45 protein-coding genes (2 of these 45 running past the window's edge) are annotated in these 57,671 nt (G+C 54.1%); 14 read left to right on the top strand and 31 right to left on the bottom strand.

Going from position 1 to position 57,671, the window contains the following annotated elements; translation table 11 throughout:
- Together yidC and QEH54_RS14640 are read left to right on the top strand one after the other, a co-directional pair.
- Positions 1-899: the 3' portion of a membrane protein insertase YidC gene (yidC, locus tag QEH54_RS14645; protein WP_309019445.1), read on the top strand. Its footprint begins 889 nt before the window's first position; the window shows 899 of its 1,788 coding nt (coding positions 890-1,788); the start codon falls outside the window, past its left edge; it ends in the stop codon at positions 897-899.
- Positions 900-966: 67 nt separating this feature from the next.
- The gene (locus tag QEH54_RS14640) at positions 967-1,710 is read left to right on the top strand and encodes a YebC/PmpR family DNA-binding transcriptional regulator (protein WP_309019444.1); all 744 of its coding nucleotides are present in this window, start codon (positions 967-969) and stop codon (positions 1,708-1,710) included.
- A gap of 150 nt (positions 1,711-1,860) precedes the next feature.
- Here QEH54_RS14640 and dctP read toward each other — a convergent pair whose 3' ends face one another.
- The 6 genes from dctP to QEH54_RS14610 all read right to left on the bottom strand — a co-directional run bounded on the left by dctP (position 1,861) and on the right by QEH54_RS14610 (position 7,668).
- Positions 1,861-2,889: a TRAP transporter substrate-binding protein DctP gene (gene dctP, locus QEH54_RS14635; RefSeq protein WP_309019443.1), complete on the bottom strand. Its 1,029-nt coding sequence runs from the start codon at positions 2,887-2,889 to the stop codon at positions 1,861-1,863.
- 201 nt (positions 2,890-3,090) lie between these two features.
- Complete coding sequence (locus tag QEH54_RS14630) at positions 3,091-4,002, bottom strand: TRAP transporter TatT component family protein (RefSeq protein WP_309019442.1); 912 nt, start codon at positions 4,000-4,002, stop codon at positions 3,091-3,093.
- Between the two features lie 252 nt (positions 4,003-4,254).
- Complete coding sequence (locus QEH54_RS14625) at positions 4,255-5,547, bottom strand: ammonium transporter (protein WP_309019441.1); 1,293 nt, start codon at positions 5,545-5,547, stop codon at positions 4,255-4,257.
- Positions 5,548-5,661: 114 nt separating this feature from the next.
- The gene (locus QEH54_RS14620) at positions 5,662-6,522 is read right to left on the bottom strand and encodes an anti-sigma factor (protein ID WP_309019440.1); all 861 of its coding nucleotides are present in this window, start codon (positions 6,520-6,522) and stop codon (positions 5,662-5,664) included.
- Positions 6,515-7,099, bottom strand: a complete 585-nt coding sequence (locus QEH54_RS14615; RefSeq protein ID WP_309019439.1) for a sigma-70 family RNA polymerase sigma factor — start codon at positions 7,097-7,099, stop codon at positions 6,515-6,517. Before QEH54_RS14615 ends, QEH54_RS14620 begins: the two co-directional genes overlap by 8 nt.
- Before the next feature lie 17 nt (positions 7,100-7,116).
- A complete protein-coding gene (locus QEH54_RS14610; protein WP_309019438.1) occupies positions 7,117-7,668 on the bottom strand; it encodes a hypothetical protein in 552 nt (183 codons plus the stop codon).
- A gap of 305 nt (positions 7,669-7,973) precedes the next feature.
- Between QEH54_RS14610 and QEH54_RS14605 the strand changes: the two genes are divergently transcribed.
- Positions 7,974-9,113, top strand: a complete 1,140-nt coding sequence (locus tag QEH54_RS14605; protein ID WP_309019437.1) for a homoserine O-acetyltransferase — start codon at positions 7,974-7,976, stop codon at positions 9,111-9,113.
- Between the two features lie 113 nt (positions 9,114-9,226).
- Here QEH54_RS14605 and QEH54_RS14600 read toward each other — a convergent pair whose 3' ends face one another.
- Together QEH54_RS14600 and QEH54_RS14595 are read right to left on the bottom strand one after the other, a co-directional pair.
- Positions 9,227-9,742, bottom strand: coding sequence for a hypothetical protein (locus QEH54_RS14600; RefSeq protein ID WP_309019436.1), 516 nt, complete (start codon positions 9,740-9,742; stop codon positions 9,227-9,229).
- A 110-nt stretch (positions 9,743-9,852) separates the two neighbouring features.
- Complete coding sequence (locus tag QEH54_RS14595; RefSeq protein WP_309019435.1) at positions 9,853-10,497, bottom strand: methionine biosynthesis protein MetW; 645 nt, start codon at positions 10,495-10,497, stop codon at positions 9,853-9,855.
- Positions 10,498-11,184: 687 nt separating this feature from the next.
- Here QEH54_RS14595 and QEH54_RS14590 point away from each other — a divergent pair.
- A complete protein-coding gene (locus tag QEH54_RS14590; protein WP_309019434.1) occupies positions 11,185-12,393 on the top strand; it encodes a glycosyltransferase family 1 protein in 1,209 nt (402 codons plus the stop codon).
- 14 nt (positions 12,394-12,407) lie between these two features.
- Here QEH54_RS14590 and QEH54_RS14585 read toward each other — a convergent pair whose 3' ends face one another.
- Complete coding sequence (locus QEH54_RS14585) at positions 12,408-13,781, bottom strand: glycosyltransferase family 2 protein (RefSeq protein ID WP_309019433.1); 1,374 nt, start codon at positions 13,779-13,781, stop codon at positions 12,408-12,410.
- A gap of 1 nt (position 13,782) precedes the next feature.
- Here QEH54_RS14585 and QEH54_RS14580 point away from each other — a divergent pair, with 1 nt between their 5' ends.
- The 3 genes from QEH54_RS14580 to QEH54_RS14570 are packed head-to-tail and all read left to right on the top strand — an operon-like array spanning position 13,783 to position 16,755.
- Complete coding sequence (locus tag QEH54_RS14580; RefSeq protein WP_309019432.1) at positions 13,783-14,568, top strand: ABC transporter permease; 786 nt, start codon at positions 13,783-13,785, stop codon at positions 14,566-14,568.
- Positions 14,558-15,931, top strand: a complete 1,374-nt coding sequence (locus tag QEH54_RS14575) for an ABC transporter ATP-binding protein (RefSeq protein WP_309019431.1) — start codon at positions 14,558-14,560, stop codon at positions 15,929-15,931. Before QEH54_RS14580 ends, QEH54_RS14575 begins: the two co-directional genes overlap by 11 nt.
- Positions 15,932-15,972: 41 nt before the next feature.
- Positions 15,973-16,755 (top strand): class I SAM-dependent methyltransferase, encoded by a 783-nt coding sequence (locus tag QEH54_RS14570; RefSeq protein ID WP_309019430.1) that lies wholly within the window; start codon positions 15,973-15,975, stop codon positions 16,753-16,755.
- On the opposite strand, the gene QEH54_RS14565 is transcribed toward QEH54_RS14570, so the two are convergent.
- The 14 genes from QEH54_RS14565 to QEH54_RS14500 all read right to left on the bottom strand — a co-directional run bounded on the left by QEH54_RS14565 (position 16,745) and on the right by QEH54_RS14500 (position 32,758).
- Positions 16,745-18,253, bottom strand: a complete 1,509-nt coding sequence (locus QEH54_RS14565; protein WP_309019429.1) for a glycosyltransferase — start codon at positions 18,251-18,253, stop codon at positions 16,745-16,747. The two genes, QEH54_RS14570 and QEH54_RS14565, sit on opposite strands and share 11 nt — an antisense overlap.
- Positions 18,234-21,146, bottom strand: a complete 2,913-nt coding sequence (locus QEH54_RS14560) for a glycosyltransferase (RefSeq protein ID WP_309019428.1) — start codon at positions 21,144-21,146, stop codon at positions 18,234-18,236. The genes QEH54_RS14565 and QEH54_RS14560 overlap by 20 nt, the downstream gene beginning before the upstream one ends.
- Entirely contained in the window at positions 21,143-22,156 is a 1,014-nt protein-coding gene (locus QEH54_RS14555; RefSeq protein WP_309019427.1) for a class I SAM-dependent methyltransferase, read from the bottom strand. The genes QEH54_RS14560 and QEH54_RS14555 overlap by 4 nt, the downstream gene beginning before the upstream one ends.
- Positions 22,157-22,217: 61 nt before the next feature.
- Entirely contained in the window at positions 22,218-24,167 is a 1,950-nt protein-coding gene (locus QEH54_RS14550) for a hypothetical protein (RefSeq protein WP_309019426.1), read from the bottom strand.
- Positions 24,168-24,171: 4 nt separating this feature from the next.
- A complete protein-coding gene (locus tag QEH54_RS14545; RefSeq protein ID WP_309019425.1) occupies positions 24,172-25,104 on the bottom strand; it encodes a hypothetical protein in 933 nt (310 codons plus the stop codon).
- Entirely contained in the window at positions 25,076-26,047 is a 972-nt protein-coding gene (locus tag QEH54_RS14540; RefSeq protein WP_309019424.1) for a glycosyltransferase family 2 protein, read from the bottom strand. Before QEH54_RS14540 ends, QEH54_RS14545 begins: the two co-directional genes overlap by 29 nt.
- 61 nt (positions 26,048-26,108) lie before the next feature.
- A complete protein-coding gene (gene atpC, locus QEH54_RS14535) occupies positions 26,109-26,513 on the bottom strand; it encodes an ATP synthase F1 subunit epsilon (RefSeq protein WP_309019423.1) in 405 nt (134 codons plus the stop codon).
- Positions 26,514-26,561: 48 nt separating this feature from the next.
- Positions 26,562-27,980 carry a F0F1 ATP synthase subunit beta gene (atpD, locus tag QEH54_RS14530; RefSeq protein ID WP_309019422.1) on the bottom strand — a complete coding sequence of 473 codons (1,419 nt, stop codon included), beginning with the start codon at positions 27,978-27,980 and terminating at the stop codon, positions 26,562-26,564.
- Positions 27,981-28,049: 69 nt separating this feature from the next.
- Positions 28,050-28,928, bottom strand: coding sequence for an ATP synthase F1 subunit gamma (gene atpG / locus QEH54_RS14525; RefSeq protein ID WP_309019421.1), 879 nt, complete (start codon positions 28,926-28,928; stop codon positions 28,050-28,052).
- Positions 28,929-28,967: 39 nt separating this feature from the next.
- Positions 28,968-30,500 (bottom strand): F0F1 ATP synthase subunit alpha, encoded by a 1,533-nt coding sequence (atpA, locus tag QEH54_RS14520; RefSeq protein WP_309019420.1) that lies wholly within the window; start codon positions 30,498-30,500, stop codon positions 28,968-28,970.
- A 55-nt stretch (positions 30,501-30,555) separates the two neighbouring features.
- Positions 30,556-30,954: a F0F1 ATP synthase subunit delta gene (locus QEH54_RS14515; protein WP_309019419.1), complete on the bottom strand. Its 399-nt coding sequence runs from the start codon at positions 30,952-30,954 to the stop codon at positions 30,556-30,558.
- Positions 30,955-30,980: 26 nt separating this feature from the next.
- Complete coding sequence (atpF, locus tag QEH54_RS14510) at positions 30,981-31,532, bottom strand: F0F1 ATP synthase subunit B (protein WP_309019418.1); 552 nt, start codon at positions 31,530-31,532, stop codon at positions 30,981-30,983.
- 92 nt (positions 31,533-31,624) lie between these two features.
- Positions 31,625-31,831 (bottom strand): ATPase, encoded by a 207-nt coding sequence (locus QEH54_RS14505; RefSeq protein WP_309019417.1) that lies wholly within the window; start codon positions 31,829-31,831, stop codon positions 31,625-31,627.
- Positions 31,832-31,912: 81 nt separating this feature from the next.
- Positions 31,913-32,758 (bottom strand): F0F1 ATP synthase subunit A, encoded by an 846-nt coding sequence (locus QEH54_RS14500; protein WP_309019416.1) that lies wholly within the window; start codon positions 32,756-32,758, stop codon positions 31,913-31,915.
- A gap of 248 nt (positions 32,759-33,006) precedes the next feature.
- On the opposite strand from QEH54_RS14500, the gene QEH54_RS14495 reads away from it, so the two are divergent.
- Entirely contained in the window at positions 33,007-33,204 is a 198-nt protein-coding gene (locus QEH54_RS14495) for a hypothetical protein (RefSeq protein ID WP_309019415.1), read from the top strand.
- A gap of 135 nt (positions 33,205-33,339) precedes the next feature.
- Here QEH54_RS14495 and trmB read toward each other — a convergent pair whose 3' ends face one another.
- From trmB to recA, 6 genes are all read right to left on the bottom strand, one after another.
- Complete coding sequence (gene trmB / locus QEH54_RS14490; protein WP_309019414.1) at positions 33,340-33,930, bottom strand: tRNA (guanosine(46)-N7)-methyltransferase TrmB; 591 nt, start codon at positions 33,928-33,930, stop codon at positions 33,340-33,342.
- 99 nt (positions 33,931-34,029) lie between these two features.
- On the bottom strand, positions 34,030-35,331 hold the full coding sequence (locus QEH54_RS14485) for an ATP-binding protein (RefSeq protein WP_309019413.1): 1,302 nt from the start codon (positions 35,329-35,331) through the stop codon (positions 34,030-34,032).
- Between the two features lie 6 nt (positions 35,332-35,337).
- Positions 35,338-36,036, bottom strand: a complete 699-nt coding sequence (locus QEH54_RS14480) for a response regulator transcription factor (RefSeq protein WP_309019412.1) — start codon at positions 36,034-36,036, stop codon at positions 35,338-35,340.
- 166 nt (positions 36,037-36,202) lie between these two features.
- The gene (mnmG, locus tag QEH54_RS14475) at positions 36,203-38,044 is read right to left on the bottom strand and encodes a tRNA uridine-5-carboxymethylaminomethyl(34) synthesis enzyme MnmG (RefSeq protein WP_345785661.1); all 1,842 of its coding nucleotides are present in this window, start codon (positions 38,042-38,044) and stop codon (positions 36,203-36,205) included.
- 73 nt (positions 38,045-38,117) lie between these two features.
- Complete coding sequence (gene mnmE / locus QEH54_RS14470) at positions 38,118-39,476, bottom strand: tRNA uridine-5-carboxymethylaminomethyl(34) synthesis GTPase MnmE (RefSeq protein ID WP_309019410.1); 1,359 nt, start codon at positions 39,474-39,476, stop codon at positions 38,118-38,120.
- 172 nt (positions 39,477-39,648) lie between these two features.
- Entirely contained in the window at positions 39,649-40,710 is a 1,062-nt protein-coding gene (gene recA, locus QEH54_RS14465) for a recombinase RecA (protein ID WP_309019409.1), read from the bottom strand.
- Between the two features lie 287 nt (positions 40,711-40,997).
- On the opposite strand from recA, the gene QEH54_RS14460 reads away from it, so the two are divergent.
- From QEH54_RS14460 to QEH54_RS14445, 4 genes are all read left to right on the top strand, one after another.
- Positions 40,998-41,339, top strand: coding sequence for a glutaredoxin (locus QEH54_RS14460; RefSeq protein WP_309019408.1), 342 nt, complete (start codon positions 40,998-41,000; stop codon positions 41,337-41,339).
- A 105-nt stretch (positions 41,340-41,444) separates the two neighbouring features.
- A complete protein-coding gene (gene gltB / locus QEH54_RS14455) occupies positions 41,445-45,968 on the top strand; it encodes a glutamate synthase large subunit (protein WP_309019407.1) in 4,524 nt (1,507 codons plus the stop codon).
- A gap of 229 nt (positions 45,969-46,197) precedes the next feature.
- On the top strand, positions 46,198-50,673 hold the full coding sequence (locus QEH54_RS14450; RefSeq protein ID WP_309019406.1) for a lamin tail domain-containing protein: 4,476 nt from the start codon (positions 46,198-46,200) through the stop codon (positions 50,671-50,673).
- A 252-nt stretch (positions 50,674-50,925) separates the two neighbouring features.
- A complete protein-coding gene (locus QEH54_RS14445; RefSeq protein ID WP_309019405.1) occupies positions 50,926-53,484 on the top strand; it encodes a glycoside hydrolase family 9 protein in 2,559 nt (852 codons plus the stop codon).
- Between the two features lie 20 nt (positions 53,485-53,504).
- Here the strand turns inward: QEH54_RS14445 and QEH54_RS14440 are convergent, their stop codons facing one another.
- Complete coding sequence (locus tag QEH54_RS14440) at positions 53,505-54,983, bottom strand: excinuclease ABC subunit UvrC (protein WP_309019404.1); 1,479 nt, start codon at positions 54,981-54,983, stop codon at positions 53,505-53,507.
- 74 nt (positions 54,984-55,057) lie between these two features.
- On the opposite strand from QEH54_RS14440, the gene QEH54_RS14435 reads away from it, so the two are divergent.
- Positions 55,058-56,374, top strand: a complete 1,317-nt coding sequence (locus tag QEH54_RS14435) for a competence/damage-inducible protein A (RefSeq protein ID WP_309019403.1) — start codon at positions 55,058-55,060, stop codon at positions 56,372-56,374.
- 82 nt (positions 56,375-56,456) lie between these two features.
- On the top strand, positions 56,457-57,470 hold the full coding sequence (gene moaA, locus QEH54_RS14430) for a GTP 3',8-cyclase MoaA (protein ID WP_309019402.1): 1,014 nt from the start codon (positions 56,457-56,459) through the stop codon (positions 57,468-57,470).
- Here moaA and QEH54_RS14425 read toward each other — a convergent pair.
- Positions 57,467-57,671, bottom strand: partial view of a LysR family transcriptional regulator gene (locus tag QEH54_RS14425; protein WP_309019401.1) — the final stretch only. It continues 695 nt past the right edge of the window; the window shows 205 of its 900 coding nt (coding positions 696-900); its start codon lies off the right edge, out of view; it ends in the stop codon at positions 57,467-57,469. The genes moaA and QEH54_RS14425 overlap by 4 nt on opposite strands.

Below are 57,671 nucleotides of genomic sequence, written 5' to 3'. Positions count from 1 at the left end.
CTCTCGATCCCAAGACCGGCGAGCCGGCGACCGGAATCACCGCCGACGTGAAGATGGGCGCCATCTCCCTGCCCGCAGGTGGCACCGTCACGAAAAGCTTCGATTTCTACGCCGGTCCCAAGGAGCACACACGCCTCGCCAAGCTGAAACAGGGACAGGAACAGGCCATGCAGTTCGGCTTCTTCGGAGCCATTTCCAAGATCCTGCTGCAGCTGATGACCTGGATCCATGGATTCGTGGGCAACTGGGGCGTCGCCATCGTCCTGCTCACCGTCGTGGTTCGCGGCACGCTGCTGCCCATCACCCTGATGAGCATGAAGTCCATGCGCAAGATGTCCAAGCTGCAGGAGCCGATGAAGGCCCTGAAGGAGAAGTTTCCGGACGACACCCAAAAGCAGCAGCAGATGATGATGGAGCTGTACAAGCTCAACAAGATCAACCCGGTGGCGGGCTGCCTGCCCATGCTGGCTCAGATCCCCATCTTCTTCGCCCTGTTCTATATGCTGCGCAGCGCCGCCGAGCTTCGCTTCGCCGACTTCCTCTGGATCGCCGACCTCTCCAAGCCCGACACCATCGGCTACGTCGCCGGCTTCCCCTTCAACGTGCTGCCCTTCTTCTGGCTGGTCACGCTCGCCTACCAGATGTGGACCATGCCGACGCCGACCGTCGACAACGCCCAGACCAAGATGATGAAGTTCATGCCGTTCATCTTCTTCCCCTTCACCTACACCTTCTCCTCAGGTCTGGTGCTCTACTGGTCGATCAGCAACCTCTTCACCATCGGACAGCAATGGCTCACCAAGCGCGGCCAGGACGACTTTGAGGTGCAGCTGCCTCCCGCGATGAAGAAGGCCATCGAGGGCGACAACTCGAAGAAGAAGAAGCGCAAGAAAAACTAGCTCTCCCTTCCCAGCAGTCTAAAAACCCAACCCCTATCGTTTAGGACCAAGAACCGAAAGTCACACCATGGCAGGACACAGCAAATGGGCCAATACCAAGCACCGCAAGGCAGCCGTCGACGCTAAGCGAGGCAAGATCTTCAGCCGTCTCTCCAAGGACATCACCATGGCCGCCAAAGACGGCGGCGGCGACCCCGACACCAACGCCAAGCTTCGCACCGTGCTGCTCAAAGCGCGCGACGCCAACATGCCAGCGGACAATATCGATCGGGCCATCAAAAAAGGCACCGGCGAGCTTCCCGGCGTGGTCTACGAGGAGTTCGTCTACGAAGGCTACGCTCCGCACGGCATCGCGGTGGTGGTGGAGGTGACCACGGACAACAAGAACCGAGCCGCTTCGGAAATCCGCTCCACCTTCACCAAGCGCGGAGGCAACCTGGCGGGAGCCGGAGCCGTGGCCTTCATGTTCAACCGATGCGGCCAGTTCCTCATCGCCAAGGATCAGATCGACGAGGAAAAGCTCATGGACGTGGCCCTCGAAGCAGGAGCCGAAGACATAAAAACCGAAGAGGAAGGCTACGAGGTGCTGGCTCCCATCACCGAATACGACGCGGTCAGCCAAGCCCTCTCCGACGCCGGCATCGAAGTGGCCAGCTCGGAACTGGCCTACCTGCCGGAAACCCTCACCCCAATCGGCGACGCCGCCCAAGCCAAACAGGTCATGGCCCTGATCGACGCCCTCGACGACCTGGACGACGTGCAAAACGTCTTCCACAACGCCGACATCGCCGACGGTCTTCTCGAGGACTAGCAGGACGGGCACGCAAGACAAACCGCAACCCCCGCGAACCAGACTTTCGCCAAAAAGGCCGTCCCAAATCAGGACGGCCTTTTTCTATAAATACTTCTCTCGCAAACGGCTCCGCGATTCATCGAAACGCGTCTCCACCGCGATGAATCCCTACTCGCCCCCGCGATGCTCCTCTAGCAAGCGAACGACTTCGTCGAAAATCTCCGCGGGCACCGTGTTGTCTCGAATGAGCGAATAGGCTTCCTCGGAAGCCGTTTCCCAGGCCTCCTCCACCTTCTCGGAGGATTCCACGACCTTGAGCCCCCACTTCTCCTGCATCACCTTGACCGCTTGCTCGTTCTCCTCGCGTCCGGCCAGGGTCATCTCGCGGCAAACGTCTTCCGCCACCCGCTTCATGGCTTCCTGATCCTCAGGATCGATGCGGCTCCACGCCTGCTCCGATACCACGATGGCTCCGATGATGGGAGTGTACTTGATATTCAGCATGTTCGGGGCGGGCTTGTAGGTCTGCGTGGCCAAAGCGAAAAAGGGCGGCAGCGGCACGATATCGATGAGGCCGGTCTGCAAGCTCGATGTCACTTCGGTGGCGTCGATGGGTACGGGGCGAAAGCCCATGTTTTTGAGCAAATCGGTCTGCTTGGTGTCACCCGCCCAGGTGTACAGCTTGCCCTTTTTCATGTCCTCAGGCGTCACCAGCTTGTTCTTGCTGAAAATGCGCACCCAACCGGAGTCCATCCAGCCGAGCACCACGAAGCCTTTGTCACGAATACGCTTTTCCAACATCGGACCGAGCTTGTCCATCACGTACTCCAGCTCCTCGTAGCTGTGAAACATCAAGGGCACCTGCTGCAATCCAGCCACCGCCGGATCGATCTCCGCCAAGCCCACTCCGGATATCAAGGCAGCCTGCGTCTGGTTGACCCGCATGCGGTCGATCATAGCCGTCTCGCCACCCTGCACGCCACCAGCGAAAATGATCAAGTCCACCTCGCCCCGCGTTTCCTTCTTCCACTCCTGGCCCATGCGGCGCAAGGACTTGTCGAAGGACGAGTCCTTGGGAGCCAAGGTCGTCAGGCGAAGCCGCTGCTTTCGCGCCTCCGCGTCTGGGGCCGCAGAAAATACCGCAGCCATCACTGCGAACAAAGCGAGAATTCGAATCGGTTTTGAAACAAGCATCATGATTTTCGAGAGGGTTTTGCAGGCTCGTCGAACGAGTCAGACCTCCATAAGACGTACCAAGCGCCTAGGAGCTTCAATGTTTTATACAAGTTCGCCGCCCAATCGTTTCATTCGGAAGCCAGAAATCTCCCCGCTCGATTCGGATTTCGCTCGCGGAGCCAAAGTCCTACGGACAGAGCCGTCCCGCTTCCAAGATCGGATCTACAGGAAATACCATTCCAAGCGATTGAGCAGCCACTCCGCCCGTCGCTGGTAGATCAAGTTGCTCAGGCGCGTCGAAGGGTGCTGGTCCACATCGATCTCCAAGGCTTGGTTGAGCAGCGACACAAAAAGTTCCTTGTTCTGCGTTTCCACTGCAACCGCTTCCGCATAAGCGACATACACCGAAGCAAGCTGGCCGTCCGAAAGCTCCAGCGCCCGGTGGTAGTAGCGAGTCGCGTTCTCGATAGGATCGCCCTCCGCATTCATGCGGCTTACCTCGTAGGTCACGAAAAAGGTCTGAATCGCTCCATCGTCGAAGTCCGGATCCAGCTCGAGAGCCCGCTCCATCATCGCTTCCACATAGGCCAGATCGCCCACCAAATCCATGTTGTCGAGCGAGAGGGAAATCGCTCCCGCCCAAGCCAAGCCTGTCCAGTACAACAGCTCCACCTCGTCCGGCCGCAGTCTGCCAAGCGCCGCCTCCTCATCCTCTCGGAGCTGATCGGAAAATCCCGCATGGCGAACATCCAAACCACGCATGCCATAGCCCATCGCCCGCTCGTAGAGCTTGATCGCCCGCTCCCGCAGCTCTACCGCTCGATCGTAATCCTCGTCCTCGATCTCATCCGCATCGAGCTGCACCCAACCATAGGCGTACTGGGTGAACCCGCTGGTCAGCGACGTCAGCAATCCCACATGCTCCGGCGTCTCCGCCAGCACGCTCTCCATCAGCTTCAAGCTGAACGGCAACGCGTCGCCCACCAGCTCCGGATCGTTGTCCGAGGCGAACACATCGCCGCCTCCCGACAAAGCATCTCCCAACTGGTTGACAGCTAGTTTCTTAACCGAGCAACCATTCACGATCAAGGAACTGAGCAAGCACGCGACGCCGATGGACCAAGTGGATTTCATAGAAGCGACCACCCTAGTCCGCACCGCACCCTTTTCAAGCCTGCTCGCGGACTCCTCACCGCCTGCAACTGTTTTTTGCCACGTTGCAAAAATCAGTTGCTACAAACTGTTCCCTCGTTTCTCCGTGGAGCCTTTCGCTCAGGTCGTTGCGTTGGGCGAGATAGAACAGGGCATCGCGCCACGAAAAAGGCCCGCTCCGCGAAAAACGGAACGGGCCTGAGAAAATCGTATTCAGGCCGGAGCCGGGACGAGCTACATTTCGTAGCCTTGCTCGTCGTGCTCGCTGAGGTCGAGCCCCTTCAGTTCGCTGTCGTTGTCGACCCGCAGTCCGATCGCCTTGTCGATGAGGAAAAAGAGGATGAGCGAGACCACGCCGCTCCATACGATGGTAATCACCACGCTGACGAATTGTCCCCAGACCTGGGCGAGCATGGTGATGCCCTCGCCATATCCGGTGCCGCCAAACGATTCCGAAGCGACCACTCCGGTCAGGATGGCGCCCACGATTCCGCCGATGCCATGCACGCCGAACACGTCCAAGCTGTCGTCGATCTTGAGAGCGAATTTCAGCTTAACCGCCACCAGATAGCAGCACACCGAAGAAGCGGCCCCGATCAGGATGGCGCCCATCGGTCCCGCGTTTCCGGACGCTGGCGTGATCGCGACCAAACCCGCCACGGCGCCAGTAGCGATGCCGAGCACCGAGGCCTTTCCGTGCTTGAGCCATTCGATGAGCATCCAAACCACAGCCGAAGTGGCGCAGGCGATCTGGGTGACGAGCATCGCCATGCCAGCGGTTCCGTCAGCGGCCACGGCGCTGCCCGCGTTGAAGCCGAACCAGCCTACCCAGAGCATGGAGGCGCCGACTACGGTGAGCGGTAGGCTGTGCGGTTTGATTGGCTCCGCGAACGCCCCCTTGCGGCGGCCAACCATCAAACAGCCGACCAAACCAGCCATAGCGGCGTTGATGTGCACCACCGTGCCACCAGCGAAATCCATGACGCTCCAGTTGTGAAAGAATCCGTGCTCCGACCACGCCATGTGCCAAATCGGGATGTAGGAAAGCACGAACCAACCGATGCTGAACAGCATCACCGCGGAAAACTTGATGCGCTCCGCGAACGCTCCCACGATCAGAGCGGGTGTGATGATGGCAAAGGTCATTTGAAAGGTCACGAAAACGCTTTCGGGAATGGTGCCGGACAGGGAATCCACCGTCAGGTGCTTGAGGAACGCGAACTCCAAACCGCCTATGAACGGACCGGTACCCGTCACCGCCAAGCTGTATCCAAAGATCACCCACAACAGCGACATCACCGCGCATATCGCGAAGCATTGCATCAGGATGGAGAGCACGTTCTTGGCACGCACCAAACCGCCGTAAAACAGGGACAGTCCAGGCAGCGTCATGAAGAGGACCAGAGCGGTAGCGACGATCATCCATGCAGTGTCGCCGGCATTGAGGGAAGCCTGCTCCTGGGCATGAACCAGGCTAGGCAAAGCGAGCGCGACCACAGTCGCGGCAAAAGCGCTGAAGCGTTTCATAAGACGGGAAGGGGGAAGAGGTTAACGAAGAAGTGAGCCTTCCCACAAAAACCTCCCAGCCCGCCTCGCGGCAACGCTAAAATGTAAGCGGATCGTAAAGAAGAACGCCCGTTCCTAGAAGTCGCTCAGCACGATCATCTGGCTGGGCTTCGCCGGGTCGTCGCTTTCCTCCTCAGTGACGAAAAAGCTCAGATTTCCCACGTCCACATCCTTGGGCAAACTCGACAGATCGAAGAAAAACAGCCCCCGCGACTCGTCGCCAATCGGCAGGGCTCCCGCCCGTATCGGCTTGGACTCGGGGCTGGTCTTGGCCCAGACGTGATAGGACTTGCCCGCCGTCTCGTTGGGCATGTTCTCCACCGCGATGAAACCGAGCTTGTAGGTACGATCGAAGACGGTGAATCCGCCCGAAATCGGCGCGATCTCCGTGGCGGAGTCAGCCAGCAGCTGGTCGCTCGGCACTCCCTCGCGGGCGAACCAATACGCCTCGGCGATTCCCACCAACTCGAGCATGCGGTCTTCGATTCCGATGTCTTCCGACGGCGTCTCCACCGCCATCAGCTTCGGGTTCGCCAGATTGTTGAGCACGATGTCGGAACGCAAGTCGGCGCCCCCGTTTCCAAATCGCAAGACGCTGAAGACCAAGGCCACGCAAGCCGCAGCCGCCCAACCTCCCCAGTTGAGGAAGGGGACCACACGGCGAACTGGGGCCTCAGGACGAAGCTCCTTCTCCGAAGGCGCCTTTCTCGTCCGGTCCGAGTCGATCTCCGACATGATCCTGGAGTAGCTCTGAAACGGCGGCTCCACGGGCTCGCACTCCCTCACCCACTCCTCCTGCAAGCGCTGGTTCTCGTGGATCAACCGCTGCAGCTCGCGATCCTCGGACGCCTCCTTCTCGAAGGCTTCCGTTTCGTCTTCGGGCAAAGACCCCAAAGCGTAGAGCAAGGCGTATTCCTCTCGTTGTTCCCTATTCATTGTTCGCAGCCATCATGGTTTTAAGTTTCTGCATGCCCCGGCGCATGGCGGTTTTCACCGTGCCTAGCGGCATGTCGAGTTCGTCTGAAATTTCCTGTTGCGTGAGCCCCTTGTCCATGGACAGCTCCAAGCTCAAGCGCTGCGACTCAGGCAGCTTCTCGAGCAAGCTTCGCAAGATGCCGATCTCGTCCTTCACCGCCACGTGATCGGACGGGTCCCGATCGTCCTGCCGATGCTCCTCCGCTGGCTTGTAGGCCATGGGGTCGTCGGTGACGGTGACCGGCTTGGACGCCCTCAATCGATCGATGCAAAGGCGTTTCGTCACCAGCACCGACCAGCTGAATGGGCGCGAGAGCTTCGGGTCGTAGCGATGAGCGGTCTTCCAGATCTTCACGAAGACATCCTGCAGTACCTCCTCCGCTAGACCATGGTCCCGCAGAAATTTGAAAATGTAGGAGAACAAGGGACGCGAATAACGGGCGTACAGCTGGTCGAAGGCATCGCGCTCCCTATTCGCGATCCGTCTGATCAACTCTGCTTCGAAACTTGCGTCGTCCATCGATACACCGGGTTTCATTCAGCGAAACGGGCTTCCTACTGCTGTCCGACAGCCTGGTCGGCCTCCGCGTCCACCACCTCGGCTTCATCATCGAGTGCGGCCGCCAAACGTTGCCCTAGCTCGAACACCATTTCCTCCAACGCCTTGCGCAACACGTCCTTGTACACCCGCTCGTCAGCCATCAAACTCGACCCTCCCCGATGATAGAACATGCCCAGCTTGTTCCGATCGTACTCCCGGCGCAGACTGGCGCTGAACTGCACCTCGATCTGGCTCAGCCCGTAGTCGCCCCACTTCATGATCGTCATGTGCAAGCTCGGCTGATCCGGCGGCAAACGGTTTCCGCTGAAACGCATGATCTTGTACTGCATGGGAAAATCCGCCTCCTCGAAAACCTCCTCCAGCGTATTGCGAATCCGACGAAAGCGATCGTTGCGGCCGATATTGCCCATGCGAACGCTGTCGATCACCTGGATGTAGAGAGTGTCCGCAGGATTCAGCTCGATGGTCGGCGCCTCCCGCTTCGGTTTGCCGAAGGAGGCGCTCGCCAGGCAAAGCAAGCAGGTGATTAGCAATATGATCTTCATTTCAGCGAAAACGAGCAGAGCAGCTCGGTTTTCCGAGAGCGCTTCTCATTGAACAGGTTCGCGCGTCGCCGTTCGTTCGGATTCAACTATCGAAAAACGAGCGTGCCAGCCCGCGCTTTGAGCGAGTCATAGACCTGACGGTCGATGGGGGAATGCGGTTTCGCCACCAAAGCGCCAGAGAGCGTCCCGGCGGCGGACGACACTCAAATGCCATCTGGAAAGCCCTCCCTGTCAACCCAAACCAGCCTTTGCTCGCCCCCGCTTCAGCCTCGACACCGGTCAGGCGACTCGCAAAGTCTCCCTCCGTGAACGCGACCGAACACGATCTCCAGCTCCAGGACTCCGGCGAAGTCGGACTCGTCGAGCCGGTGGACTTCCACCACCCGCATCCCTACGAATTCATCAGCGGCCGCTCCATCCCCGAGTTCACCCTGCGCTACGAGACCTACGGACGGCTCAACGCGGACAAGAACAACGCCATTCTCATCGCTCACGCCCTCACCGGCGACCACCACTGCGCCGGCGTGCACAGCTTCAAGGACCGCAAGCCGGGCTGGTGGAACAACATGATCGGCCCCGGCAAGCCCATCGACACCGAGCGCTTCTTCGTCATCTGCATCAACTGCATCGGCGGCTGCCAAGGCTCCACCGGGCCCAAATCCATCAACCCGGAAACCGGCAAGCCCTACAACCTCACCTTCCCCTTCGTCACCATCACCGATATGGTGCGCACGCAGAAGCTGCTGCTGGACAGCCTGGGCGTTACCCAGCTCCATGCCATCGTCGGCGGCTCCATGGGCGGCATGCAGACCTTGCAGTGGGCCATCGAATATCCCGACTACGTGCAGCGCATCCTGCCCATGGCCACCACCTGGCGGCAAAACTCCCAGGCCATCGCCTTCGACGAAGTCGGGCGCCAGGCCATCATGCAGGATCCGGAGTGGAAGGAAGGAAACTACGAACCGGACGGCGGACCGGCCGTCGGTCTGGCCATCGCTCGCATGATGGCCCACATCACCTACCTCTCGGATAAGAGCCTCGATCGCAAGTTCGGCCGACGCCGCCAAGAAGGCTACGACAGCAAGTACAGCTTCGACATCGAATTCGAAGTGGAGAGCTACCTGCGCTACCAAGGGGCCAGCTTCACCAACCGTTTCGACGCCAACACCTATCTCTACTTCACCAGAGCCCTCGGCTACTTCGACCTCGCCGGCGACTACGGCTCGCTCGACGCCGCCGTCGCCAACATGAAATGCCGAGCCCTGCTGGTCGGCTTCACCTCTGACTGGCTCTTCCCGCCCGCCCAGAACCGCGACGTCGCCCTAGCCATGCTCCGCCAAGGCAAGGAGGCCTCCTACGTGCAGATCGACACCGACCTCGGCCACGACTCCTTCCTCGTCGACTCGCCCGAGCTGTTCGAGCTCACCCGCGACTTTCTCGAATAGCAGCAGCCCCTCGCAGGGCGGGGCGCCGACCCGCCATTTCCTCTGCCACCCAGCCGCGTCTCCGCGGATCGCCTACCCTCGTAGCCGCGATCCTGCGATCGCCCTCACCCTTCTCAAAAGCAACTGATCGAAAGCTCCACTGACCGAGCCCGCTTGGGACGCCTCAGGTACCGCACCGACTTTCCCATCTCGCCGCCCACCCCGCGAGCGATTCCCTCGAGAAAGGAACAGCAGCGGCGCGCCCCTTCGCACTGCAAGCGAATCGACTCCTCACGCCGACTTAAAAGCGTCACCTTGAATTCCGACATTCCAGGCACCGGCGCTTCCGACAAAACACTCTCGCCGACCACGATGGCCTCGAAATACCCCAAAACCTCTTCGGACCAACGCGAGAGAAACCGTCCACTACGAGCGTTTTCCTCAAACCATAGCTCGCCCGCCTGGCGCATCAGCTCCTCCGTATCCGTTCCCACCGCCTGGGCAAGCGACCAAAGAGCGAGATCGAAATCCGCCTCGCTGCTCTCGCTCGCGAAACGATCCCTGGCCTCCCCCAACAGGTCAGAGGCTCCGGCCCTCTCGAAGCGGCGCGAAAGCAGATCCAGAAAAGCGAATTCGGTTCCATCGATCATAACTAGGCAAAGCTGACAACTCACTGAGCCGCGAACTCTACCCCGATGACGGAAATCCGCTACACCGAATCCGGCCGAAATGGAATTTTAAAACGGTATTCACAAATCGCCTACGCCGAAGCCTGACCCGACGCTTCGCTTTTCGCCGCCTTCAATCGACCTTCGGAAAGCGCATACAAGGCGTAGCCACAAAACAAGTTAGGCAGAACGCGAACCGGCGTGCGCCAGTTTCCCGCTAGGCAGAGCCTTCGCTCCACCCGGACACCCCGCTCGTCGCAAAACCGATCGAACTGCCCGACCGAAAGCGGGTTGCTAGGGCGATTGTCCCACCAACGCGTCGGGTACACCTCGTTGCGAATTCGATGCCCCTTGAGCAGCATGCTCACCCGATTTCTCCAGTAGGCGAAGTTCACGAATCCCACCAGCATCTGGTCCGAAACCCGCAACGCTTCGCGAATCACCGTGGCAGGCTGCTTGAGCTCCTGCAAGGTGCGCGAACACACCACATAATCGAAATGCTTGTCGGGAAACGCTCTCATGAAATCCATCATGTCGCCCATGTACACGCTCAAGCCACGCTTCACGCAGGCCCGGACCTTGTCGGAGTCCAGGTCGACTCCCACCGCTTCCACCCCGAGCTTGGATTTCAGATAGTCCAACAGCACGCCGCGGCCACAGCCCAGATCCAGCACGCGCGAACCGGGTTTCACCCAATCCCGCATCACCTGCATGTCGACTGTTCGCTTGTCCTTCATAGCACCTCTCAAATGAGATCGCCTACCAAAGGCCGCAAGTCCTTCGTGTACAAGTTAGAAACGATAGCGAATCCGAGCCGCCTCGTCATAGCCGCCAGCGCCCGAGCCGTCGTCCGACAAACTGCCAGTCAACCCATCGGGCTCAAAGCATCGGGAAGCCGACTTCGCTCACCCCCCTCAATTCAGCGGCGCCCCCTGAGACGAGCGAAAACAGCGGTTCCGAAAAACAAAGCTCCCGCCAGCCCATAAGTGCCATGCAAACTGGCGATCGCCAGCTGATCGATCCACGAAAAAATGGATCCGAAAACTGAACCCGCTTTCACCGTCTCGGAAACCGGTTCCCAAGACCCTCCCACCGCGGTGGCCACGGCAAAAAGCGCAAAAACTAGTGTGAGAAACTTCATGACGAGCTGAATTGGATAAAACGATTCCGGAACGGACGAACAGATGGACTTCATCCGCCTATTGGTCTCAATTCTTAAAAAAACTGTAAGCAGACCCAATGCCCCGCTCATGCCATGCCCGTACGTATTATCAACTCTAATCGTGAAATTAGCTAAATTGTCGCAAATTCGCCCCTAGACGAAGACCCTAGTCCCAGTTTCAGAACGCATCTGTTGATTTTTGAGCGATTTGCAGATTGAAAGCCCTTCGCAGCTCTCACATGGCAAGCGGGTATCCCAAACCATGAAACCCGGATCATCATCAAAACGCAGCCGTCCCGTCCGCCTCGCCTACGATATCCTCAAGCTGTCCGCCGGTGGACTCAACGGCGGCATCAAGCCCCACCATTTCGCGTTCCTGCGCCATTTCTCGGAACACCATCAGAGAGATCTGGAGCTGCACGTCTTCTGCCAGTCCGAGCTGGTGCCGGAACTGAGCTTCCTCTCCGCGAATCCATGTAACCAGATCCACGTGCTCGGCTCCCGCCACGACTTCGACTTCCGCAAGAGCGACGGCTCTCTCCCTCCACTCCACTTCTGGCCCCATCTCGACGGCGGCTTCCTGGAAAAATGGGGCATCGACGCGCTCTATGGGGGCTTCGGCGACTCGCGCTTGGCCTCGCCAACAACCCCGCAGATCAGCCTTCTCGTCGACGTCCTCCACCGCGACCGTCCTGACGATCTACCTCCACACGTGGCCAAGCAGCGTGACATCGACTACCGAAACGCCATCGCTCAGTCCGACCTCATTCAAACGAACTCCCAGTTCTGCATCGACAGCCTGCATCGCCATTTCGAAATCCCGAAAGAAAGGCTGTTCTCCATATACCTCCCCCTCAACCACCGCTTCGACAACGTTGAGATAGGCTCACTCCCTTCAAGCCTCAGCAACCTGCCACACCGATTCTTCCTCTACCCTGCCAACTACTGGCCCCACAAAAACCACCTTCGCCTGCTCGAAGCCTACGCCGCATACCGAAAAGCCTGCCCGGAGACGCCCCACGCCCTCGCCCTCACAGGCAACCCCGGGGAAACAGAAAGCCAGATCCGCGTCCTAGCCCAAAAACTCGGAATCGAGAGCCATGTCCATTTCCTCGGACACAGCGACCTGCCCGCCTTCATCGCCCTCTATGAACTCTCCGCCGCCGTCATATTCCCAAGCCTCTACGAAGGCTTCGGCATCCCCATCCTCGAAGCCTGCCACTTCCAAAAGCCGCTGGCCTGCAGCGCCATCGCCAGCCTTCCCGAAATCGCCCCACCCCAAGCCCTGCTTTTCGACCCCCAAAACACCCAGGAAATCGCCCAAGCCCTGCTCGCCCTCCACCAAGATCCCGACCAATACCGCCCCACCCCAGACCACCTAAAAACCTTCCACTTCCCCACCGAAGCCGAGAAACTCAAAATCCGCATCCTCCAAGTTGCATCCGCCGTCCCGACAGCAAAAACGACTTAGAGAAAGACGGTTCTCTATTCAGCGTCCGTCAAACGCCACCAGACACGCTTCGCAAACCCCAACCAAGTCTCTCTTTTCAAGCGACTTAGCGAAAACTCGTCATCCAGCCAAGGAGCGTACCAATCGAGATTTCTCATCTCTCCCCACATCGACTTCAGGACCACTTTCCAAGGGGCATGCTTGGCGATCACCCAAAATCGATTCCGCGTCGAATGAAACACCTGGAAAGCCGACTGCACCCCCGCCGTCCCAGATCTCTTGTGGTAGACCACACTCTTCGGCTCATAGATAATTCGATATCCTCTAGCACGCGCTTTCCGGCAAAAATCGACATCTTCGTAGTAGGCGAAAAACGCTGGATCAAACGGCAACTCACCACTAAACGAAGACTTTCTCACGAGTATTGAACAGGCACTCGCTGCTTCAAGCTCCCTTGGTTCATCAAAACGCCCATTGTCCAGCTCGTAGAGACCAGTCTCCTCAACGAGCCAGTTCTCAGATATCGAGCATCCAGCACTATTCACCAAATAGCCGCTTTCCGAATTCTCAGCTGTAATTTCTACGACTTCGTTCGATCGACCCTTCGCCTTCACGAAAGTACGCTTACCTGATTTGGTTGCGAAACAAACGAACTTTCCATCGTGTTGTTCTGGCGCCCAAAACTCAACCCGATAAGCGCCATCATCCGACTCGAACAATGCGATCTCCGATTTTTCTTTGGTCCAAATCCAGTAATTCGCCGAGACCAGCTCGGGAAAGTGAACATTTTTCTGAAGGTGCAGCAGCAAAGAATAGCCTCCCAAGTTTAGCCTTATTCCCAACCTCCTTCGATCTTCTCCACTCCCCACCATCGACGGGATATAGGTGGGCGATGCTACGTCGAAAAATGCGCACCTTTTATCAAAAAGAATCTTCGAAGCCACGATAGCATTCTCCCTGGATTCCTCAGCCCTCCGCACGAGCATCTCTAGCCACCTCTCGCCTAGAGTTGTATCGTTATTCAAAAAAGCCACGAATTCTCCCTCACTCTTCACCCAGCCCAAGTTACAACCTTGAGAGAACCCTATGTTCGTATCTGTCACTATCCTACGGATACTGAAACTATGCTGTTGCGAGCCGATTTCGACTCGTCCTCCATTTTCGACAAGGACTACTTCGAAGTCTTTGAAGCTCTGCGTTTCAAGTCCGTCAATCAGATCCGGCCAAAAATGAGACCCATTATGATCCACAACAACCACGGAAACGAGTGGACTTGTCTTCAAAATTCTCTGGATCATATGCGATCCAAACACATAGTTCGCCTTCCCTGTCAACAAAAGCAAATTTTCGGAGAAACGATTAAACCAAACATAGACAAGAGAACCAGGCTTCACTGTTTTCTTTTTCAAAATGAACTTCTTAAAGCATCGTAACTTAATATACCAATTTACCAAGAGACAGATACAGCTTCAGTACAGAGGAAGTTACATGGGAGCGGTCTGGACCTTGCTAAGCCCGTTGCTAATGCTTATGATCTATTCATATGTCTTTGGCTTCATATATGGCGGATCCTTCGAAGTAGTGACGAATGAGACCCCATATCAACACGCTGCTGCGATACTAATTGGAATAACTCTTTTTGGTTACTTTTCGGATATTCTGGCGATCTCTCCAACAGCTGTTTCTTCAAATCCCAATTTTGTGAAAAAAGTCGTGTTTCCTCTTCAGGTCCTTCCTATCTCTCACGTCACTCAAGCCCTATACAACGCAATTATCAAATTTGTATTTTCGGCCATTCTTATAGCATTTTTCTGCGACAGATCGGCCATTCCTTTTCTTTATTTGCCCATTATAATAATTCCGATGTTTCTCGCAGGAGTGGGAATAAGCATGATACTATCCTCCCTAGCGATATACATAAAAGACATATCCAACTTTATCGGCTTCCTTAATATGGCACTATTGTTTTCCAGTGCCGTCTTCTATGGAACTAACTTAATCCCCGACGAAGCTTGGGAAATATTGAAATACAATCCACTGATTCATTTCATAGAATGGACTCGATTCACTCTCCTCTGGCAAACAGGAGAAACACCCGCAAACATTTACTACATCTATGGAACAAGCATCTCCGTCTTTTTCCTGGGTACTTTCGTATTTAATCGCTTAAAGGAATCATTCGCCGATGTCATCTGAGACTTTAGCAATCAAAGCGTCGAACCTATCCAAGCATTACCGAATCTGGAAAAGCCAATCCGCACGTCTGCGAGCGTCATTTTGGTCATTAGTAAAGCGCTACAATCCTAACTACACCAACAAACACTTTCGAACATTCAAGGCACTCGACAACGTTTCATTAAATGTCCAAAAAGGCGAATCCGTGGGCATTATCGGAAGAAACGGAGCTGGTAAAAGTACCCTCCTCCAGATTGTCGCCGGGACCCTTAAACAAACAGAGGGTGAATTGAAAGTAACTGGAAAAGTTGCCGCCTTACTTGAACTAGGTTCGGGTTTTAATCCGGAGTTCACGGGAAGAGAGAACATAAAAATAAATGCCACAATACTTGGTCTCACACCTGAAGAAATTGATGAACGAACGCCAAAAATCATAGAGTATTCCGAAATCTCTGAATTTATTGACCAACCCGTGAAGACGTATTCTAGCGGCATGCAAATGAGACTGGCGTTTTCTATTGCTGTTCACGTTGATGCAGAGATTTTTATCATAGATGAAGCTCTGAGTGTAGGCGACGCCTGGTTTCAGCTAAAGTGTTCCAAAACAATGGACAAATTGGTGAAGTCCGGCAAAACGCTGCTGCTCGTATCGCATAGTCCGATCGCAATAAAAAACTACTGCAAACGAGCCGTCCTTCTAGATCAAGGTAAAGTAATTGTAGAAGGTAACCCAAATGATGTTTGCAATTTATACTCAAAATTGACTAGTGGTGTCAGCATTGAAGAAGCTAAATCTGAAGACACAGAATCTGTATCTGAAAACAGCGAGCCTTTTGCCGAGAAGCAAGCAAACAAAAAGTCTAGAGAGGAACGCCTAGAAACAATACTATCAAATCTCTTCAAAAAGCGCTCAACCAATGGTTCAGAGATTCAAGATCTAAAAGAGTTTGAGTATGGAAAGAAACTGGGAAGACTTGAAAACATCTCCATCCTCGGTGCGAACAACGAGGAAAAGAATATATTTCTGCCTAGAGATTCGCTCCAACTAAAATTCTCTGCTAGAGGCGATGAAGACATTCTCGACTCCGTTTTCGGGTTAACTGTAAAATCCAAGACAGGACAAGAAGTATATATTTACAACACAATGTTTTCGAATACCCCTACCCCCGCGATATTACGCGGGAGTAGTCCCCACTTTTGCATAAAGATCGAATTAAATCTAATGCCCGGCGATTACTTTCTCTCGCTCGGGTGGGTTTTCTTCTCAGGCGATGATATCAAAGTCATCCATAGAAAATACGATTTTCACAAGATAACAATACTGCCGGAAGATCATTGTGCTGGAATCGCAAATCTATATGCGCAATTCGAAACAATCTCATAAAGACGCCTAAGGACTCCATAGTCTAAATTTTTTCTCTAAAAATGAATAAAATCTACCCTTTAGCAGACACTGTGATCACCGATATTGAAAAGTCTGCTCTTACCCTGAACAAAACATCAGGAACATGCCCAATCTGTGAAAAGTACGTCGTCTTTAGCAATTGGACAGAGAACTTCCGAGAGAGCGGGATATGCGAAGAGTGCGGTTCAACGAATCGTCAGCGCCAAGTGGGCGTTGGAATAGGCAAAGTATACGATCAATCAATAACAGAATTAATTAACAGCACAACCCTTTCTATTTATAATACAGAGGCAAAAGGACCAATACACGAAAAGTTGAAGGCGCACAAAGACTACACTTGTTCAGAATACTACGGGCCTCAATTTGCATCAGGCGAACTAGTCGACGGAATCCGAAACGAAGACGCACAGAACCTATCCTTTGAAGACGATTCCATCGACCTCATACTTTCCACAGACGTATGGGAACACATTCCGAACCCTTACCTAGCACATAAAGAAGTTTACCGCGTATTGAAAAAAGATGGACGACACATCTTTACTGTTCCATTTCACAAAGGAGGCTTCCTTGACGATATTCGAGCAGAGTTAAAACCCGACAATTCCATATACCACTTTTCTGAACCTATCTATCATCATGACCCAATCAGACCAGAAGGCGTACTAGTTTACACAATTTTCTCTATAGAGATGCTGTGTAAACTATCTGCAATTGGCTTCCATACGAACATGTACAAATTGTATTCACCAGAACAGGGAATACTTGGTAACAATGGCTTGCTATTTGAAGCAATCAAGGTATAGAGACTTCGTCCCCCTTTCCTAGTCTATCTTGATCGTTGCTTTCTATAATCTTCTTCAATTTTTCGACAACACCCGAATCTAAACGTTCATACCTAAGAGCCGTTTCTCTCGCCTCATTCGCTATACGCACTGACTCAGGTTTACGATACAACTCAATAACTCGTTGGGACTGTTCACAAAGTTCATCAATCGATCTGAATCGAAAACCGTTTGTGCCAGTCTCCACGATTTCTCTCTGGCCACCTGCATCATATACAACGGGAATACACCCATAACTCATTGATTCACAGGTTGTAATACCGAAGTGTTCGAAGAGCTCTGGGCTTTTCATACTTTCCCCATATCCAGTTGCCTGCCAAAAAAGATAGGACTTCTGATAGAGAGTATTTAAAACAGACCTATCTACGTCTACATGAAACTCGACAGGTAAACCCTCCGCTAGATGTCGTAGTTCTTTCAAATAGAGCACATCTTCCGGAGCCTTCATCATAGTTCCTACTAAGGTCAGAACCCAGTGGTCTCGTACCTCTTTGAGTTCACAAAGCGTACGAAAGGCACGTATAAGGACATCTTGCTTCTTGTTGTGTGATCCTACTCTTTCAGGAAAAAAACGACCAACACTAATGATCCGTTTCTCTTTTTCCTGGCGAGAACTATTCGGCGAGTTGATCTCTGGCGTCAGTATCGAGGCACTTCTCCTCCAACGTTTCTTAATCCAATGGCGGGTATATTCCGAATTTGCAATTATAGTATCATAAGATCTAACAAAATCGGCCTTAAAAAGTTTAACAATGTTAACGTCATCCTCCCGAAAACCTCCTGATTCGCAAAGAAGATTCATATCAACTGGTGCTCCAAGTATCCTACGGTCACTAACTCCCGGTTCGTAGCTCGGGAATTCAATCGTTATAGATGAAATGAATGGTTTGACACCACGTATTATTAACTCATCCAAATCAGCCTTTACAACAAGGCACCCGCTACTTCGAACTACAATCCGCTCATCTCGGTTCGCGTTTGGATTAATTCTTCTAAAGGGAATTCGTAGCTCCTTTCTAAAAGTATTGAACGTCCATCGAGACTTGGGATACGTCCACATGAGACCATCCGCTTCTTTTTCGTATGAACCACTTATAACAATAGCTCTAGGAATGTTAAACTTAGACTTAACCTGCCTTATTCTTTTATGGGGAAAGAAAGTAAAGTACACAGAATGCGTAGCTAGGCTGTACAGACTAGAGCAATAGGTTGCATTGACGAATAGATCATAATCGCAAGTCCTCGCGACCAAAGCATTATCAGATAAATCGGGCCAAACAACCACTCTGCAATTGCATAATTTAAGTGATAGCTTCTCTCGAAGAGATTCTAGATCAAAGGGTTTTACAGATATCAAGTCTACTTCCGATCCGCTAAATACCGCATCAATCATAGAACCTACATGCCTCTCTCCCCCTCCAAGCGTAGTCCAGTATCTATTATAAATTCCAATTCTCATTTTTACCAAACAAACGCTGAAACAGGTATTTAAACATACCTCGAATCGTATCTTTTTTCAATTTTACGCTATTATATTTTGGAGATAGCCCTCCTACTGGAATAAAATAGTCTCTTAACTCTTTGAAAATAAGATAAAGAATTCTGACGTAACTAGTACAATTTCGAACCAGCAACCAACGGTAATTACGGTATACATGATAATTAAAGAATGGACTTCTCTCTCCAGCAGAGCCTCCATGAATATGTCGAACTACACTCCTAGGAGTATACCTCAAGCGGAATCCTTGCTTTCGTAGCCTCCAACTTAAATCGGTGTCTTCAAAATACGCAAAAAAAGAATTGGGGAAAATATCTTCTCCAACCGCTCTTCGTCTTAGCAGTATTGAACATCCGCAAACTGAATCCACATTTCTAGAGTCATTATACTGTCCTATATCCTTTTCAAAAATACCGATATCTCCAACCTCTCGCTCGTTCTTAATATAGGACCCGGCATTATTAATTACATCAAAGAAATTATCCCTCAGCAATTCAGAAAGACTCAATCGCTTTTCTTGCTCGTCCATAACAACATCAATTGATAGGTCTCCTGATTTCAACTGTACGACGGAGTCAAAAAGTTGAGGATTAGTACGCAAATACAAGTTTATTGAATGGGAATTTGCTGGTATCCATATCGTCGCTTCTCCATTAGTCCAACGGAATTCCCTTCCTTCTACCACTTCTTTGTCGTGAAGTCCCCCTTTAGAAAAAACCTTAACTGGTTTGCCGTCTTCATCTTCAATAGAGATAAAAACACCTAACTCTCGTGAGTCCTTCGACAACCCAATCTCACTTGGAGTAAAAGTAGGACTTGTGATACGCAATTCAGCATATTTGCTATTAAAAAGTATCTTTGAGTTTACGGCCGCAATATCCGGTGAAATCATAATCTCTCGGTACAATTCATATAACCAGTTATCTTCCGGTATTGTGTCATTGTTAAGCAGTGCGACAAACTCCTCGCTGCTATTGCGGTAAGCCAAATTATTACCACTTGCAAAACCAACGTTTCTCTCAGGGACTATCAAATCGATGCGTAGACTATCCCTGTGACATAATGCAATCTTTTCGCATGATTGATAATCGCCATTTACGACCAACGAGATACGAAATCGTTTAAAAGTTTGCCTTTTGAGAGCCAGAAACAATTTATCCAAGTAGTGAGCTCCATTATAGTCTACAACAATTACAAGAATTTCTGGCAATAGACTTTCAAAGTGTTCTATTATTTGCTGTCTCTCGGCTTTAAATTGTATTGTTACCGCGTCGAGTTCTGCTGCCTTTAATCTTTGAAGTGTCTTCGTTTCCTCTGCATGCAAGTCGCGAATCCTCACGATCTCTCCTTGATAGACACTGTCCTTATCCTGAAGTAGACTGTCACGTTCCTTAACCAGTCTGTCTATCTCTTCTCGAAATGCGCGATCTTTGTCGGCTAACATGCTATCGCGCTCAACCCCGATCCGTTTAATCTCTGCTTGATAATCTTCATCCTTACTGAGCAACAACTCTTCCCTTTCATCTGTGAGCCTTTTAATCTCAATTTGGTAAGCTTGATCTTTATCTAAGAGGAGTTTCTCACGTTCGAGAGAAATTCTCTTTATTTCCAATTGGTATAACTTATCCTTCTCTGATAACAGTTGTTCTCTTTCTTGTATTATTCTATCTATTTCATTCCGATAGCTAATGTCCTTGTCTAATAACAGCCTATCTCGCTCAGCTCCAATTCGTTCGATCTCAGTCGTATAAGCCTCATCTTTCTTCGTAAGTAAACAATCTCGTTCCTTTATAATCCTCTCGATCTCTTCCTGGTAAGCTTTATCTTTTCTATCAAGCAATTGATCTCGTTCTGCGCTTATACGGTCAATCTCATTCCGATAGAGGAAATCTTTTTCTGACAATTGTTTTTCTCGGATATCTGTTAAGTTCCTATTTTCCTCTTCCAATCGACAGGCAACAGATTTTAGATACCCAATCCCCTGCCACATACACCCTAATTTTGATAAGAAACCGTTCTTATTCAAAACATCGTAAATCTTCGAAAGGTTGTGTCCAAATACCGGGCCAAACGTACTCTTCTGAAGTCGTAGAGCTTCTAACGATATCTGTTTTAACCACATATAAAGGCAGGTAGCGTCACTCGGCCTTTCCTTTACTCTATCAATTAAATTTTCCCTATCGAAATCAATATTAGAGAACGAAACAAACCGCAGTGTATCTTCTTTATAAAAATGTGTATAGCGTGTATACTCTAAATCAATTAAACAAGGTTCGCCATTCGGTCTTATTATTATATTTTGTGCGATTAGGTCTCCTGGTGAAAATCGGACCATTGGCTCTTCCTCATCAATAAGCTCTTTAAGTGCACTCACAACCGAAGTGACTTCAAAACTAATCAAAAGGCCTGACTCTACGAGGGTATGCAACGACTCCTCCAGTTCAATTATTTCCCGTAATCGACTCTCAGAAGTCGAAAACTCCAATGCATCATCTAGCCTGTCGAGCAAACCTAGGAACACATTTACAACATCATTTCGAGTTAAAACACCTTCTTTATATAAATCACTAACAGACGTTCCTTCTACAAACTCTGAAACGAGTAATGCCTTATTCTTGAAATTAATTCTTCCCAAGGGCCTCTGAACGAAGTCAGCAAACCTACTATACAGTCTTTCGATATCTGGAAACCTCGAGGTAAGATCAGTTACTTCTTTTATCGTTAAAACTTCGTCACAGTCTGTGGTGCACTTAAAAGTCTTGGTTTTTATAGGTTCAAATTGAACACATTGTTTACCACGTAAGAGTTCATTAGACTCAATCCAAAAATCAACTTCCTCTTTTAACGTTTTCACGCGAAAGCAACTATATAATAACTAGGTGAGAAGTACTTTAATACCCCCATTCGAGCAAATGTGCGATAATGGGATTTGAGCTCCCTATTTATATCTATACTTGCACCATCATAACCCGACCGCTCGTTTGGTACGGTTTCATTCAGAGCGAAATTAGTTAACCCCTCACTATCGTTAACACTTATGACACGTTCAGGGATTTTGTAATCAGGGAATGCACAATAAAACTCTATGGGAAGAAAACCAACCTTCTTCAGCAGATCTTCATACTCATTCATTGTCATTGTTCTAACTCTCGGCGGTTCAACGTTTTGATCTTCAGAAATTTTAACAACTGTCTCCCAATCCAAATTTAACAGATTCGGGCGACCAATATGGTCATCTGGCACTCCCAATAAATACTTTAAACCTATCCTATTTTCAATACCTATGACGATGCGGCCTCCAGGTTTGAGCTGTTGCTTCGCCCGTCGCAATAAATCGTATTGAGCTTCGGGAACGGTTTTACTACTAAAGGTAAACTTAGGAATCCACTCAAGAACTCCATTAAGTATGATAGTATCAAACTTTTCCTGAAAATGGATTTTACCGATGTCGGCAGCTATGCCACAAAACCGACTAGAATCACCTTCCACTCTCGATATCAGCTGCGTGAATACTAGTTTATCTAAACTCAAGTCTACGCAAAACAGATCGTTTTTTTTCGTTAAAGGGGCTGCAATCTGTCCCCATCCCGATCCGATATCTAATACTCTCTGATCGCACAAACTTAGGCTTTCTGTATAAAATCGATGCCTCGCATCGGAAGTGATGATATCGCTTATCCAACTACCTACACCAAACTCATCAAACACAGCTTGCTTCCAAGGTTTACCTTCCCGAATTTCCCTAACGATTCGGGATATCGCAACAACTCCAGTATCTCGGTATGAATCGGTAGCGTTGAAATCGTAGACACCTCCAAAATCTACCGTTCTGGATTCACCTGTTGTTTCAATAAATATTTGCATTTTTTAATAATCCGAAAACACCCATGCTCAATAAATATGCTTTTATGCAATTCATGGTCTACTATTGACCAGGCTGGCTTGAGCCAGCTTCACTTACTCTCAATGGTTCCCTAGATTTATGCCTTTGTCTTGGCAATTTATCATATCTTTCTTCGAATCGTTCATACTCAAATACAAAGTTTGCGTCGCTAGTGTCTCTTTCTACCCTCAATATACGCTTATTTCCAAGCTCGTGACCAATCTTCTTTACAGTTTCCAAATTGTTACCAGCAGCTTCAGAAATTGGAATAAATTCGTTTTTTCCTCCGTACACTAGAGCGAACAGAACATGACGATAATCGAGGTCACTTACAATAATTTTATCATTACCATAGCGTCGTGAGAAATTTTTCAATGACCGTTCCGCACCATCCATCTCAATTTTGTATTCCGATCCAGCATAGATTCTCATTTGCAGTAAGACCATCAGTATTAGAAGGAAACGTGATAACCATTTGTACCTCATCCGGTGAACAAGATACAAGGCAATCAAAATGAGTCCAGGGGTGACGATAGGCAAAAACCTGCGAACTGAAAAGTACATTTGCGGAGACGCTGTAGTATTGTAGAGCATAAGTGCAGCAAATACAAAAAAGCATCCAAGGTAGGCAAGAAGTGAACAATGCTCCACTCTCTTAACTTCCTTTCTAACCATATACATGGCTCCTACAAAACCGAGCAAGACACATACGTAGTTTAGAGTGTAGGTAACATTTAAAAGAGTATTTTCTCGATAAGAACGAAATATTCTGCCGAAAGCCTCCCTTTCATGAAACGGTTCCACATTCGGCCGCACATAATAAAGCATTATGAAAATTGCTAAACCAAAAATTCCACCCCACATCGGCCGAATCGTTTTGATGTAGCTAAGCCAGCGTTTAAGACCCAACTCTTTAAAAGTAAGCAAGAACAAAAGTGCAACAGTGATGCCTGAGAGTTCGCGCTGGTATCTAATCAAAGGAAATTCGATATATATTCTGAAAAAGTACAATCCATGGTTTTCCTTCATGAACGTAAGCACGCACACAATTCCAATTGACCATAGGAATAATTGTAGTCTCCTACTTGGCAGACAGTCACTGACAACAAGCCACAAAGCAAAGGGCAAGACATATAGAAAACCGTCGATACGCATAGCAACAATTGACATAGCAGCTAAGAAGAGCGTAGTCATCAATAAGATCGGTCCCTGCTCCCGCACACGAATAGCATAATTACACACTAATACAAGAAACAGTAAATGGAATTGCGTTGGAATCTCAGAAAAAGTAGACAATCCAATAAAGAGTTGCGATGGCACTAACATAAAGATCGCCGTACCAACAGAAGAGGTCCAAAAATTTGTACACTCCCTAACAAGCAAATAAAATGCTGCAAACGCCATTCCCGCATATAAAACTGATCCATATCTTATCAGTTCCCTATTCAACTTACCAAGAACTGCGTGTAAAACCACCGGACCAGACAAAAAGTCACTTTTTAGGTAGTACTGTCCTTCATGTTCTTCGGGGATGATTCCATTAAAACTATAATTATAACGACCTAGTAAAGCCGGTATTTCAGTTTCATTAATCGTGGAGCTGCTCAATACTCCCCATGACTTCATTGGTTTGTGCAATTCGCCGTAGTCTACCAATGCAACTGCTTTCGCGTAATAGACCGAAGGATCTTGGCCACCTACAATAACTTCATTTGGTGACCGATACAAATAAACGAACATTGCTAGTAAAATAGATAGAGTCAGTATTTCCATACCATTTGGAATCGATATTCTCAGTTTCCTAAAGGCACCATAAGACATAGCACCGCCAACCCCAAAGGTAATCCAAAAGACAGCTACAACGAGATCAAAACTGAACCCAAAATAAAAGATCAATTCAGTTAAAACCACCGAAGCAGAAATCGACAGTGCGAGCCCGAAAAATACCGACAACTTCAAAGTTACCGCCATTCTTAATATATTCTCATGCATTTTGCTATCCTGCATCAACTCCTCGTCTCATTAAGTGGGGTACTATTGGGGCTTTGATAAAAAGCGACAGTAGATAACTCCACAAGTCGCCTATTGCTGCGGCTATTCTTAGAAATACAATCGCTATCACAAGTTCTACAGAGTCTGATTCGTTTTGTACCAACATTGCGAATACAGTTTCTCGAACGCCTAAACCACCGGGAGAGCCTACAACAACGTATCCTACTACCCAAGAAATGGTCAAAACTGAGTGTAATTCATACAGGTCCATCTGAATAGGTACTTTCATACCAACCAAAATCACATAGAGTATTGTTGTTTGTAAAATAAAGATCATGTAGTAACATGACACTGATTTTAACACCCCATACTTACTATAATGTACCTTGAACAAGATTCTATATTTTCCTGCCCGAAAAACAGCCCAAGCGATTACAGACAACACCATCATTGTGATCAAAACAGGTGCCACAAGGTAACTCAAAAAATACGAGGTGCTTACAAAAAACAGAACAGCAACACTAGCAGCGAGAAAGACTAGTATTATGCTTTCTGCCAGAATTGAACGTACTGCTGCTGAAACTCCCCCGTAAACAAGCTTGTATTCCAACGCCCTTCCCACGAACTGGAACACGTTCCCTGGAACGTACTTAGCAATTTGCGTCTTCAGACAGATCTTTTGAGCAAAACGTGGATCAATCTTTTCTCCAAATACAATGAGAAGCGATGACCATCCAAGTCCCAAGAATACGTTAAAGAGAATCCAAAGAATCGAACCAAAAAATATGGAGAGAACAACACGTATGCTCAAGTATAGAGCATCAAATTCTGACGACTTTTGGTACAAGGCGTACGCGATGAAAATAATCCCCAATACAGTAAGAACATTGCCAAGTATCCTTAAATTCTTATTTTCTAGTATTGATCTTACTTTCACTGGTCAGTTTTTCTTCAATGTACTTGAGCCTCAACTGATTTTGCTGAAGAAGCCTCCTGTTTACAGAGAGCAAATCGCTTATAACACCGACTACAAACATTTGTATCCCTGACCCAATCAGAATTGCAGCCAAAATAAGCGATTGGATCTTTCCTGCTTCACCTTCTGTTATAAAGTAATATAAAAACCTTAGTCCAATTAAACCTCCTATCACGTTTAATATCGTACCGATCGTCAGAAAGAAACGCATTGGCTTGTATATTACGTAAATTCGAAACAGCGTAGCGATAGAACGATTCACGTAGGAAAATATGTTTTTAACCAGTCTTGATTCTCGCGTCTTAGAGTTCACTCGTACGGGTACGTTGATGATACTTAGCCCCGATTGCCCCGCTTGAATAAGCGTTTCCAGGGTATATGTATACTCGCTAAATACATTTAGCATCCGAGCCGCTTCACGAGAAAATGCCCTAAACCCGCTTGGAGCGTCTGTTACATTAGTATTACTAAACTTCCTCACGACTGAACTACCAAGCTTCTGCAGTAATTTCTTGATAGGAGAGAATTCCTCAATCTCCGATATCGGTCGAGCTCCTACTACGATATCTGCCTGACCACCTACAATAGGTTTAACGAGTTCATGAATTCCCTTCGCGTTGTACTGATTATCAGCATCTGTATTGACGATAACGTCAGCTCCGTAGGAAACGGAACTCTCGAGACCTTTAAGAAACGCTTTTGCTAAACCGCGATTAACCGGTTGCCTAACTATGTGATCGACACCATTAGCACGAGCCACTTCTACGGTTCGATCTGTGCAACCATCATCCACGATCAGCCATTCCACCCTGTCGAAGCCTTCTACTTTTCTTGGTAAGTCATGTAGAGTCTCGGCTAGAGTCTCCTCTTCGTTATAACAGGGTATCTGAATTATTAACTTCATCACAAAAAAACCCACTTCCCTGGGTGGGAAATGGGTTATCCTTAAAAATAGGGTAGAACAACTACTTTTTCTTTTTCAGCAGCTGCTGGATGTTGGCGTACTGGATGGTGGTTTCGAGCTGGTTGATTTCCTCTTCGCTCATTTGGCTGGCGTTTTTGAGGGCTTCTTGGGCACGGGCTTGGGCGGCTTCGACTGCCGATAGATCGATGTCGGCCACGTCGATGGCGTGTTCTGCCAAAATGGAAACCTTGTCCCCTACGCATTGGGCAAATCCTTTGCTGACAGCGAGATGGTCTACGCTGCCGGATTTGGTAACGGCGATATCCCCCGCCTGAACTTCGGTCAGCAGGGGGATGTGGCCGGGCATGATGCCTACTTCACCCGTGGTGGTTGGCACCACAACGGAATCGATTGTCTCGTCGTAGACTTTGCCGGATGGCGTAACGATTTCGAGCTGTATGGGCATCTTTCGAAATGAAGAGGTATGAAGTAAAAATGTGGTACGGGTTTCCCGTTAGGCCTTTGAGGCTTCGAGCACTTCGTCGAGTCCGCCCTTCATGTAGAAGTCGTTTTCTGCGATGTGGTCGAGCTCGCCGTCGAGGATCTGCTTGAATCCTTTGATGGTGTCGGCGACGGGAACGATCTTGCCTGGGAATCCGGTGAAGACCTCCGCCACGTTGAAGGGCTGAGAGAGGAACTTCTGGATCTTACGGGCCCGGAACACGGTTTGCTTATCTTCCGGCGAGAGTTCGTCGAGTCCGAGAATGGCGATGATATCCTGCAGGTCCTTGTAGCGCTGAAGCACGTTTTGCACGCCACGCGCAACGTCGTAGTGCTCCTGCCCGACCACCGCCGGCTCGAGGGCCTTGGAAACGGAAGCGAGAGGATCGACCGCCGGGTAGATACCCAAGTCAGCGATGGAACGCTCCAGTACGATGGTGGAGTCGAGGTGGGCGAAGGTGTTTGCCGGGGCGGGGTCAGTCAAGTCGTCCGCTGGAACGTAAACCGCTTGGAAGGAGGTGACGGAACCCTTGGTGGTGGACGTGATTCGCTCTTGGAGGGCGCCCATTTCCGATGCGAGGGTTGGCTGATAACCTACCGCGGAAGGCGAACGACCGAGCAGCGCGGACACTTCGGAACCTGCTTGGGAAAAACGGAATACGTTATCCACGAAGAGCAGTACGTCCTGACCTTTTTCGTCACGGAAGTATTCCGCCATGGAAAGAGCGGAAAGAGCGACGCGCATACGAGCGCCAGGTGGCTCGTTCATCTGGCCGTAGACGAGAGCGACCTTTGAGTTTTCAATGTTCTCCTGATCGATAACGCCGGAATCGGACATTTCGTGATAAAGGTCGTTACCTTCACGAGAACGCTCCCCTACTCCTGCGAATACGGAGTAGCCACCGTGGGTCTTGGCGATGTTGTTGATCAACTCCATGATCACAACGGTCTTGCCCACGCCAGCGCCACCGAACGCGCCAACCTTGCCGCCCTTAATGAACGGGCAGATGAGGTCGATGACCTTGATGCCCGTTTCGAGAATCGTAGCCTTGGTGTCCTGTTCGGTCAGGGGCGGAGCTGGACGGTGGATCGGGTACTTCTTGTCGAACTTGACGTCGCCACGCTGGTCGACGGGATCGCCGGTGACGTTGAAGATTCGGCCGAGCACGCCCTCGCCAACGGGCACCGAAATGGGAGCTCCGCTGTCGGTGATCTCCATGCCGCGCTTCAAGCCTTCGGTTGAGGACATGGCGACTGTACGTACTGTGCCTTCACCGAGGTGCTGTTGAACCTCTAACGTAAGATTCACCGTTTCGCCTGCGGCTGTGAACTCGATAGTGAGAGCCTGGTAAATCGGCGGAATGGAGTCTTCTGTAAACTGGACGTCTACAACGGGTCCAATGACTTGGAGGATCTTTCCGGTGTTGCTCATGTTACTAAATTAGGAAGTCAGAATTAAAATTGAGGAAGTTGATTAGACGATAGTCGAATGCTGCCGCTGCTAGCCGTTGGCCGAGGTCGCGGCAGCGATTTCCAGGATCTCTTGCGTGATGGCTGCTTGACGCGCCTTGTTGTACTGAAGGGTGAGAGAATCGAGCAGGTTGCTTGCGTTGTCCTTGGCGGTCTTCATGGCAACCATGCGGGCGCTGTGTTCGGAGGCGCGGGAGCTAAGGATCGCCTGATGAGCCTCTCTGTTTACGAAAAGCGGTAGGAGGTTGCTCAGAATGCTGACCGGATCCGGTTCGCACTTGAACATGCGATCGTCCTTGGTTGGCTGATACGGAGCTGCATCCTTGCCGCGCAGACCAGTGATCATGGCGTCGAGATCGACGATCGGTAGCAGCTTTGCGATAGACGCTTGCTGAACGAGCGTATTCACGAAACGGGGATAAAGGATCTCGATGGTATCGATTTCCCCCGCGTTGTACTTCTCGACCATAAACTCGACGATTTGCTTAACCTGAAGATAAGGAACTGCGTCCGGAACGGAAAACTCCGCGAGCAGGTCCAACTTGTTGCGGCTAACGAACTGCAGGCCCTTGCGGCCGATGGTCACAAACTTCGCGTCATTCTTCAGCTTCAGGATTTCGCGAAAGAGGTTGCTGTTAAGCGGTCCGCAAAGCCCTCGGTCTGTAGTGACTACAAGGATACCGCGCTTCTTGACCTCGCGCTCCTCAAGAAATGGATGTTCCACTCCATCGATACGCCCCGTGACATTGGCGAGCACTTCGGCCAGCAATGCGGCGTACGGCTGCCCTGACGACGCTTGCTGCTGGGCCTTCTTCATCTTCGAAGCCGCGACAAGCTCCATCGCCTTGGTGATCTGGCGAGTGTTCTTAACAGACTTAATACGGGTCCGAATTTCTTTGGTGCTAGGCATCTAGATGAAAGGTTCGCAAAGATTCTCGGCTGAGCGCGATTACGCGAAGGTCGGCTTCCACTCGTCGTAGGCCTTCTTGAGTTCGGCCTGAAGAACGTCGTCGATCTTGGCTTTTTCGCGAATGCTCACCAACAGGTCTTCCTTGCGGGAGGTGAAGAATTCGCGGATGGAGTTTGCGGCTGCCACGATCTTGGAGACTTCGATGGAATCGTAGTACTTGTTTTGGATGCCCCAGAGTACGGCGACCTGCTGCTCGATAGGAATCGGGTTGAAGGCTGGCTGCTTGAAGAGTTCCACGATGCGGGAACCGCGGTCGAGCTGAGCCTTGGTCTTGGCGTCGAGGTCGGAGCCGAACTGGGCGAAGGCCGCTAGCTCGCGGAACTGGGCGAGCTCCAGCTTGATCTTGCCTGCGACCTGCTTGGTGGCCTTGATCTGAGCGGCGGAGCCGACGCGAGAGACCGAGAGACCAACGGAAACCGCGGGGCGGATGCCTTGGTTGAAGAGGTCGGTCTCCAGGAAGATCTGGCCGTCGGTGATGGAAATCACGTTGGTCGGGATGTATGCGGAAAGGTCGCCTGCGAGGGTTTCGATGATCGGCAGCGCGGTGATGGATCCGTTTCCGTTTTCCTCGTTCACGCGAGCGGAGCGCTCGAGAAGGCGGGAGTGCAGGTAGAAAACGTCGCCCGGGTACGCTTCGCGGCCGGAGGGGCGCTTGAGTACCAGCGACATCTGGCGGTAGGCCGCAGCGTGCTTGGAAAGGTCGTCGTAAACGATAAGAGCGTCCATGCCGTTGGACATGAACCACTCGGCCATGGCCACACCGGAGTAAGGAGCCAAGTACTGGTCGGCTGCGGCGTCCGCGGCCGGCGCGGTGACGATGATGGTGTACTTGAGAGCTCCGGCTGCTTCGAGTACGCCCAGCGTACGGGCGACGTTGGAATTCTTCTGGCCGACCGCGACGTAGACGGAGTAGACGGGGCGGAAGGAATCGTCGCCTGAGGCCAGTCCGACGTCGTTGATCTTCGCCTGATTGATGATGGTATCGATGGCGATGGTGGTCTTGCCGGTACCGCGGTCGCCGATGATGAGCTCGCGTTGACCACGGCCGATCGGGATCATGGAGTCGATGGCCATAATGCCGGTAGCGAGCGGCTGATCCACGGACTTACGTTCGATGATGCCGGGCGCGATTTTTTCGACCGGGTAGGTTTCGGAGCTTTCGACGGGGCCCTTGCCATCCACCGGACGTCCGAGAGCGTCTACCACGCGCCCCAGCAATCCCTTGCCGACGGGCACGGAGAGGAGCTTGCCGGTGCATTTGGCTTCGTCGCCAGCTTTGAGGTGAGTCGATTCGCCAAGCATGACGACGCCTACCTCGTCCTCTTCGAGGTTTAGGGCGATTCCGATGGTTCCGCCGGGGAACTCGATCATCTCGTTGTACATGACCTCGGAAAGGCCGTCTACCTTGGCCACACCGTCGGCGATCTGGATGATCTTCCCGGTGTTGCTCTGGACCGTTTTGGCCTGGAGGTTAGCGATCTGCTGTTCGATTTGCTCGATGACGGAACTCATGGTTGTTCTAGCGTTTTGAAAGGTGCTGTCTTAGCGAAAGTGCGAAATGGAGGGGTTATGAGAGGGATGCCCTGAGCTCTTCTAGCGAGCCGGCGACGGAGTTTTCGTAGAGGTCGCAGCCCACGCGAACGCGAAGCCCTGCGATGAGGGAGTCGTTCTGCCGGCTTGCCACAGTGATGGAACGCCCGTAGTGAGCGGAAAGTTTCGAAGCGATGGACGCGGAAGCGGTGGCGGACATGGCGCCCGCATGCTCGACGACGGCAGTGCTCTTGGCCAGCTCGCGCTCTACCAGCTTAAGAAAGACCTTGAGGATGGCGGCGTATCCACGCGGTGGATTCTTTTCCAGAGTCTGCAAGATCGCTAAAGCGCGCTCTTCGGAAATCTGAGCGTTTTCGTCGAGGGACATCTTGAGGAGCGCCTTGGCGAAGTTGGTTGCCTGCTTGTCGCGTTTCATGAAAATTTATGATGCCAAGTTTCGGCTCAGACCAGCGAGGCGCTGGCGCGTTCGGAGTAGCGGGACTTTTCGTCTTCGCTCAATTCCTTGGAAAGCACCTGAGCGGTGGTGGCGACCACGAGGCGAGCGATCTCGCTCTTGGCTTCGGCCAGCATCTGCTTGCGATCGTTCTCGATCTGCAGCTCGGCTCTCTTGGTGATGTCGTCCGCGACCTTGATAGCGTCCTGGGCCGACTTGGAGATACGGGCTTCCGCGGTTTCGCGGGCTTCGGTGACGATGGCCTTGGCTTCAACGGAAGCTTCGGCGAGGATCTTTTTCTTTTCCTCCTCCGCCTCGGCGAGCTTCACCTTCATCTCCTCGGCGTACTTGAGGCCGGCATCGATCTTGGACTCGCGCTCATCCATAGTCGCAAGCACAGGCTTGAAAGCGAACTTCCAGAGAACTCCTGCCAGGATGGAGAAGCTGATCGCCTGCATCACGATGTACTTCCATTCGATTCCGAACTCGGTGAGGAGGTCTGCCGATTCTGTCGCGGCTTGCGGATCTGCTGCCGCCAGGATTTGGATGAGGTCAGTCATTTGTGAAATGGGTATTCGAAAAGCGTTACGAAACAACTGGGAAGGCGCCGTTCGCGGGGCGAACGACGCCCTTTGGAAAAATCAAGCGATGCTTAACTGATGAAGAAGATGGAGAGGATGCCGAGACCTTCCGCCAGAGCCATACCGAGGATGGCCTGCACGAGGATCTTACCGGAAGCGCCTGGATTGCGACCCACTGCTTCCGCGGCCTTGAGGCCGATCATTCCCACGCCAACTGCAGCGCCGAGAGCGCCGATACCTGCACCGATGTTACCAGTGATTTCTGCAAGGATGTTCATTTGTCTATTGGTTTTGTTTAGCTGTTATATTGCCGCCCACGTTTTATTGCACATGGTCCCGACAACAGAGTGCGCTCTCGATCAATGGTGCTCCTCCCCATCTCCGTGGTTGCAGATGAGTCCAATGTAGACGCTGAACAGGAGGATGAACACGAGCGGCTGCACGAAGCCGACGATCAGTTCGAGAAAGTAGAATGGGAAAATGAAGCCGGTCTGGTGGAGCAAGCTCTCGCCGCCGTAGATGTTTCCGAAGAGACGGACCGAAAGCGTGAGCGGACGGATGAGAATGGAAACGACTTCGATGACGCCCACGATGAGAAAGATCGGCCACAGCGCCATCCACATGAAGGCCCCGACTTCCTTCTTGTCAGCCTTGTTGCCGAAGAGGTCCTTGATCAGAACCGCCGGACCATCGAGCTTCAAAACGATGAAGAGCCAAGCGATCATAGCCACCGCCGCGAGCGCGATGGTGCCGTTCCAATCCGCATTGGCCGGACGAATCCAAGGATCAGTGAGGTGAAAATGGCCTTCCGCATCTACGGTGCCGCCACCGATGCTTCCCACACCAGGGATCAGACCGCTCCAGTTCTGGATAAGAATGTAGAAAAACAGACCGACGATGACCGGCAGCGACGCTTTGATGGCCTTCTTGCCCACGATAGGGGCCGTGGTTTCACGAATAAAGTTGAGCACCGACTCGATGATGGCCTGTCCCTTGGAGGGCACTAGCGACGGACGACCCACCATGATGCGAATTGCAATGATGAGCAGAATGGAAACCACCCAACCTGTCACCATGGAGTTGGTAACCGGAAGCCCGAAGATCGGAAAGAGAACTTCGGCTTTGGGGCTAACTGCCGCAGAGGAGTTAGTGGCCGGATACACTGCGGCCAGCGTGAAGAGGAGTGCTAGTTTTCTGCCTGGCATAGGTCGATAGAAAAAGGATTAGTTGGACGAGGGCTGGGAAGCCGTCAACTCTCGAAAAGTGTTTTTGGGGGTATTAGGGGAAATTGTACCTTTTCGCCCCGCAGTTAACACCTCCGCTTATAGACACCGTTAGAAACGCTTGAGCGAGGAAGGGGGTGAATTTCGCAAGGTCTCGAATCCATCTTCAACTGGCCTGGAACCGTTTCTGCCTTGGCAATTCGTTCCGCATTCTGCAAAAGCCTGCTACTATGAAGAAGGACAACTTGAATGAGGCGCTCTTCGAGCTGAAGGATCGCGAACGAGGCAAAAAGCCCAAGCCTTCCGCCAAGAAGCCGCGGGTGAAGCGCGGACGCCCCAAGGCCTTCGATTCCTTCTACGTGTTCAGCACCTTTCTGCTGGCGATGGGGCTCGCCCTGCAGGTTCTGGCGATCGTTCTCTACTCCTAGTCTCCCAAGGCCCTATCGAAAGGGCGCTAGCGAGTGGCTACGCTTCACCTCAGGGTAAGAAACCCTTATATATAGTGCTGCATCTCCACTCGATGTCGGGAGCGGATTCGCCACGGGCGGGGATGCCGCAGGTCCCTAGACGCGGCGGAGGATGAGCGACTGATAGCTGGGGGCTCGCGCTTGAAAGACGGTCTCCCGCTCGAAGGGCCATTCCCTCCCCTCTTCCCGCTCCCATGCCTGCTGCTCTGGAAGCAGCTCCAGGGCCCAATCGAAGTAGGGATCGTGATCGGTGCGGAAATGGCAAAGGACCCCTGGATCGCTGCGCTTGGCGAGCTCGTCCAGAAACGGCAGGCTAAACAGGCGCTTCTTCCAGTGGCGCTTCTTCGGCCATGGGTCGGGAAAAAGGATAAACACCTCAGCCAGCGTCACTTGCGGCGGCATCAAGTCGAGCGTTTCGAAGGCTTCCCCGCGCACGAAACTCAGATTGCCCTGCCCCGCCCGCTGGCGCTTGCGTTCCGCTCTCTCGATTCGGTCGCCGATGATGTCGATGCCTAAGCAGGTTTTGTCGGGAAACGCAGCCGCGTAGTCGACCAGCCAGTGGCCGTGGCCGCACCCGATCTCCAAAGTCAGGGAAACCGGCTCCGCGAAGCGCTTCGCGAGACGCTCCTTCAGGCTTCGACGCCGCTGGGCGACCCAATCCAAATGCTGCTCGTATCCGCTTGGCATGCGGCGGTATAAGCAGAGAAATCGCGAGCGGTTCAATCCGTAAATGGCGCCCGATCGACGCCGCTCCCCACCACTTTTCGGCGAAAGCGGCTTTCGTGGCTAGACCACGACGCGGCTACGCTCGGTGTTGGCTTCGAGCAACGGCAGACGGAAGCAGACGCGCAACCCGCCTTCATCCGCGTTTTCCGCCCAAACGCTCCCATGATGCCACTCCACGATGTGCTTCACGATGCTCAGCCCCAATCCGGTCCCTCCGGTTTCGCGTGAACGCCCTTTGTCCACCCGGTAGAAACGCTCGAAGATTCGCGACAGGTCCTCATCAGGCACGCCATTGCCATCGTCCTGCACCCAAAGCGTCACCTCGGACTGCTCGATGTCGGCGCCGATCGTCACTGCCCCACCCTCCGGAGAGTATTTGGTAGCGTTTTCCACCAGATTGTCGAACACCTGACGAAGCTTGAGCACGTCGAAGCGAACGCGAGCCTTCGCATCCTCGTCGAAACCCAACTCCACGCGCACGCCCGGACGCTTCACATTCATGCGATAGTCGACCACGATCTCGCGAATCCAAGACAGCACGTCTGTCTCGCTCCAATCGAAGCTGGGGGCGTCGCTCTCCAGTCTCGAGAGGCTCAGCAAATCGCTGATCAGCAAGGTCAAGCGTTCCGAATGCCGATGGATGGTCTTCAAGAACCGATCCCGATCGCTTTCGTTCATCTCGGCATGATCGGTGACCAAGGTTTCCGCATAGCCCTTGATCACGGACACCGGCGTCTTCAGCTCATGCGAAGCGTTGGCCACGAAGAGCTTGCGCGTTCTTTCCAGCAGCTTCTGACGAGTGATGTCGTGCAGCACGAAGAGGAAGAACGGAGCATTGCCCTCGAAAGCGTCCGCCAAGCGGGCGCCAGTGATTTCGAGCCAGATTTCGGAGGAGCCCACCTTGAAGCCGATTTCCTTCTTGGATTCGCCTTTGCCCTTCTTGAACTCCCACACGAAGTCGAGAAATTCCGGACTGCGTATGCCGCTCTCCAAACGCTGCCCCACCCGTTCGCCCATGCGTGGGAAAATATCCTTCAAGGCGTTGTTGACCAACAGGATGTAGTTATCCCGATCGACGATGACCACCCCTTCCTGCAGGCTGCCCAAGGTGGTTTCGATCTGATTGAGCTGACCACTGCTCTGTCGGCTGAGGCTAGTGATATCGCCGATCAATCGATTCAGCTCCTCGATGAGCAGACGCCAGTTTTCGTTGGTGCCGCGAAACTCCTGGCTATGGGTCAGGATCGTGGTGCGGCTGATGAGGGACTCCGCGAGGAGCCGAATGGCAACTTTTTGCCGGAAGTATTTGAATGCGAAGAAGATGGCGAAGCAAAGAGCAACGCCTAAAAGGATCAGGTCCATCGGATGTTAGCGGCTTTCCACTAACCGATAGCCCACCCCACGAACCGTCTCAAGCCAAGAGGCTTCGTCGCCCAGCTTTTCACGCAAGCGACGCATATGGGTATCGACCGTGCGCGTTTCGATATCGTTTTCGTAATTCCATACCTTCTGCAGCAACGTCTCGCGCGTCTGCACCTTGCCACGCTCCTGAAGAAGAAGCTTAAGCAGCCGGAACTCCGTCGCCGTCAGATCGACGGGGCTGGACGCGACTTCGACGCGATGATGCTCCACGTCCATGCGAATCCGATTAACTTCCAAAATCTTGTTTTCCTCCGGCTCTCCCATTCGCTTGAGCATGGCGCCCACGCGCAGCATGAGCTCCTTGGGACTGAAAGGCTTGCAGACGTAGTCGTCGGCGCCGCTTTCGAAGCCTTCGATGCGGTCGCCCTCCTCCGTCTTGGCGCTGAGGAAAATGATGGGCACGCCCTTCAGGCTGGAATCAGCCCGGATCAAGCGACACACCTGGATGCCGTTCAGGTCCGGCATCATGATGTCGAGCACGATCAGCTCCGGCCGAAATTGCCGCGCCGTCTCCAGCGCGAGTCGTGGGTCGTTTAGGGCGCTGATTTCATAACCGCGTTGACGGAGATGATACCCCAACAATTCGGTGACATCCACCTCGTCGTCGACGACAAGAATCCTGCGAGCTTCGTTCATGCTTACCATAGCCAATAGATTATTCGAGGCGATTGTTACAAGCGAATGCGTTAGGGCAACCGTCCGTGAGTTACATTTTGGCAACACTCCACCTTCGGCAGAACCTCGCAAGCCTCTGAGCGAGAGAGGGATGCAAATCGCTCATAAAAATCTTATTCCTTTGACTATCAACCACTTACCTACCCAAAGCTACCATAAGAATGCTGATATCCGAAGGGTTGACACCACTGATGCGGCTGGCCTGGCCTAGGTTGGCTGGCATGGTTTCCTTGAGCTTGGCGGCTGATTCGTTGCGCAGGCCCTTCACCTTTGCGAAGTCAAAATCCGGTGGAATCTTGATCCTCTCGACATCGTTGAGCTTTTCGATCTGTCGCTTTTCACGCTGAAGGTAGCCATCGTATTTCACCAGATAGACCACCTGGTCCCGCACGGCAGGTTCCAATGACAAAAGCTCGCTCGGGTACTCTTCGGGCTTGATGTTTCGGCGCAGCATAGTCGCCCAAGTCACCCCCCCTACCCGATTCGTTTCCAGCCATTTCACGCCCTGCTCGATGCGGCGCTGCTTGACGCGCATGCGCTGCAGACGATCCGGCGGCACAAGACCGAAACGAGCCGAGTACTCAAGCAAACGGGATTCGGCGCTGCCGTGATTGAAAAGCAGACGGTGCTCCGCCCGGCTGGTGAACATGCGGTAGGGCTCCTTGGTTCCTTTCGTCACCAGATCATCGATCAACACTCCGGTGTAGCCATCATGGCGCTTCAAGGTCATCGGCTCCTCTCCCCTCACCTTCAGCACGGCATTGACGCCAGCGATCAACCCCTGACACCCCGCCTCCTCGTAACCGGAGGTGCCGTTGATCTGACCTGCGAAAAAGAGGTTTTCCACCTTCTTCGACTCCAGATGCGGGAAAAGCTGGGTCGGCGGAGCGAAATCGTACTCCACCGCATAAGCCGGCCGCAGCAGATGGGCTTTTTCCAGCCCTGGAATGGACTGCAGCATCTCCATCTGAGCGGCGAACGGCAAGCTGGTGGAAAGACCGTTGATGTAGTACTCGTTGGTGTTTCGCCCCTCCGGCTCCAGAAACAGCATGTGCCGATTCTTGTCGGCGAAGCGCACGAACTTGTCCTCGATGCTAGGACAGTAGCGAGGACCCGTCCCCTGGATCTCTCCGCCATACATGGCGGAAAGGTGCAGGTTGTCGTTCACGATCTGCTGGGTTCTGGGTGACGTGTAGGTCACCCAGCAGGAAACTTGCTCCGAACCCGGCTTCCACCCAGCGAACCGCTCCCCGCGATGTTCCACGTGGAACAAATCCTTGTCCTCCCGCGTGTCGTAGAATGCGAAGAGCGTGGGATTCGCATCGCCTTGCTGCTCCTCCATCACAGAGAAGTCGATCGATCGTCCCAGGATTCTGGGTGGCGTGCCGGTCTTGAGCCGCTCCAGCTCGATCCCGGCATCGAGAAAGCTGCTGGAAAGGGTTTTGGCTGAATAATCGCCCATGCGGCCGCCTTCGTTCTTGTTTTTGCCGATGTGCATCAGGCCACGCAGGAAGGTGCCGGTGGTGACGACGAGCGTCTTGCCGAAGAACTCGACGTCCAGATTGGTGCGGCAGCCGACGACTTTTCCGTTCTTAAAGATCAACCCGGTCACCGTCGCCTGAAAGATGGAGAGATTTTCCTGGTGCTCGAGCACGTGCTTCATGCGCAAGGCGTAGACCTTCTTGTCGCACTGTACGCGAGGGGATTGCACCGCGGGCCCCTTGGATTCGTTGAGCAGGCGAAACTGTATGCCGGAAACATCGGCGTTGACCGCCATTTCTCCACCGAGAGCGTCTATCTCTCGTACGATATGTCCTTTGGCGACGCCTCCGATCGCGGGATTGCAGCTCATGGCAGCGATGGTGTCGATATTGCCGCTCAACACCAAGGTTCTCGCTCCCATGCGAGCGGCAGCCAAAGCGGCCTCGCAACCGGCATGCCCAGCGCCGCAAACGATCACATCGTACTCATCCAGCATTTTGCTCATAGCCGGAAGACGATAGGGGAGAGGGGACCCAGCTCAAGCCGGAACGCAACCCACTGCAAACGAGCTACTTACCTATGCAAAAACTGGAAAAGAGCACATCGAGCATATCCTCGTTGTCGATGCGACCCAAAATGCGCCCGATGGCGTCCAGGGCGCCCCTGAGCTCGCTCGCTACGAACTCCGCCGGTTCGTCCGCCCGAAAGTTGCTCAAGGCAGCGTTCAAGCACTGGGAAAGCTCCTGCAGGGCCGCATTGTGGCGAGCGTTCACCAGAATCAGGTCATCCTGCTCGCGGGCGAAATGGGCGTCGATCTTCCGAACGATCAAAGCCTTCAGGGCCTCCAGACCGTCTCCCGATCGAGCGGAGATGGCGACGCTGTCAAAAGGAGTCAGCTGCTGGGAAGGCGAGAGGGTGTCGCCGAGATCGATCTTGTTCTTAACCAGAATGCAGTTTCGCTGGTCGATGCGGCTGGATATGGAATCGGGCAGGTGAGGGGAGTCCTTCGTCGCATCCACCACCAGAAGAAACAGATCCGCCTCCTCGGCCAATTCAACCGTCTTGAGAATGCCCTGTTTCTCGATGCCGCTTTCGGCCTCGCGCAATCCTGCTGTATCCATAATCTGGAGACAATGACCACCCAAAATCACTCGCTCGCGAATGAAGTCCCGCGTGGTGCCTGGCTCCTCGCTCACGATCGCCCGTTCGAACCCCATGAAGCAGTTGAGCAGGGAGCTCTTGCCGGCGTTGGGTTCGCCGAGGATGAGCGTCTTCACGCCGTCGCGCAAGAAGGCCGAGTAGCGGCCGCTATCGATGATTCGACTGCAGAACGTAAGCACTTCTTGGATACTATTTATTTCCGCTTCCTTTCGCTCTGGAGGCAGGTCTTCCTCCGGGAAGTCGATATAGGCCTCCACCATGGCTACCGTTTCGAGCAGGCGAGTCTTTAGCTGGTTGAGCTGCTTTCCGAAGGCTCCGCGCAGCTGGTTGTTGGCCACCTTGATCGCCTTGTCGCTGCGGGCTTGGATCAGCTCCATAACCGCTTCCGCTTGCGTCAGGTCCATGCGACCGTTGAGAAAGGCGCGGCGAGTGAACTCGCCCGGTTCCGACTGGCGGCAGCCCCGTTGCAGCAGATCCTCCAGGATACGCGTGGCGATGAGCGGATTTCCATGGCAGGAAATTTCCAGCACATCTTCGCCGGTGTAGGACTTCGGGGCGCTGTAGAGCACGAAAACCACGTCGTCCAGGACCTCATGCGATCGCGATCGGTAGCTGGCGTGGGAGACGCGGCGAGGGCAGGGGGCTTTCTTCAAACCGAAGGCGTCCATGGCGATCTTCCGGCAAAGGGGGCCGGAGGCTCGGATCATGGCGATCGCCGATTCGCCGCCAGGCGTAGCTATAGCTGCTATTGTATCTACATTCTCCATACGTTTCGAAAAGTCTTGGTCGTTATTCAGCGTTTGTTCGGAGACGCCAGAGGGGAGCATCGCTCCGAAGGGTCTCGCCAGTCGAGCCCGTGCGGCGCTTCCAACCCATCGAGCAAAAAGGCCGCTTTGACAAGCGGCCTTTGGAAAGGAAAGGGGAGCGAGGACCGATCGATCAGGCTTCGGCAGCTGCCTCGAGCTGTTTCTTCTCCAGAAACTCCGGGTTCACCGCCTCGAGAATCTTGTTGGAAACCTCCTCGAAGACGTCCTTGTTTTCCGAAAGGAAACTCTTGGCGGCTTCGCGACCTTGGCCGATCATGTCTCCGTTGTAGGAAATCCAGGCTCCCTTCTTCTCCAAGACCTTGTGCTCGATACCCAGGTCCACGATGGAGCCGGTGCGGGAGATGCCTTCGTTGTACATGATGTCGAACTCGCACTCGGTGAAGGGAGGGGCGACCTTGTTCTTCACGATCTTGATGCGGGTGCGGTTGCCTACCACGCTGCCGGTGTTGTCCTTGATCTGGCCGATGCGGCGGATGTCCATGCGCACCGAGGAAAAGAACTTCAGGGCCCGACCACCTGGAGTGGTTTCCGGACTGCCGAACATCACGCCGATCTTTTCACGTATCTGATTGGTGAACAGGCAGATACACTTCGTCTTGCTGACGATGGCGGTGAGGCGACGCATGGCTTGGCTCATCAGGCGAGCTTGCGATCCCACGGTGGCGTCGCCCATCTGGCCATCCAGTTCGTTTTTGGAGACCAAAGCCGCCACGGAGTCGATCACGATCACGTCGATGGCGTTGGAGCGGATCAGGGTTTCCGTGATGTTGAGAGCGTCCTCGCCCGAGTCCGGCTGGGAGACCAGCAGATCGTCCACGTTCACCCCGAGCTTGCGGGCGTATTTGGGATCGAGAGCGTGCTCCACATCGATGAACGCCGCCAGTCCGCCTTTGCGCTGGGCTTCCGCGATAAGGCTCAAACACATGGTGGTCTTACCGGAGGATTCCGGACCGTAGATCTCGCAGATGCGACCTCGCGGCAGACCGCCGACTCCCAGCGCCAGATCGATAGAGATCGAGCCGGTGGAGATGGTATCCACCTGCAAGGCCGTTCCGCTGCCCAGCCGCATGATGGAACCCTCGCCAAATTGCTTGGTGATGGCGGAAATCGCCATGTCCACGTTTTTCTGCCGGTCGTCGGATGAGGGGAGGGGGTTTGTTTTGCCTTTGGCCATAGTGTAATCGGAAACAGTTGTTAGGTTGTGGTGCGAGTTGATCAAGAATCTGGAAAGCCGCTCTGACGCTGGCAAGATTCGAGTGCCCACGAGCATAGAATAGAGCGCGGTATTAGACAAATGGCGTCCGACCCTACGAAACCTGATCAAAATTCCCCGTTCGAAGCCAAAAGAAGCCCGATTCCGGGCCGTGGAAAATGCGCTTGCAGAAAATCGGGCCTGGGCTTGAAGATGGACTCTACGCGCCTAAATTTGGGCGCAGAACCTGCAACAACCGTTTTTACATCATGAAGATAAAAGCTTATTTGAAGCCTACCTGTGGCTGGAGCATGGGCGTGCGAGCGATCATGTCGAAATACGATCTGCCTTACGAGGACATCGACATCATCAACAACCCGGACAACTACGCGGAAATGGTCGCCAAGTCCGGCCAGCCTCTCTCTCCATGCGTGGAGATCGATGGCGTGATGCTTGCCGACGTCAGCGGCGAGGAAGTGGAGACCTACATGATCAGCAACAAGCTGGTCGAGGCCACCGACTCCCAAGCGGACGCGCCCACCAACCAAGGCTGCAGCGACGAGGAGCACGAAAAGATGCGCTCGGCGTCCAAGCCTATCCGCTTCTTCTAGGCTCGCGCCCACAGATCGACGCGTTCAGCGGGCCGGAGTTTCGTTCCGGCCTTTTTTGCCTCCAGCCTTCGCCATCCAGCACCAACAACGATCCCGGATTCGTATATGCAACAGATTCAAGCCTCCCCCCTCCTTTACCGAAAGGACTTCGAGCACGACGCCTGCGGAGTTGGCCTCATCGCCAACATCAACGGCGAGCGCTCCCACGAGCTCCTCGCAAAGTCGATTCAAGCGCTGAAAAACCTAGCCCATCGCGGCGCCGTGGACGCGGACGCCATCACCGGCGACGGTGCGGGGGTGCTCACTCAGATCCCCTACCAGCTCTTTCGCGACTATCTAGAGGAAAAGGGCAAGACGCTCTACCACGACGAGGACCTGGGAGTGGGCGTCATCTTTCTGCCCCGCAACAACGAATACGCCCAGGCTCACGGCAAGAAGATCATCGAGGACGCGGTGAAGGCGGAAGGCCTCACCTTGCTGGCCTGGCGCGACGTGCCGGTCGACTCCACCTGCCTCGGCCGCAAGGCCGACGAGACCCAGCCGCACATCGTGCAGGCCCTCATCGCCAAGACTTCCGAGATGAGCAGCGACGACTACGAGCGCAAGCTCTACCTAGCCCGCAAGGTCGCCGAACGACGGGCCCTCGAGGCCGAGCTGCGGGACTTCTACGTCTGCAGCTTCTCCAGCCGCACTATTATATACAAGGGCATGCTCAACTCCCCCCAGGTGCGCAAATACTTCTCCGACCTGAAGGACCCGAGCTACACCACCGCCTTCGTCATCTTCCACCAGCGCTACTCGACCAACACCTTCCCCCAGTGGCACCTCGCCCAGCCGTTTCGCATGATGGCCCACAACGGCGAGATCAATACCATCCGCGGCAACCGCAACCTTATGAAGGCTCGCGAGAACTCCAACGTGCACGGCATCTGGGGCGACCGTTTCTCCGACCTGCGCCCCATGGTGCAGCCCGATCTCTCCGACTCCGCCAGCTTCGACAACACGCTCGAGCTGCTGACCCTCGGAGGTCGCAGCGCCTTGGAGTCCGTCACCATGATGATGCCGCCCGCCTGGGAAAACAACAAGCGGCTGGACGACACCACTCGCGGCTTCTTCGAGTACAACTCCACCTTGATCGAGCCCTGGGACGGCCCGGCGGCCATCGCCTTCACCGACGGGCGCTACGTCGCCGCTTCGCTCGACCGAAACGGCCTTCGCCCCGCTCGCTACAAGATCTACGATGACGGCACCTTCATGCTGGCCTCCGAGCTGGGCCTCATCGAGGAAACCGATCTCAAGACCGTGCGCTCCGGTCGCCTCGGCCCGGGCAAGATGATCGCCATCGACTTGCACAAGAAGGAGTTTCTCGAAGACGGACAGATCAAGTCCATGATCGGTAGCGACCCGAAGTTCGCCAAGTGGTGTTCCGAGCATCTGGTAGACATCCACGAGTCCGGCCCCAACGCCCCGGCAGCCAAAGCGGAAGACGAGGAAGTGCAGCGCCAGCTGGCCTTCGGCTGGGACAAGGACGAATACGAAATCGTGCTCAAGCCCATGGCCGAATCCGCCATGGAAGCGGTCGGCTCCATGGGCGACGATACGCCGCTGGCGTTTCTCTCCCGCAAGCCCCGCCTGCTCTACACCTACTTCAAGCAGCTCTTCGCCCAGGTCACCAACCCGCCGATCGACTCCATCCGCGAGCGCTCGGTCATGTCGCTCAACATGTTTCTCGGCGGTCGCCTCGGTTTGTTCGAAAACATGCCGCAGAGCACCGGCTTCGTGAAATGCAAGTCCCCAGTCCTCTTCAATAGCGAGCTGGAAGGGCTCTTCGACGTGAAGTTTCTCAAGGACCGCGTGGTGCGCCTCGACATCACCTTCGATGCGAGCAGCGGGCCGGACGGCCTGCAGATCGCCCTGAAGGAGCTGCTGGTCCGGGCCCAGGAAGCGGCGGAAAAGAAGTCCGCCAAGGTCATCATCCTATCCGACCGCGGCGTGAACAAGGATCGCGTGGCCATTCCCATGCTGCTCGCCGTCGGCGCCGTGCACCAGCACCTGGTACGCAGCGGCTACCGCATGAAATGCGACCTGGTGGCGGAGACCGGCGAAGGCCGAGACGTGCACCAGATCGCCTGCCTGCTGGGCTTCGGAGCCAACGCGGTCAACCCCTACATCGCTCTGGCCGTCATCTCAAACTTCGCCTCGCGCGGAGAAATCGAGCTCGACGAGAAGACCGCAGCCAAGAACTACCGCAAGGCCATCGAAAAAGGACTGCTCAAGATCATGGCCAAGATGGGCATCAGCACGCTCTTCAGCTACTGCCGGGCCCAGATCTTCGAAGCCATCGGCATTTCGCCGGAAGTGGTGGACGAGTGCTTCACCGGCACCCCCACGCCGATCGGCGGCATCAGCTACGAGCAGATCGCCAAGGAAACCCTCGAGCGCCACGCCCACGCCTACAATCCCGAGCTGCAGGCGGAGCTGGAAAGCGCCGGCTACTACAAGGTGGTGCGCAAGGGCGGCGAATACCATGGCTGGAACCCGAAGGTCGTCGGCGGCATGCACCGGTTTCTCAAGACCAAGAAAAAGGAGGACTACGACGCCTACCGTCAGCAGGCCGACGAGCACCAGCCCTACGCCATCAAGGATCTGCTCAAGATCAACTACCCGGACAAAGGCATCGACGTCAGCCAAGTCGAGGAAGTGGAGGAAATCCGTCGCCGCTTCTCGACCGCCGCCATGTCCCTCGGCGCCCTCTCGCCCGAGTGCCACGAAACGCTGGCTATCGCCATGAACCGCATCGGCGGCAAGTCCAACTCCGGGGAAGGGGGCGAAGATCCTCGTCGCTACTCCTTGCTGGAAAACGGCGACAACGCTTCGTCCGCCATCAAGCAGGTCGCGTCCGGCCGCTTCGGAGTGACCGCCGAATACCTCGCTTCCGCCAAGGAGATCGAAATCAAGATCGCCCAAGGCGCCAAGCCAGGGGAGGGCGGCCAGCTTCCCGGCCACAAGGTCTCGCCGCTGATCGCTCGCCTGCGCTACAGCGTGCCAGGCGTGACGCTGATTTCTCCGCCTCCGCACCACGACATCTATTCCATCGAAGACCTGGCTCAGCTGATCTTCGACCTGAAGGAAGTGAATCCACGGGCTAAGGTTTGCGTGAAACTGGTTTCCAGCTCCGGCGTCGGCACCGTGGCCGCCGGCGTAGCCAAAGCCTACGCTGACGTGATCCTCGTCTCCGGACACGATGGCGGCACCGCCGCCTCCCCGCTCTCCTCCGTCAAGCACGCCGGCTCCTCGTGGGAAATCGGCCTCGCCGAAACCCACCAGGTGCTGATGATGAACGGCCTGCGCAACCGCGTCACGCTGCGCACCGACGGCGGCATGAAAACCGGGCGCGATATCATCATCGGAGCCATGCTAGGCGCCGAAGAGTTCAACTTCGGCACCGCCTCCATGATCGCGGCCAGCTGCGCCATGTTCCGTGTTTGCCATTTGAATACATGCCCCGTGGGCGTCGCTACCCAACGCGAAGACCTGCGGGCCAAGTACAAAGGCACGGTAGAAAACGTCATCAACTACTTCAACGCAGTGGCGGAAGACGTGCGCTACTACCTGGCCAAACTCGGCTTCCGCAAGCTGGACGATCTGGTGGGCCGTACCGAGTTTCTCGAACAGATCGATGATCCGGAAAATGCCAAGACCGCGATGGTCAATCTCAGCGGGCTCCTGCACCGACCCGATCCCAGCGGCGAAGCGCCGCGCATCCACACACGCCCTCGCAACGAGCGATTGGGCTTCGAAGGCGGTCTCGACAGCACCATGATTCAGGAATCCCACGATGTTGTGGTCGGTCGTGCCGCGTCATTCAGAGGCAAATACAAAGTGGGAAATACCGACCGTTGCATCTGCACACACTTGTCAGGAGAAATTGCATACGTGCGCGGAAGCAATCATCTCCCGCCGGGCTCCATCGACCTTGTCTTCAAAGGCACCGCCGGTCAGAGCTTCTGCACGCTTCTGTGCCATGGCGTGAAAGCCACCCTTTTCGGCGAAGCCAATGACTACGTCGGCAAGCTCATGAGCGGTGGCGAGATTATCATCCGCCCCCTGGAAGAGACCAGCTACGTCTGGAAAGACAATACCATCATAGGCAACACCTGCTTGTACGGGGCGACCGGTGGACACCTCTTCGCCGCGGGTCTCGCGGGCGAGCGCTTCGGCGTTCGTAACTCAGGTGCCGTGGCAGTCGTCGAAGGGGTAGGGGACCACGGTTGCGAATACATGACTGGCGGTCTGGTGGTCTGTCTCGGAAAAACGGGTACAAACTTCGGCGCAGGCATGAGCGGCGGTCTGGCCTTCGTCTACGACGAGGACGACTCCTTCGAGACTCTCTACAACCCCGAAATGGTCGGCATCGAGCGCCTCGGGGACAATGGCGAAATCGATGCTTTGCAGAAGGTGGTGGAGGCTCACTTTGAAGCCACCGAAAGCCCACACGCCAAAGCGATCCTCGCCGACTGGCAGAAAAGCATCAGCAAAATCTGGAAGGTCGTCCCGCACCCGGCCACGCCCGAGGCGCCAAAGAACGTGCTGAAGCTCGAAGACGCAAACATCTCCGCGATCGCCTAAGCCACGAGTAGTCGGTATCTCATTACAAAGCCTCTTCCTCCACGGAAGGGGCTTTTCTTTTTCGCTTCGCATGTTGCGCGAAACTAAGCTAAGCAGTTTTCCCGTCAGCCCCCTCAGCCCAGCTTTCGATTTCTCCCAACCGCCAATGTTTCGACCCTCCCTTTTCAAACGCCCTTTAAGTCTGGGTACGCGCCAGCTCGTATCGAGCTTTCTGACCTTTGTCTGCGCCATGACATGCTTGACTGATCTGGACGCTCAGCGAGCTGATAGCGTCGTCACTTTCAACGAGTTGCACTATCATCCTGCGAGCGGCGAACCGGAGTGGATCGAGCTTCACAACCAGATGTCGATCCCCATCGATCTGTCCGGCTGGCGACTGAGCGATGGCATCCGCTACCAGTTTCCGGAAGGCAGCGTCATGGAACCGGGGGCCCGTTGGGTCATCAGCTCTGAACCGAATCACCACGCCTTCAGCGAAGTCGAGCAGGTGTTCGGCCCCTTCTCGGGAAACCTGAGCAACGGCGGAGAGACGCTTCTTCTGGAAAGCCGTCATGGCAGAGTCATGGACGAGATTTCCTACGATGACGAAGGACGCTGGCCCTGCGCCCCGGATGGCAGCGGAGCGAGCCTGTCGAAACGGCATCCACATCTTGCCAGCGCCGATGCCTTCAACTGGACTTGGAGCGATCGAAATGGGGGAACGCCAGGGGAAACGAATTTTCCAGGTGAAGAACAGACCTCTGTATCCAGTTTTTCGAGTCAGGAGTTCGCGAATCTTGCTCCTTCCAGAGGCGAGAGGCCAGCCTCTCTGCGGCTCAGCGAGCTTTCCGGAACGCAGGGAGAATCTTACTTTATCGAAATAGTGAATACCGATTCGCAACCCGTCGAACTCGGAGACTACGCCCTAAACGGTATCGCTCTGAGAGACGGATCTCTCGCCCCTGGCGCCTATCTGCTGCTCGACTCCACCTTCTTCGAATCAAGACCAGAGGCTGACGACCTGCTCTTCCTCTCAGGCCCAAACGATTCCATCGTCGACGCCGCGCGAATGGGGGAGGCAAATTGTAGCTTCGACTTCCAACGCGGACTTTGGCAAACGCCGAAACAGGACACCCCTGGATCGACCAATGCCTTCGCCTATCACGATCAGATTGTCATCAATGAGATCCACTACCACGCTCGACCGACGTATTCAGATCCTAACAACAGTATCGAATACCAGGAAAACGGATTGGAATGGATCGAGCTCTACAATCGCTCTTCGGAGCAGGTCGATCTCTCCGGTTGGTCATTTCAAGACGCCTTCGAATACGACTTTCCAAACGGAGCGAGCTTGGGCCCGGGACAGTATCTCGTTCTCAACGATCAGGCATTTTCCCGAAGTCTAAGCAACTCGAACGATCGTATCCACCTTCTCGATGCAAATGGGAACACCGCGGACTACGTGCACTACTTTGATGATGTCCCGTGGCCCAAAGGGGCCGATGGAGATGGATCTACTCTGGAGCTTGTGCATCCGTTCGCCGACAATGGAAACCCCGCATCCTGGAAAGCTAGCGACGAATCGGAAAAGTCCATGTGGCAGAACATTTCCTATCGCGGACTGGCCACCGAACCGGAAGGGACGAACAACCCGATAGGCTTCCATGAACTTCTCATTGGCTTGCTGGATCGCGGAGAGGTTTTGATCGACGACATTTCGATAGTCTTAGATCCCGACGGTGTAGCGAAAGAACTGATACAAAACGGAGACTTCGAAACTGATGCGCTCGGAAGCACCCCCTTGAACTGGCGCATCCTCGGCACACACCTCGAAAGCCAGGTAGTCTATCTGGGAGGAGGGGGAAAAGCCCTTCGCCTCAACGCCAGTTCCGCCATGGACCACACTTACAATGTCGCGTCCACAACACTCGCTGATCAACACCAGATCGATCCAGAATCAACTTACCAAATCAGCTTTAGGGCCAAATGGCTGTCGGGATCTCCCCAACTCCGTACAGGCCTCTACTTCAATCGTCTCGCCCGCGCTCATATCCTCTCCCAGCCGTCATCCAGCGGCACTCCCGGCCAAGCCAACAGCACGCTTCTTCATGGCGGTCCTCCTCCTTCCATCCTCGGAGTGAGTCACAGTCCGCTTGTCCCCATGGAGGGAGAACCCATCAGGATCTCCGCTTTCGTCGATTTTCCAAGTGAATCCTCGTCCACTACGGTACACTACCGCGACCAAAGCCAGTGGAAAAGCGTACCGATGTCTCTGCATTCAGGAAATGAATACGTAGCGATGCTTCCATCATTCAAGACAGGCGCCATCATCCAGTTCTATGTAGAGGCAATTTCTGGGCAGCAGGTCAGCGCCCTCCACCCACCCGCTGGCGAAAGATCACGGGCTTTGATTCGCATTGGGGACCGTACTGAGAATTCTACGCCAAGCCCGATCCTGAGGCTAATCATGACAGACGATGACGCGAACTCCATGCACTCAAATGTCGACGTGACCAGCGAGCGACGACTCGGAGCCACGGTGGTATACGGCGATAGCGAGATCTGGTACGACGCGGGCGTCCGCCTTCGCGGTTCGCCCTTCGGTCGTCGTTCCCCTCGCGTCGGCTGGAATGTGAAGTTTCCCAGCGACCACCTGTTTCGCGGGGCGCACGACACCATATCCATCGACGGCGGTCGATCCATACCCAAGGGCGATGGCGAGAGCTTCCTCGCGAACGGAGCAGGTGTTGCGACGAACGAGCTCATCTACTACCAGATCGCTGAACGAGTCGGTGGCATTCCCACCCACTTCAGCGACCTCGCTTACATCGAAGCGCCTCGAGCCACCGACGACAAGCACGCGCAGCTGAAACTGGCCCGGTTCGGAGATATCTGGAAGGAGTCGAGCTACGAGGATGGCGACGAAGGAACGACCTTCGAATACGAAGTGATCTACTACCCAAGCAGCACTATCGACGGCGATCCCGAAAGCTCGAAGTCGGTTTTCGATGAAACAAAATCCGTACCCATTCGCTATCTTGGAAATGACAAGGAGGCGTATCGGCACAACTTCCTGATCAAAGACAACCTTTCGCGGGACGACTTCACGCCCATAGTCAAGCTGGCCAAAGCCATGAGCGAAGACGAAGACTTGGAGGCAGCCCTTTCGGAGGTGATCGATATCGACAACTGGCTGCGCGTCATGGCCATGCAAGCGTTGACCGGTACCATTGACACCTACAATCAGCGGGGCCTTCCGCACAACCTTCTGCTCTATGAGCGCCCAACCGACCAGCGGGTCATGGCCATTCCCTGGGATGTCGACATTTCCTTCTACGAGTCTCCGCAAGCGTCCATCGACGGAGGAGGGCGCAATACCGCATTCAAATCCTTCATGAATATCCCACGCCATCGTCGCAGCTACTTGGGGCATGTGATCGATATCGCCGAAAACGGTTTCGACGCGGACTATATCAACCGTTGGATCAGCTACTTTTCGGACCGCACCGAAGCCCCATTCGCTGAACATTTCCACAGCTGGATAGCCGCCCGAAGAGACAACGCTCTCGTTCAGGTGTATTCCGAATTTCCTTACATCCCTTTTTCCATTACGACGAATGGAGGCGATGATTTCGAATCGCCAACCCCCACTACAAGACTTGAAGGCACTGGATGGGTGGACGTATCGGAACTCACCGTCCTGGAAACGGGCGAGCGGTTGGATGTGAAATGGATCGACGAGCGTAGCTGGCAGATCGACCTACCACTCCAGATTGGAAAAAACGAGCTCAGCCTTGTCGCCAGCGACCACCAGGGTCAGATCTCTGGATTTGATAGTATCACAATACTCAATACGAGTTCCCTCGAATCCCCTAGCTCGAAGAACCTCAGCATCAGCGAACTGATGTATCACCCTGCCCAGCCGAGCGCTCAGGAAATAGCGGCGGGATATGATGACGAGTCGTACTTCGAGTACATCGAGCTGCAGAACATCGGGGTGAGCGCCATCGATCTCAGCGGCTTGCGCTTCACGGAAGGAGTCGAATTCGCCTTCCCAGTCGAGGCGCAACTCATTCTAGAGCGGGGCGAAACGATCCTAATCGTCAACAATCGCGACGCCTTCGTGGTTCGCTATGGCCCGGAGCTCCCAATCGCCGGCGCCTTCGTCAATGGTAAACTAGCGAACGGTGGAGAGCGTATTCGCCTCGAAGATACATCCGGAAACGCCATTTTCGACTTCTCCTATCACGATGACTCGCCTTGGCCGGAATCGGCAGACGGGGATGGCTTTAGCCTCGTTCGGACGAATCCCTATGCGCAGGCCGACCTGGATGAGGAGTGGGCATGGCGAGCGAGCCCATCGTCAAACGGCTCTCCCGGTCAGCCCTATCGAAGCATCTTCACCGGAGACGCCTCACAGGACCAGGATGGTGACGGTCTGAGCGATCTGGCGAATCACGCCTTCGGCGGTAGTGGGCCAGCGTTCGCCCCATTTCTCTTTCTTGATCAAGGCTCTCTCCACCTAGCCCATCGACGAAATCTCGCCGCGCCAGACTACACGCAGACGGTACACGCCTCGATCGATCTCAAGGATTGGAAACCCGCAGCGCTGGTCTTGGAAAGCGAGCGAGCTCTGGGCGACGGAACTTCGTTGCTTCGTTGGCGGATACTCGATTTCGATAAAACATCGTTTTACCAGATCCAGATCAAGATCTCGGAGTGAGACCGAGCGATGCCCACGCGCCTACTCTTTATCCTTTCTTTACATACAAGGATCCAGCGCACCGCAGCTCCATATTAGCGTTTCTCTCTTCGCTCGACAGCTCGCGCTCGCTATCGACCTACAGATGAAAAAGCTCTATCTATATAGCGCACTGCTGGCCTGAAGCAGCGAGACGCTAGGCGCGCTCAGCGGTGGACGTCGAACGCCGAGCCATTTGATTTGTCGGGCGATTGGGATACCGTTTCCCTATCTATGACACTAGCCCCAAGACTACTCGCCTCGCTTTCCCTGCTGGCGCTTTGCGCCGCTCCAACCTTGTTCGCCCAGGAGCCCTATTCCCTCAACGAAGAATCCTATTTCGAAAAACCCGGGGTGAACGTCCTGGCATTCAGCAATCCTCCAGGCGGCACCTTTTTCGACGCCAAAACGAGCGGCATCGAAATCATCCACCACGGCGAGCGAACCGCGACCAATGGGGACCTTCGGCTTCTTCCCACGCCGGAGCAATGGGATGGCATGGGGGTCTTGGTGGATCGGCAAATCGATCACCAGACCCAAACCATCACGACCCTGCTCGAATACCCGGAGCATGAGCTTCGCTATCGCGTGGTCGTGAAGACGGAGGCTGGCAAGATTCTCGCCAGCATTCATCTCGACGAGGCGCTTCCCGAGCATCTGGTCGGAAAGGCAGGATTCAACATGGAGTTCCTCCCCGCCGCCTATTTCGGTAAATCCTACATCATGGACGGGGAGCCCGGACTTTTCCCCCGACATCCGTCCGCCCAAATGATCACAAGCGAAAACGGTTTGACCGAGCCAAGCCCCATAGCGGAGGGAAACGAGCTTGTCTTGGCCCCTGCCGATTCGAAGCAGCGGGTTCGCATCCGAGTGGTGGAAGGAGATCAACCCCTGCGCCTTTACGACGGTCGATCGAAAGCTCAAAATGGCTGGTATGTCACTCGCTCCCTCCTGCCAGGTGGCAAGTCCGGAAAGGTCGCCGAATGGGAGTTGGATATTAGCGGATTAGAAAACTGGATACGCGAGCCCGTGATCGGATTTTCACAGGTTGGCTACCACCCGAATCAGCCGAAGCGAGCTATCATCGAACTCGACAGCAACGACGAACCCGCGTCGGAAGTCAGTCTTCTCAGAGTGAACTCCGATGGCAGCGAAGAGCTGGTGGCACGGCGAGCGCCAACGTCTTGGGGACGCTATCTGCGCTATCGCTATTTGGAATTCGACTTTTCTTCAGCGCAGGACGAAGGGCTCTATCGTATCGAGTACGGCGATACGAAAACAAACGCTTTTCCCATCTCGAAAAAAGCTCAAGAGGGAAACTGGCACCTTACGCTCGACGTCTTTTTCCCCGTGCAAATGGATCACATGAAGGTGCGAGAAGCCTATCGCGTATGGCACGGAGCGGACCACTTGGACGACGCTCTGCAAGCCCCGCCCAACTACGAGCACTTCGATCTTTTCGCTCATGGAGAGGACACCGATACTGATTTCGCCCCCTTCGAACACATACCCGGTCTCAACTACGGCGGGTGGCACGACGCAGGAGACTACGACATTCGAACTCAGTCGCAGTACTCCACGGTGCAGCTACTCGTTCACGTCTGGGAGCAATTTCGACCGGAACGAGACAATACAACCGTGAGCCAAGCCCGTAAGTACGCTGAGATCCAGCGCCCGGACGGAGCGGCGGATATCCTGCAGCAGATCGAGCACGGCACCCTGGCCCTGATCGCCCAGCACCGAGCGGTAGGACATGCCATTCCGGGCATCGTATCGGGTCACCTTTATCAGTATCCGCATCTTGGTGACGGCATCACCAAAACGGATGGACTGATCTACGATCCCAGCTTGGATCCGATCGCTTCCTCGCGCACTGTGGGCCAGCAATACCTGCCATCCACCGTGGATCCGACGCCGAACGAACCGGCGCCAATCGAGGAAAATGGATACAGTAGCCGCTTCGACGATCGATGGGCTTTCACTACGAATACCTCGGCGCTCAACTACGGCTCAGCCGCCGCCCTTGCCGCCGCCAGCAGGGCTCTCGACTCCCACAATGCGTCCCTAGCTCAAGAATGCCTCCAGACAGCGAAATCGGTTTGGGATTACGAAAGCGGCCGGGAGCCAAACCTGTTTCGCGTCGGAAACACCACTGGTGGGCGACTGGAGGAGGAAAAGCTGAAAGCGGCAGTCGAGCTGCTCATCTGCACTGGAGATGCTCAATATAGCGATGCGATAAGGGAGCTGGTCCCGCAGGTGGAAGAGCGTTTCTTTCTCAATGCTTTCATACTCGCTCAAGCCATTCCCTTCATGGATGGCGACTACCGTGACCGCATTCGCGAACTTGCCATCGAGTACAAGGAAAATGCCCAGGAGATGGTTTCCGAAAACCCGTATGGAGTCCCGATCACTCGAGGGGGATGGGCCGGATCTGGAGCCGTCATCCGGTATGGCATTACCAACTACGCCCTCCACAAATCGTTTCCCGATTTGATCGAAACCAATCCCGTTTTCCGCAGCATCGACTATCTGCATGGCGTGCATCCAGATTCCAACTACTCGTTCGTATCCGGAGTCGGAGCTAATTCTCAGACTGTGGCCTACGGGGCGAATCGGGCGGATTTCTCCTTCATACCTGGAGGAGTGGTCCCTGGCGTGTTGATTCTCCCTCCTGATTATCCGGAAAACAAGAGCGACTGGCCGTTCTTCTGGGGTCAGAACGAGTATGTGATACCGATGGGCAGCCTCTACCTCTATCTGGCTAACGCCGTGGAAGATCTGCTAAAGGACTGATCGATTCGAGCAGCTCTGTTCTATCGCGTATAGTGCTCGTCCAGAAACCGCTTCAAGCGCGTCGCGGTTTCGAGCCCGATGCCTTCCACCGTTCTCAATTCCGTGATGGAGGCTGCCTTAAGTCGGTCGATGCTTCCAAATTCGTCGAGCAGGCTGGCTTTGCGCTTCGGACCGAGACCAGAAAAGTCGTCCAGTATGCTTTCGCGGATACGCTTGCTGCGCAGGTCCGCGTTGAAGGTATTGGCGAAGCGGTGGGCCTCGTCGCGGCAGCGCTGCAGGAGCTGGAGTCCCGCATGGTTCAGCGGTAGCTGCAGGGGAGGGCGCTCGTCGGCGAAAATGATGGTCTCGTGCTTCTTCGCTAGACCGATCACCAGCGGCGGCTCCAGATCCAGCAGGAGGAAGGCTTTGATCGCGGCCCCGACTTGCCCACGTCCCCCGTCGATCACGATCAGGTCGGGAAAGCCTTTTCCTTCTTCGTTCAAGCGGCGATACCGTCGGCCTACCACCTCCTCCATGGAGCGGAAGTCGTCGTTGCCCTCGAAGCTCTTTATCTTGAAGCGGCGATAGCCCGTCTTGTTCGGCTTTCCGTCTACGAATTGAACCATGGACGCTACCACGAAGGTGCCCGATATATGGGAGATGTCGAAGCACTCGATGACGCGCGGCAACTCTGCCAGCTGGAGCTCCTTGCCCAGCAGAGCCATGCTCTCCTGACCCGTATTCGGAACCTGGACTTCGCGCTTGAACTTGCGCGTCTTCTTCAGCGAGGCCTCTAGCGAGAAAACGATATCGCGAAGCTCCGCGGCCTTTTCGTAGTTGCGAGCGGACGCCTGCTCCGCCATTTCGACCTTCAGCTCCTCGAGCCACTCGCGGGACTTGCCTTCCAGGAACTGGCACGCCTCCTCAAGCCGTTCCAGATAGCCCTCGACCGTGACCACGTTCTCATGGCCGTAAATCTCGGAGCGTACGTCGTCGTAAAGCCGAAACCTGCCGTCCTCCAAACGCCTAGGGCTGGCATCGCCGAGCAGGATGCCGAAGCGGCGACGCATTTCGCTCAACGTTTTTCGAATATGTTGGGCGTGAGCGAACGGTCCGAAATAGCGGGCCCCATCCTCTTTTTTGAAGCGAGCGAGAGTGAAGCGCGGCAGATCCCGGGTCATATCGACTCGCACCAGCAGAAAGCGTTTATCATCAACGAAATCCGTATTGTACTTCGGCTTCCATTTCTTGATCAGCTTGCCTTCCAGCAACAGGGCCTCCGGCTCGGATTTCACCTCGATGATCTCGAAATCGCGGATCATCTGCACCAGAGCGCGGATCTTCGGCTGGTCGGCGAAGCGACGGGAAGCTTGAAAATAGGTGGAAACGCGCTTTTTCAGACTCTTGGCTTTTCCCACGTAAATCACTGACCCTAAACGATCTTTCATCAAGTAGACCCCAGGGCGATCCGGCAGTCGCCGCACCTTTTCCTTCAAATTACTCGGCACAGAGGTTGGCATTTGTCTCAAAGTGAATTCATTCTAATTATGCCCAGAAACCAATCCGATTCCATCGCGAATCGTTAAGATCATCGATGGTCTCCGCTTCTAAAATCATTTTACTCACTCTAGGCGAAGAGCTTTTGCTGGGTTTGACCGCAAACACCCACCTGACCTATATCGGAGAACAGCTTCGGCTAGCGGGTGCCACCATGCACGCGAACCTCACCCTTTCCGACGATCCGGCCGACATCGAGGAGCATTTCAAGCACTACTGGGAGAAGTCTGACGTCCTGATCACCAGCGGAGGCTTGGGTCCCACTGTAGACGACCGGACTAGGGAAGTCATCGCCGAATGCCTCGGCGAACCGCTGGTCTTCGACCCGACCCTCATGCAGGCCATCGAAGATCGCTTCGCGGCGCTCGGCATCGAGCTCACCGAAAACAACCGGAAACAGGCCTATCGCTTCCAAAACGCTGAAGCGCTGGAGAACCCAAACGGTACCGCGCCAGGCATCTGGCTGGAAAAGGACGGCAAGATCCTCGTCATGCTGCCGGGTCCGCCAGGGGAGCTACGGCCGATGTTCGAGAATCAGGTCATGCCGCGCTTGCGTGAAAAGGATATCCTGGGCGGCGAGCAAAACCACATCCAGCTTCGCACCTCGGGAGTGGGGGAGTCCTCCCTTGAGACGTTGCTCCAGCCCGTATTCGACAAGCGCGAGGGCCTGCAGGTCGCCTACTGCGCCCATCTGGGAATGGTCGATTTCCGTATCGGATACTCGGATACGGTAGATCGCTACGACGAGCTGGTCGAAATCGCCTACGAATGCCGAGAGCTGCTCGGCGAAAACTTCATCTCCTGCGGAAACGATTCTCTGGAGAAGACGGTTGCGAACCTGCTGAAGCGAAAGAAACTCACCCTCGCCATCGCGGAGAGCTGCACCGGCGGAATGGTTTCCGACGAGCTCACCAACCTTTCGGGCGCCACGGATTTCTTCAAGGGCAGCCTCATCGCCTACACCAGCTCCAGCAAGGAGGAGCTACTGGGCGTACCCGCCGAGATGATGCAGCAGCACGGCGAGGTCAGCATGGAGGTCGCCATCGCCATGGCCGTCGGCATCTCGGAAAAGCTGGAGTCCGACTTCGCCCTCAGCACCACTGGCTACCTCGGTCCGAACGGAGGGAACGAAAACTGTCCGGTCGGCACCATCTACCTCGGCTTGCACTCGCCCCGCGGCACCTGGGCCAAGAAGCTTTTCTTCAAAGGAACTCGAGCAAGCATCAAGCGCCGGGCCCATGCCGCCGCCTTGGATTGGCTGAGACGCGAGCTTCTGGCGAACGAGAAACTGGACGACGACGCGCACAGCGCCCTCAAGGCGGAATCCGACAAGATCCTCAGATCGCTAAAGTAAGCGCCTCTAGATCAGCAGCTAAGCTCAGGCCTTCGCTTGCCGCTTTACCTGACGCTCCGCTTGCTTCATATTAGACGATCGAATGAGCCAAATAACGGACAAACTGGGACGCCCCCTTCGCGACCTGCGCATCTCGGTGACGGATCGCTGCAACTTCCGCTGCACCTACTGCATGCCTCGCGAACTCTTCGGTCCGGACCACGTCTTCCTGCCCCGATCCGCTCTGTTGAGCTACGAGGAGCTCGTTCGGCTGGCTCACGCGTTCGTCAAGCTGGGCGTGAAAAAAATCCGCATCACGGGCGGAGAGCCGCTGCTGCGACGAGACCTCCCCGTGCTCATTTCGAAACTGACCCAGGAGGTCGGGATCGAAGACATCTCCCTCACCACCAACGGGGTCCTGCTCCCTCGCCTGGCTGGGCAGCTCAAGGACGCTGGATTGAAACGAATAAACGTTAGTCTCGATAGTTTGGATACGGATCGATTCGCCGCGATGAATGGCCAAAGCTCGAGCCCGCAAAAGGTGATCGATGGAATCGACGCCGCCCAATCAGCTGGACTCTCCGTCAAGGTCAACATGGTAGCGAAGCTCGGCATGAACGATTGCGACATCCTGCCAATGACCGAGTACTTCCGCGAGCGCAAGATCACCCTGCGTTTCATAGAGTTTATGGACGTCGGCGAAACCAACCAATGGAAGCTCGGCGAAGTGGTTCCCGCTAAGCAAATTCTGGATACGATCGCTAGCCGGTTCTCCTTCAAGCCTGTCGATCCGAGCTATCGAGGCGAGGTAGCGACACGCTACCGTTTCGACGACACCGATTGCGAATTCGGTATCATCACTTCCATTACAAATCCGTTCTGCGGCGACTGCAACAGAGCCCGCATATCGGCGGAGGGAGACTTCTACACCTGTCTCTTCGCATCAAGCGGCATCAGCCTAAAGGAAAAGATCCGAAGCGGAGTCAGCGACGACGAACTGCTTCAGTTTCTGTCGCGTATTTGGCTGGGACGGCACGATCGGTATTCAGAAGATCGACACAAAGGCGTTCCCGCAGAGCGAAAAAAGAAGGTGGAGATGTCGTACATCGGCGGCTAGACCGCAAACCCGCCCTGCCATGGCTTGTCCAGTAGACGCTGCACGTATCGGTTTGGGAAGCGGCGATCCGCGGTGATGGCGTAAAACGTTTCCCTCAGATTCGGTACCTGACAAAGCTCCTTGAGCTCGCCGCTGCGAAGCTCATCCAAGACCACGATCGGGGGCACTAGAGTGATAGCGTTCACCTCGCGAGCGATCAAA

Origin of the sequence: Pelagicoccus sp. SDUM812003 (assembly GCF_031127815.1) — a bacterium.
Classification (GTDB): Bacteria; Verrucomicrobiota; Verrucomicrobiia; order Opitutales; family Opitutaceae; genus Pelagicoccus.
This window is presented reverse-complemented; position numbering and strand designations above follow the sequence as displayed.

What these genes read in the sequence shown, in the direction of transcription:
- QEH54_RS14610 (WP_309019438.1), bottom strand. Translation starts at nt 7,668, where the DNA reads ATGAAGATCATATTGCTAATCACCTGCTTGCTTTGCCTGGCGAGCGCC.
- QEH54_RS14450 (WP_309019406.1), top strand. Translation starts at nt 46,198, where the DNA reads ATGACATGCTTGACTGATCTGGACGCTCAGCGAGCTGATAGCGTCGTC.
- QEH54_RS14505 (WP_309019417.1), bottom strand. Translation starts at nt 31,831, where the DNA reads ATGAACATCCTTGCAGAAATCACTGGTAACATCGGTGCAGGTATCGGC.
- QEH54_RS14435 (WP_309019403.1), top strand. Translation starts at nt 55,058, where the DNA reads ATGGTCTCCGCTTCTAAAATCATTTTACTCACTCTAGGCGAAGAGCTT.
- QEH54_RS14570 (WP_309019430.1), top strand. Translation starts at nt 15,973, where the DNA reads ATGAATAAAATCTACCCTTTAGCAGACACTGTGATCACCGATATTGAA.
- QEH54_RS14620 (WP_309019440.1), bottom strand. Translation starts at nt 6,522, where the DNA reads ATGAATAGGGAACAACGAGAGGAATACGCCTTGCTCTACGCTTTGGGG.
- QEH54_RS14515 (WP_309019419.1), bottom strand. Translation starts at nt 30,954, where the DNA reads ATGAAACGCGACAAGCAGGCAACCAACTTCGCCAAGGCGCTCCTCAAG.
- QEH54_RS14440 (WP_309019404.1), bottom strand. Translation starts at nt 54,983, where the DNA reads ATGCCAACCTCTGTGCCGAGTAATTTGAAGGAAAAGGTGCGGCGACTG.
- QEH54_RS14460 (WP_309019408.1), top strand. Translation starts at nt 40,998, where the DNA reads ATGAAGATAAAAGCTTATTTGAAGCCTACCTGTGGCTGGAGCATGGGC.
- mnmE (WP_309019410.1), bottom strand. Translation starts at nt 39,476, where the DNA reads ATGGAGAATGTAGATACAATAGCAGCTATAGCTACGCCTGGCGGCGAA.
- dctP (WP_309019443.1), bottom strand. Translation starts at nt 2,889, where the DNA reads ATGATGCTTGTTTCAAAACCGATTCGAATTCTCGCTTTGTTCGCAGTG.
- QEH54_RS14615 (WP_309019439.1), bottom strand. Translation starts at nt 7,099, where the DNA reads ATGAAACCCGGTGTATCGATGGACGACGCAAGTTTCGAAGCAGAGTTG.
- atpA (WP_309019420.1), bottom strand. Translation starts at nt 30,500, where the DNA reads ATGAGTTCCGTCATCGAGCAAATCGAACAGCAGATCGCTAACCTCCAG.
- QEH54_RS14550 (WP_309019426.1), bottom strand. Translation starts at nt 24,167, where the DNA reads ATGCATGAGAATATATTAAGAATGGCGGTAACTTTGAAGTTGTCGGTA.
- QEH54_RS14595 (WP_309019435.1), bottom strand. Translation starts at nt 10,497, where the DNA reads ATGAAGGACAAGCGAACAGTCGACATGCAGGTGATGCGGGATTGGGTG.
- moaA (WP_309019402.1), top strand. Translation starts at nt 56,457, where the DNA reads ATGAGCCAAATAACGGACAAACTGGGACGCCCCCTTCGCGACCTGCGC.
- recA (WP_309019409.1), bottom strand. Translation starts at nt 40,710, where the DNA reads ATGGCCAAAGGCAAAACAAACCCCCTCCCCTCATCCGACGACCGGCAG.
- atpD (WP_309019422.1), bottom strand. Translation starts at nt 27,980, where the DNA reads ATGAGCAACACCGGAAAGATCCTCCAAGTCATTGGACCCGTTGTAGAC.
- QEH54_RS14485 (WP_309019413.1), bottom strand. Translation starts at nt 35,331, where the DNA reads ATGGACCTGATCCTTTTAGGCGTTGCTCTTTGCTTCGCCATCTTCTTC.
- trmB (WP_309019414.1), bottom strand. Translation starts at nt 33,930, where the DNA reads ATGCCAAGCGGATACGAGCAGCATTTGGATTGGGTCGCCCAGCGGCGT.
- QEH54_RS14555 (WP_309019427.1), bottom strand. Translation starts at nt 22,156, where the DNA reads ATGCAAATATTTATTGAAACAACAGGTGAATCCAGAACGGTAGATTTT.
- QEH54_RS14580 (WP_309019432.1), top strand. Translation starts at nt 13,783, where the DNA reads ATGAACTTCTTAAAGCATCGTAACTTAATATACCAATTTACCAAGAGA.
- atpC (WP_309019423.1), bottom strand. Translation starts at nt 26,513, where the DNA reads ATGCCCATACAGCTCGAAATCGTTACGCCATCCGGCAAAGTCTACGAC.
- gltB (WP_309019407.1), top strand. Translation starts at nt 41,445, where the DNA reads ATGCAACAGATTCAAGCCTCCCCCCTCCTTTACCGAAAGGACTTCGAG.
- QEH54_RS14565 (WP_309019429.1), bottom strand. Translation starts at nt 18,253, where the DNA reads ATGAGAATTGGAATTTATAATAGATACTGGACTACGCTTGGAGGGGGA.
- QEH54_RS14600 (WP_309019436.1), bottom strand. Translation starts at nt 9,742, where the DNA reads ATGATCGATGGAACCGAATTCGCTTTTCTGGATCTGCTTTCGCGCCGC.
- QEH54_RS14575 (WP_309019431.1), top strand. Translation starts at nt 14,558, where the DNA reads ATGTCATCTGAGACTTTAGCAATCAAAGCGTCGAACCTATCCAAGCAT.
- QEH54_RS14540 (WP_309019424.1), bottom strand. Translation starts at nt 26,047, where the DNA reads ATGAAGTTAATAATTCAGATACCCTGTTATAACGAAGAGGAGACTCTA.
- atpF (WP_309019418.1), bottom strand. Translation starts at nt 31,532, where the DNA reads ATGACTGACCTCATCCAAATCCTGGCGGCAGCAGATCCGCAAGCCGCG.
- QEH54_RS14640 (WP_309019444.1), top strand. Translation starts at nt 967, where the DNA reads ATGGCAGGACACAGCAAATGGGCCAATACCAAGCACCGCAAGGCAGCC.
- QEH54_RS14500 (WP_309019416.1), bottom strand. Translation starts at nt 32,758, where the DNA reads ATGCCAGGCAGAAAACTAGCACTCCTCTTCACGCTGGCCGCAGTGTAT.
- mnmG (WP_345785661.1), bottom strand. Translation starts at nt 38,044, where the DNA reads ATGCTGGATGAGTACGATGTGATCGTTTGCGGCGCTGGGCATGCCGGT.
- QEH54_RS14625 (WP_309019441.1), bottom strand. Translation starts at nt 5,547, where the DNA reads ATGAAACGCTTCAGCGCTTTTGCCGCGACTGTGGTCGCGCTCGCTTTG.
- QEH54_RS14590 (WP_309019434.1), top strand. Translation starts at nt 11,185, where the DNA reads ATGAAACCCGGATCATCATCAAAACGCAGCCGTCCCGTCCGCCTCGCC.
- QEH54_RS14495 (WP_309019415.1), top strand. Translation starts at nt 33,007, where the DNA reads ATGAAGAAGGACAACTTGAATGAGGCGCTCTTCGAGCTGAAGGATCGC.
- atpG (WP_309019421.1), bottom strand. Translation starts at nt 28,928, where the DNA reads ATGCCTAGCACCAAAGAAATTCGGACCCGTATTAAGTCTGTTAAGAAC.
- QEH54_RS14480 (WP_309019412.1), bottom strand. Translation starts at nt 36,036, where the DNA reads ATGGTAAGCATGAACGAAGCTCGCAGGATTCTTGTCGTCGACGACGAG.
- QEH54_RS14445 (WP_309019405.1), top strand. Translation starts at nt 50,926, where the DNA reads ATGACACTAGCCCCAAGACTACTCGCCTCGCTTTCCCTGCTGGCGCTT.
- QEH54_RS14630 (WP_309019442.1), bottom strand. Translation starts at nt 4,002, where the DNA reads ATGAAATCCACTTGGTCCATCGGCGTCGCGTGCTTGCTCAGTTCCTTG.